This window comes from Pseudomaricurvus alkylphenolicus (assembly GCF_011683955.1).
Lineage (GTDB): Bacteria > Pseudomonadota > Gammaproteobacteria > Pseudomonadales > Cellvibrionaceae > Pseudomaricurvus > Pseudomaricurvus alkylphenolicus.
Genome location: NZ_JAAQPI010000004.1, coordinates 518,483 through 576,153 on the forward strand (window position 1 = coordinate 518,483; position 57,671 = coordinate 576,153).

The 57,671-nt window shown below is 52.5% G+C and carries 47 protein-coding genes and 1 tRNA gene (2 of these 48 running past the window's edge); 26 read left to right on the plus strand and 22 right to left on the minus strand.

The window, feature by feature from the left end:
* The 3 genes in view from uca to HBA55_RS13905 are tightly spaced (at most 34 nt apart) and all read left to right on the plus strand, a layout consistent with a single transcriptional unit that may run on beyond the window.
* Window positions 1-186 carry the 3' end of an urea carboxylase gene (gene uca, locus HBA55_RS13895; RefSeq protein ID WP_166992174.1) on the plus strand. The gene continues 3,441 nt to the left of window position 1, outside the view, so the window shows 186 of its 3,627 coding nt (coding positions 3,442-3,627); its start codon lies beyond the left edge, outside the window; its stop codon occupies window positions 184-186.
* Window positions 187-220: 34 nt separating this feature from the next.
* Window positions 221-2,032, plus strand: a complete 1,812-nt coding sequence (atzF, locus tag HBA55_RS13900) for an allophanate hydrolase (RefSeq protein ID WP_166992177.1) — start codon at window positions 221-223, stop codon at window positions 2,030-2,032.
* A gap of 33 nt (window positions 2,033-2,065) precedes the next feature.
* Complete coding sequence (locus HBA55_RS13905; protein WP_166992180.1) at window positions 2,066-2,836, plus strand: MBL fold metallo-hydrolase; 771 nt, start codon at window positions 2,066-2,068, stop codon at window positions 2,834-2,836.
* 49 nt (window positions 2,837-2,885) lie between these two features.
* On the opposite strand, the gene HBA55_RS13910 is transcribed toward HBA55_RS13905, so the two are convergent.
* The 9 genes from HBA55_RS13910 to HBA55_RS13950 all read right to left on the minus strand — a co-directional run bounded on the left by HBA55_RS13910 (window position 2,886) and on the right by HBA55_RS13950 (window position 17,641).
* Entirely contained in the window at window positions 2,886-5,534 is a 2,649-nt protein-coding gene (locus HBA55_RS13910; RefSeq protein WP_166992183.1) for a LuxR C-terminal-related transcriptional regulator, read from the minus strand.
* Window positions 5,515-6,873, minus strand: a complete 1,359-nt coding sequence (locus tag HBA55_RS13915) for a purine-cytosine permease family protein (RefSeq protein WP_166992186.1) — start codon at window positions 6,871-6,873, stop codon at window positions 5,515-5,517. Before HBA55_RS13915 ends, HBA55_RS13910 begins: the two co-directional genes overlap by 20 nt.
* Window positions 6,874-6,944: 71 nt before the next feature.
* Window positions 6,945-9,107, minus strand: coding sequence for a TonB-dependent receptor (locus HBA55_RS13920; protein WP_166992190.1), 2,163 nt, complete (start codon window positions 9,105-9,107; stop codon window positions 6,945-6,947).
* A 66-nt stretch (window positions 9,108-9,173) separates the two neighbouring features.
* Window positions 9,174-10,301, minus strand: coding sequence for a DUF917 domain-containing protein (locus HBA55_RS13925; protein ID WP_166992193.1), 1,128 nt, complete (start codon window positions 10,299-10,301; stop codon window positions 9,174-9,176).
* Window positions 10,302-10,319: 18 nt separating this feature from the next.
* Entirely contained in the window at window positions 10,320-11,876 is a 1,557-nt protein-coding gene (locus tag HBA55_RS13930; protein WP_166992196.1) for a hydantoinase/oxoprolinase family protein, read from the minus strand.
* A 122-nt stretch (window positions 11,877-11,998) separates the two neighbouring features.
* Window positions 11,999-14,149 carry a TonB-dependent receptor domain-containing protein gene (locus tag HBA55_RS13935; protein WP_166992199.1) on the minus strand — a complete coding sequence of 717 codons (2,151 nt, stop codon included), beginning with the start codon at window positions 14,147-14,149 and terminating at the stop codon, window positions 11,999-12,001.
* A gap of 42 nt (window positions 14,150-14,191) precedes the next feature.
* Window positions 14,192-14,941 (minus strand): aspartate/glutamate racemase family protein, encoded by a 750-nt coding sequence (locus HBA55_RS13940; protein ID WP_166992202.1) that lies wholly within the window; start codon window positions 14,939-14,941, stop codon window positions 14,192-14,194.
* A gap of 26 nt (window positions 14,942-14,967) precedes the next feature.
* Window positions 14,968-16,053, minus strand: coding sequence for a DUF917 domain-containing protein (locus HBA55_RS13945; protein ID WP_166992205.1), 1,086 nt, complete (start codon window positions 16,051-16,053; stop codon window positions 14,968-14,970).
* 34 nt (window positions 16,054-16,087) lie between these two features.
* Window positions 16,088-17,641 (minus strand): hydantoinase/oxoprolinase N-terminal domain-containing protein, encoded by a 1,554-nt coding sequence (locus HBA55_RS13950; RefSeq protein ID WP_166992208.1) that lies wholly within the window; start codon window positions 17,639-17,641, stop codon window positions 16,088-16,090.
* 252 nt (window positions 17,642-17,893) lie between these two features.
* Here HBA55_RS13950 and HBA55_RS13955 point away from each other — a divergent pair, with 252 nt between their 5' ends.
* On the plus strand, window positions 17,894-20,632 hold the full coding sequence (locus HBA55_RS13955; protein WP_166992211.1) for a LuxR C-terminal-related transcriptional regulator: 2,739 nt from the start codon (window positions 17,894-17,896) through the stop codon (window positions 20,630-20,632).
* A gap of 74 nt (window positions 20,633-20,706) precedes the next feature.
* Here HBA55_RS13955 and HBA55_RS13960 read toward each other — a convergent pair whose 3' ends face one another.
* Window positions 20,707-21,366, minus strand: a complete 660-nt coding sequence (locus HBA55_RS13960) for an alpha/beta hydrolase (protein WP_166992214.1) — start codon at window positions 21,364-21,366, stop codon at window positions 20,707-20,709.
* 620 nt (window positions 21,367-21,986) lie between these two features.
* On the opposite strand from HBA55_RS13960, the gene HBA55_RS38190 reads away from it, so the two are divergent.
* The 11 genes from HBA55_RS38190 to HBA55_RS14010 all read left to right on the plus strand — a co-directional run bounded on the left by HBA55_RS38190 (window position 21,987) and on the right by HBA55_RS14010 (window position 28,071).
* Window positions 21,987-22,304 carry an integrase core domain-containing protein gene (locus tag HBA55_RS38190; protein WP_166992217.1) on the plus strand — a complete coding sequence of 106 codons (318 nt, stop codon included), beginning with the start codon at window positions 21,987-21,989 and terminating at the stop codon, window positions 22,302-22,304.
* Between the two features lie 31 nt (window positions 22,305-22,335).
* Entirely contained in the window at window positions 22,336-22,650 is a 315-nt protein-coding gene (locus HBA55_RS13970) for a class II aldolase/adducin family protein (RefSeq protein ID WP_338109413.1), read from the plus strand.
* Between the two features lie 12 nt (window positions 22,651-22,662).
* Window positions 22,663-22,830: an alpha/beta fold hydrolase gene (locus HBA55_RS37220; RefSeq protein ID WP_206019794.1), complete on the plus strand. Its 168-nt coding sequence runs from the start codon at window positions 22,663-22,665 to the stop codon at window positions 22,828-22,830.
* A 3-nt stretch (window positions 22,831-22,833) separates the two neighbouring features.
* Complete coding sequence (locus HBA55_RS13975) at window positions 22,834-23,538, plus strand: alpha/beta fold hydrolase (protein ID WP_338109414.1); 705 nt, start codon at window positions 22,834-22,836, stop codon at window positions 23,536-23,538.
* A 115-nt stretch (window positions 23,539-23,653) separates the two neighbouring features.
* Window positions 23,654-24,478: a sulfite exporter TauE/SafE family protein gene (locus tag HBA55_RS13980; RefSeq protein WP_166992223.1), complete on the plus strand. Its 825-nt coding sequence runs from the start codon at window positions 23,654-23,656 to the stop codon at window positions 24,476-24,478.
* Window positions 24,479-24,565: 87 nt separating this feature from the next.
* Window positions 24,566-24,799 (plus strand): tyrosine-type recombinase/integrase, encoded by a 234-nt coding sequence (locus tag HBA55_RS13985; RefSeq protein WP_166992226.1) that lies wholly within the window; start codon window positions 24,566-24,568, stop codon window positions 24,797-24,799.
* Between the two features lie 455 nt (window positions 24,800-25,254).
* Window positions 25,255-25,512 carry a type II toxin-antitoxin system Phd/YefM family antitoxin gene (locus HBA55_RS13990; protein ID WP_166992229.1) on the plus strand — a complete coding sequence of 86 codons (258 nt, stop codon included), beginning with the start codon at window positions 25,255-25,257 and terminating at the stop codon, window positions 25,510-25,512.
* On the plus strand, window positions 25,512-25,943 hold the full coding sequence (locus tag HBA55_RS13995) for a type II toxin-antitoxin system VapC family toxin (protein WP_166992232.1): 432 nt from the start codon (window positions 25,512-25,514) through the stop codon (window positions 25,941-25,943). The genes HBA55_RS13990 and HBA55_RS13995 overlap by 1 nt, the downstream gene beginning before the upstream one ends.
* 358 nt (window positions 25,944-26,301) lie before the next feature.
* The gene (locus HBA55_RS14000) at window positions 26,302-26,577 is read left to right on the plus strand and encodes a type II toxin-antitoxin system Phd/YefM family antitoxin (protein ID WP_166992235.1); all 276 of its coding nucleotides are present in this window, start codon (window positions 26,302-26,304) and stop codon (window positions 26,575-26,577) included.
* Window positions 26,577-26,903 (plus strand): type II toxin-antitoxin system RelE/ParE family toxin, encoded by a 327-nt coding sequence (locus tag HBA55_RS14005; RefSeq protein WP_166992238.1) that lies wholly within the window; start codon window positions 26,577-26,579, stop codon window positions 26,901-26,903. Before HBA55_RS14000 ends, HBA55_RS14005 begins: the two co-directional genes overlap by 1 nt.
* 178 nt (window positions 26,904-27,081) lie before the next feature.
* The gene (locus HBA55_RS14010) at window positions 27,082-28,071 is read left to right on the plus strand and encodes an integrase core domain-containing protein (RefSeq protein WP_206019795.1); all 990 of its coding nucleotides are present in this window, start codon (window positions 27,082-27,084) and stop codon (window positions 28,069-28,071) included.
* A 194-nt stretch (window positions 28,072-28,265) separates the two neighbouring features.
* Here the strand turns inward: HBA55_RS14010 and HBA55_RS14015 are convergent.
* The 3 genes from HBA55_RS14015 to HBA55_RS14025 form a co-directional block, all read right to left on the minus strand.
* Window positions 28,266-28,342, minus strand: a tRNA-Arg gene (locus HBA55_RS14015).
* Between the two features lie 105 nt (window positions 28,343-28,447).
* Window positions 28,448-29,350, minus strand: a complete 903-nt coding sequence (locus HBA55_RS14020; protein ID WP_166992510.1) for an NAD(P)-dependent oxidoreductase — start codon at window positions 29,348-29,350, stop codon at window positions 28,448-28,450.
* A 78-nt stretch (window positions 29,351-29,428) separates the two neighbouring features.
* Window positions 29,429-31,726 carry a molybdopterin-dependent oxidoreductase gene (locus HBA55_RS14025; RefSeq protein WP_166992243.1) on the minus strand — a complete coding sequence of 766 codons (2,298 nt, stop codon included), beginning with the start codon at window positions 31,724-31,726 and terminating at the stop codon, window positions 29,429-29,431.
* A 198-nt stretch (window positions 31,727-31,924) separates the two neighbouring features.
* Here HBA55_RS14025 and HBA55_RS14030 point away from each other — a divergent pair, with 198 nt between their 5' ends.
* Together HBA55_RS14030 and HBA55_RS14035 are read left to right on the plus strand one after the other, a co-directional pair.
* Window positions 31,925-32,446: a winged helix-turn-helix transcriptional regulator gene (locus HBA55_RS14030; protein WP_166992246.1), complete on the plus strand. Its 522-nt coding sequence runs from the start codon at window positions 31,925-31,927 to the stop codon at window positions 32,444-32,446.
* A gap of 285 nt (window positions 32,447-32,731) precedes the next feature.
* Complete coding sequence (locus tag HBA55_RS14035; protein ID WP_166992248.1) at window positions 32,732-33,019, plus strand: hypothetical protein; 288 nt, start codon at window positions 32,732-32,734, stop codon at window positions 33,017-33,019.
* An 83-nt stretch (window positions 33,020-33,102) separates the two neighbouring features.
* Here HBA55_RS14035 and HBA55_RS14040 read toward each other — a convergent pair whose 3' ends face one another.
* A complete protein-coding gene (locus tag HBA55_RS14040) occupies window positions 33,103-34,011 on the minus strand; it encodes a LysR family transcriptional regulator (RefSeq protein ID WP_166992251.1) in 909 nt (302 codons plus the stop codon).
* A 100-nt stretch (window positions 34,012-34,111) separates the two neighbouring features.
* Between HBA55_RS14040 and HBA55_RS14045 the strand changes: the two genes are divergently transcribed.
* Together HBA55_RS14045 and HBA55_RS14050 are read left to right on the plus strand one after the other, a co-directional pair.
* The gene (locus HBA55_RS14045; protein ID WP_166992254.1) at window positions 34,112-34,798 is read left to right on the plus strand and encodes a nitroreductase; all 687 of its coding nucleotides are present in this window, start codon (window positions 34,112-34,114) and stop codon (window positions 34,796-34,798) included.
* A 45-nt stretch (window positions 34,799-34,843) separates the two neighbouring features.
* Complete coding sequence (locus HBA55_RS14050) at window positions 34,844-35,491, plus strand: CBS domain-containing protein (protein ID WP_166992257.1); 648 nt, start codon at window positions 34,844-34,846, stop codon at window positions 35,489-35,491.
* Window positions 35,492-35,585: 94 nt separating this feature from the next.
* On the opposite strand, the gene HBA55_RS14055 is transcribed toward HBA55_RS14050, so the two are convergent.
* Window positions 35,586-35,963, minus strand: a complete 378-nt coding sequence (locus tag HBA55_RS14055; protein ID WP_166992260.1) for a phasin-related domain-containing protein — start codon at window positions 35,961-35,963, stop codon at window positions 35,586-35,588.
* A gap of 282 nt (window positions 35,964-36,245) precedes the next feature.
* On the opposite strand from HBA55_RS14055, the gene HBA55_RS14060 reads away from it, so the two are divergent.
* Complete coding sequence (locus tag HBA55_RS14060) at window positions 36,246-37,340, plus strand: alpha/beta hydrolase (protein WP_240946061.1); 1,095 nt, start codon at window positions 36,246-36,248, stop codon at window positions 37,338-37,340.
* A 16-nt stretch (window positions 37,341-37,356) separates the two neighbouring features.
* On the opposite strand, the gene HBA55_RS14065 is transcribed toward HBA55_RS14060, so the two are convergent.
* Entirely contained in the window at window positions 37,357-39,567 is a 2,211-nt protein-coding gene (locus HBA55_RS14065; RefSeq protein ID WP_166992263.1) for a PQQ-dependent dehydrogenase, methanol/ethanol family, read from the minus strand.
* Between the two features lie 166 nt (window positions 39,568-39,733).
* Between HBA55_RS14065 and HBA55_RS14070 the strand changes: the two genes are divergently transcribed.
* The gene (locus tag HBA55_RS14070; protein ID WP_166992265.1) at window positions 39,734-40,447 is read left to right on the plus strand and encodes a DUF599 domain-containing protein; all 714 of its coding nucleotides are present in this window, start codon (window positions 39,734-39,736) and stop codon (window positions 40,445-40,447) included.
* A 4-nt stretch (window positions 40,448-40,451) separates the two neighbouring features.
* Here the strand turns inward: HBA55_RS14070 and HBA55_RS14075 are convergent, their stop codons facing one another.
* The gene (locus HBA55_RS14075) at window positions 40,452-41,213 is read right to left on the minus strand and encodes an SDR family oxidoreductase (protein WP_166992268.1); all 762 of its coding nucleotides are present in this window, start codon (window positions 41,211-41,213) and stop codon (window positions 40,452-40,454) included.
* Window positions 41,214-41,427: 214 nt separating this feature from the next.
* Between HBA55_RS14075 and HBA55_RS14080 the strand changes: the two genes are divergently transcribed.
* Complete coding sequence (locus HBA55_RS14080) at window positions 41,428-42,162, plus strand: glutathione S-transferase N-terminal domain-containing protein (RefSeq protein WP_240946062.1); 735 nt, start codon at window positions 41,428-41,430, stop codon at window positions 42,160-42,162.
* Here HBA55_RS14080 and HBA55_RS14085 read toward each other — a convergent pair whose 3' ends face one another.
* Entirely contained in the window at window positions 42,163-43,140 is a 978-nt protein-coding gene (locus HBA55_RS14085) for an AraC family transcriptional regulator (protein WP_338109410.1), read from the minus strand. It abuts the gene before it with no gap.
* An 18-nt stretch (window positions 43,141-43,158) separates the two neighbouring features.
* Here HBA55_RS14085 and HBA55_RS14090 point away from each other — a divergent pair, with 18 nt between their 5' ends.
* On the plus strand, window positions 43,159-44,331 hold the full coding sequence (locus tag HBA55_RS14090; protein ID WP_166992271.1) for an aminotransferase-like domain-containing protein: 1,173 nt from the start codon (window positions 43,159-43,161) through the stop codon (window positions 44,329-44,331).
* On the opposite strand, the gene HBA55_RS14095 is transcribed toward HBA55_RS14090, so the two are convergent.
* Window positions 44,309-45,340: a class I SAM-dependent methyltransferase gene (locus HBA55_RS14095; RefSeq protein ID WP_166992274.1), complete on the minus strand. Its 1,032-nt coding sequence runs from the start codon at window positions 45,338-45,340 to the stop codon at window positions 44,309-44,311. The genes HBA55_RS14090 and HBA55_RS14095 overlap by 23 nt on opposite strands.
* Window positions 45,341-46,052: 712 nt before the next feature.
* On the opposite strand from HBA55_RS14095, the gene HBA55_RS14100 reads away from it, so the two are divergent.
* Window positions 46,053-47,213, plus strand: a complete 1,161-nt coding sequence (locus tag HBA55_RS14100) for a replication initiation protein (RefSeq protein WP_166992277.1) — start codon at window positions 46,053-46,055, stop codon at window positions 47,211-47,213.
* 251 nt (window positions 47,214-47,464) lie between these two features.
* On the opposite strand, the gene HBA55_RS14105 is transcribed toward HBA55_RS14100, so the two are convergent.
* Window positions 47,465-49,942 (minus strand): TonB-dependent receptor, encoded by a 2,478-nt coding sequence (locus HBA55_RS14105; protein WP_166992280.1) that lies wholly within the window; start codon window positions 49,940-49,942, stop codon window positions 47,465-47,467.
* Window positions 49,943-50,238: 296 nt separating this feature from the next.
* On the opposite strand from HBA55_RS14105, the gene HBA55_RS14110 reads away from it, so the two are divergent.
* Together HBA55_RS14110 and HBA55_RS14115 are read left to right on the plus strand one after the other, a co-directional pair.
* The gene (locus HBA55_RS14110; protein ID WP_166992283.1) at window positions 50,239-52,068 is read left to right on the plus strand and encodes an amidohydrolase; all 1,830 of its coding nucleotides are present in this window, start codon (window positions 50,239-50,241) and stop codon (window positions 52,066-52,068) included.
* 5 nt (window positions 52,069-52,073) lie between these two features.
* Window positions 52,074-54,194: a CehA/McbA family metallohydrolase gene (locus HBA55_RS14115; protein ID WP_240946091.1), complete on the plus strand. Its 2,121-nt coding sequence runs from the start codon at window positions 52,074-52,076 to the stop codon at window positions 54,192-54,194.
* A gap of 83 nt (window positions 54,195-54,277) precedes the next feature.
* On the opposite strand, the gene HBA55_RS14120 is transcribed toward HBA55_RS14115, so the two are convergent.
* On the minus strand, window positions 54,278-56,506 hold the full coding sequence (locus HBA55_RS14120) for an NADP-dependent isocitrate dehydrogenase (protein ID WP_166992289.1): 2,229 nt from the start codon (window positions 56,504-56,506) through the stop codon (window positions 54,278-54,280).
* 707 nt (window positions 56,507-57,213) lie between these two features.
* Window positions 57,214-57,671, minus strand: partial view of a replication initiator protein A gene (locus HBA55_RS14125; protein ID WP_338109411.1) — the 3' portion only. 385 nt of this gene lie beyond the right edge of the window; the window shows 458 of its 843 coding nt (coding positions 386-843); the start codon falls outside the window, past its right edge — the gene reads right to left on this strand; it ends in the stop codon at window positions 57,214-57,216.

The window sequence follows — 57,671 nt, forward strand, 5'->3', positions numbered from 1 at the left end:
AGCGTTTGGGAAATTCTGGTGGAGCCAGGCCAGCAGGTGGAAGCCGGCGAGCCGCTGATGATTCTTGAATCCATGAAAATGGAAATTGAAGTGCACGCCTCCTGCGCCGGCCGTATCGACAATATATTGAAAGACAAAGGCCAGGCCGTGACCGCCGGGCAGAGCCTGATGTGGCTGGGCGCCTGAAGCGCCCCGGCGACAAAGAATTGGGAGTTACCGAATGACAGCACACAACCTCAGCCTCGGCGCACTGCGCCAGGCCTACGAAAGCGGCAGGCAAACCGCGCGTGAACTGATCACCGAATTGCGTCAACAGGCCCTTGCTCAAAGCGACTACAACGCCTGGATACACCTCCTGAGCGAAGTCGAGCTGGAGCCCTACCTGGCGCGACTGGACAGTGAATGCATCGATAACCTGCCACTTTATGGTGTGCCCTTTGCCATCAAAGACAACATCGATCTGGCCAACATCCCCACCACCGCCGCCTGCCCCGACTTTACCTACACCCCGGATGAATCCGCGGTCGTGGTGGCGACCTTGATTGCCGCCGGCGCGGTACCTTTGGGTAAAACCAATCTCGATCAATTCGCCACCGGCCTGGTGGGTGTGCGCTCTCCCTATGGCGAGGGCAAAAACAGTTTGAATCCGGACTACGTCTCCGGTGGTAGCAGCGCCGGTTCCGCCATCGCCACCGCCCTGGGCCAGGTGAGTTTTGCCCTCGGAACAGACACCGCCGGCTCCGGCCGAGTACCTGCGGTATTCAACAACCTCATCGGCCACAAACCCAGCAAGGGCCTGCTCAGCAACCGCGGCCTAGTGCCCGCCTGTCGCAGTTTGGACTGCATCAGTTTGATGACCCTCAATTGTGAAGACGCCGCCGCCCTGATGGACATCGTCGCCCAATACGATCCGGAAGATACCTACTCACGCCCCAATCCACACTTCAACAGAGCACGGTATTTTGGCGGACATCCGTCTGATAGTTTCTGTTTTGCCATTCCCGCCGAGCCCTTCTTTGCGGGCAACCGTGAAACCCAGGCCCTGTTCGAACACAGCGTTGAACGACTCTGCGCCCTGGGTGGCGAAGTGAAGCGCATCGACTTCGAACCCTTCGAAGAAGCGGCGCGCCTGCTCTATGAAGGGCCCTGGGTTTGCGAGCGCGCCCTGGCCACCGAGGGAGTTCAGGCCAGCAAAATGCTGCCTGTGATTGCCGAAATCATCAGTCAGGCACAAAGCAAAAGCGGCACCGACGCCTTCGCCGCCCAATACCGCCTGGCTGAACTCAAGCGCCACTGCAACAGCTTAATAGCCGAGTTTGATTTTGTGTTAACACCCACTTGCCCCACTCAGTTCACCCGCGCCGAATTGGCCGAGCAGCCCATCGCCCGTAACTCCGTCCTCGGTACCTACACTAACTTCGTCAACCTGCTGGACTATGCCGCCACCGCCGTACCCGTGGGTTTTACCCGCTGTGGAGTAGGCTGGGGCGTGACCCTGTTTGCGCACGCTTTTAGCGATATCAAGTTGCTGACTTACGCCAACCTGCTTCACCGCGACCGCGCTTTGCCCTTGGGGGCCACCGGTATCAAAGCCCCTCCTCGCACAGCCACTCCCGGCCCGCAGACGCCGAGCGAAACCGTCGAGCTGGTGGTGTGCGGCGCGCACCTGGAAGGCCAGCCGCTGAACTGGCAACTGACCGAACGGGGCGGAACACGCCTGGCGCAAATCTACTCCGCGCCCGCCTACCAGTTATACGCGTTGAGCGACGGCAAACGTCCGGGCATGGTGCGCAACGAAGAACAAGGCGCGGCTATTGAGGTGGAAGTGTGGTCCCTGCCCATGGACAGCTTGGGCAGTTTTGTGGCCGCCATACCCTCTCCGCTTGGCATCGGTAAAGTGGAGCTGGAAGACGGCCGTTGGCTCAGCGGATTTATCTGCGAAGCCAGTGGACTGATCAACGCCATCGACATCACCGCCTTTGGCGGCTGGCGTGCCTGGCGGGCCCACAAAACTGCGGAATCAAAACCGTAAGAAAACAAAACTACCCACAGATATGGTTTAAATATGACAATAAAGATAGCCGATAAATGGTTCGAAATACGTAAATTGGGTGACGGCATTACTCATATATGGGAGCCTCATGTGCATCCATTGGTGCGTTGTAACATATGGCATGTTCGTGGCTCTGAGCGAGACATGCTTGTGGACACAGGGCTAGGTATTGCGAGTTTGAAGGAGGCTGCCCGTGAGATTTTTGATAAACCATTGGATGTTGTTACGACTCATACTCACTATGACCACATAGGTGGGCATTGTGAATTCGATAACTGCACAGTCCATGAGGCCGAAGCGGGGGAACTATCCAGCCCGGATGTAGAAGCCTCTTTGGAGGGTGATGCCGTTAAAGAATTTCTGGATTCCATTGGCCAAACGGGATATGAAATAGAAGGTGATTTGATATCGCAGTTACCGTACGAAGGTTATGATCTCAAGCAATACCGTGTTTCTCCAACCAAACCGACGCGTATTGTTAAAGATGGCGATACCGTCGACCTCGGTAATCGTCAATTCAAGATTGTTCATCTACCGGGGCATTCACCCGGAAGCATAGGTCTCTGGGAAGCATCTACTAAGATTTTATTTTCTGGTGATGCCATCTACGATGGTCCTCTGGTTGATAAGCTGCCAGGTTCGAATGTCGAAGAATATGTCGAAACCATGTATAAGCTTCGTGAGCTGCCGGTGAGTGTCGTGCATGCGGGTCACGAGCCAAGTTTTGGACGAGAGCGACTTGTTGAGATCTGCAATGCTTACATAAACGGGAAGAAAGCCTAGGATCAGGGTGGCCAGCCTCAACATCCAGGTACCTTATTGAGGATTTGCGTTATGGAGAAACGATACCCAGTTTCCTCGCCGCTTCAACCGCAGCGATGCGTTTGTTGACTCCAAGCTTTCGAAACAAGTTCTTGAGGTGAAATTTGACCGTGTTTTCACTGGTCTCTAACCGAGAGGCGATGGTCTTATTGGGCAAGCCTTCTCTGAGCATCACCAGTATCTGGTGCTCCCTTTCGCTTAGCAGTGATGGTTTTGCGTCTTCAGACTGTGGCGACTGACCAGAATAAGTCATCAGTTTGGTGATTTTCTCAACGTGTTCTGGCATTGCCTCTTTCAGGTACTCCAACAGGGGTAACACCGGCGCACCCGTAGAAGCCACCCACTGCTGTGCATTGGCGCGGTGAATCCAATCCAGCAACGGTAGCAGGTTGTTGGTCGCGCTTTCGGTATTGCCCTTGCTGAATTCATAGCCCGCTTTCCACAGATCTTTTTCAGCGTTAAAGAGTGGGATGTTGCGCGTTTCCCAGCGATTGAGATGACGGGCAAACGTACTGCCCCGCTCCCGCTGCCAGAGGCATTGCAATCGTAGTCTGTCGTATTGGTGATTCACTTGCCACCAAAAGGAGCAATCGCGCCAGTTGTCTGGCAGCTGAGGATTGACCGTCTTGGTCAGGTATTCCAAGGCTCCCGGCGCGTCCCCTTCTTTGATCATCAGCTCTGTTCTTAGAAGCAGCAAGTACAGCTGAAACCGGATTAAATCTCGCGTGCAGGCAACCTCCATGCCTTTTTCCAGCGCCTGAACCGCTTGCGCATAGCCTTTGCTGTCGTAGTTTGATCGAACTTCGGCTTCGTAGCCATATAGGTAGGGGTAGTGCCATCCGTCCCTGGCGGACACCAGTTCCAGGTACGGGTGGAGAGTAGCCTCGCACAATGCGCTTCTATTGGTGTAATAGTAGAGATCGGCGACCATGACTTTGCCGGCGGACGCCACGCCGCTGAGGGGACCATAGCCCTCTTCGGCCAACTGGATACCTCGTTGATAGTTGTTTTCCGATTGCTCCCAGTCCATGCGGTACCAATCGCACAGGCCGAGATAGTAGTAAAAGTAAATTCGGGCATAGGGTGCGTTTTCACCGAGGGTGTCTAATGCGTTATTGAGCTCGACGATGGCGCCGTCAATGTCCCCGATGTGCAGATGACTGGCGACGGCGCCCGTAAAGATCACCACCAGCAATTCATCGGGTTGTTTGTTCGGTGCCGAGGCATAGGCTTGGAGCTCTTTCACCTTTTTCGGATTCAGCATCGTGTCTTGATAGAGATCTACCACAAACTCAAGCGCCAGTTGCCCTGCCGAGTTGACGTATGGCTGCGACTCGGCGAGTGTTCGAACGGCCTTTAATTCCTCTCTGGCCTGCTGCAGCTGCCCGGCTTTAACCAGTAGGGTGACGCGGCAGGATTTCACCGTGATGCTCTCGTAATCCGGCGGAAAACACTGAAGCACGTTGCGCATCACGCCTTCGCCGATGGTTGACAGGGCCGTCCAGCCTCCGGCGTCCTGCAGGAATTCTTCCGCCTTTTGGTACTCTTTGACCGAGCACAGTAATTTGATGGCGGGCAGTAGCTCCCCTTCGTTGCGGTACCACTTGGCGGCTTTGATGCGAAACCGATACAGCGCCTCGTCGGAGTATTTTTGAATACACTCCATTTCAAGAAAATTGCGGAACACCTGCTGGTAACGAAACTGTGGATGGCGGCCACCGCTTTTGATCAACAGGGGTTTTAAGCGAAGCAGCCGATCGAGCAGGTATCGGCCGTCGTTTCTGCTCCTAATACAGTCTGCCAGGGATACCGAAAAGCTCTCCAAAAATGAGGTTTCCAGCAGGAAGTCGTATTCTTCCGCCGACACATCGGAGAGTATTTGCTCGGACAGGTAGTCGGCAATCACGGAATGATCGAGTTGGTCATTGCTTAAGTAGTCGGATTGACCACGGCCCTGTTCGTGCAGCTTCGCCAGCTGCAGGGCGGCGGGCCAACCGGCGGTTTTCTCCAGCAGCTCAGTGATGCGACTGTCGTTAACCGCGTCTTGAAAAAAGGCCGAGACCTCGTCTCGGTCAAAGATCAGGTCTTTGTCATCGAGCTCAGCCACAAGGCCGTGCAGTCGCAGTGAGGAAACCGGCAGATCCGGTTTAACCCTGCTGGCAATCACCAGTTGCCAATGCTCGGGCAACGCCTGAATAAGCTGCCAAACCACCTGATTGAGCGCGTCGTTTTCAACCAGGTGATAATCATCGAGGAAAAGCACGCCGGGTTCTTGCTCGCTGAGTGTATCGCCCAGAGCGGAGATCACCAATTTGATGGGTGCTTCGATAAACCCCAGGCCAATCACCTGTGCCAGTTCGCCAAGTTCAACACCGGCCTCTTTAACCGCCATCAATAGATAGGCCAGCAGTTGCTGCGGGTCGGCATCATCGGGGTCCAGGTTTACCCAGGCTTTGAAGTGTACCCGTTTGGTTTCATCCAACCACTGGCTGACCAGGCATGTTTTGCCAAACCCCGCCGGTGCCACAATCAGCAACAGGGGTTTGTTGATCTGGTCGTCGATGCGCTCCAGTAAGCGCTCTCGCCGAACCAGATCAATCTGATAATGGGGAATACGGACCTTGTAGTGTGAATTCCAGTTAATGGGGACTTTGGGCATTGATGCGTTGACTATCCGGTGACAAGTGTCTTGAATTTCGGTTAAGCACCCAGTAACTGAGGCCACCTGTAAGCATAGCATCACAAGCGGGAACTGTTGTTATTTGCAGCAACGACTCTGAGCTCAACAACCCTGCCAAGATCCCGCAAACCCAGGCCAGGTAAGCACGCCAGTTAACCGGGGGTTGGCTGGCCAAGGTGTGCAGTTCATAGCGCGAGCGGCGCAACCGGTAAAAATCGACCAGATAAATGCCAGCCAAGGGGGGAATGGCAACCCCAAGGATCAGCAGAAAATCCACGAAATATTCCATGATACCCAGTAACCCAAAGGCTCCGCCCAATACACCACAGGCTAAGGTGATGACCCCATCAGGGACACGTGGCAGTACCTGTGCAATGCCCAGTGATGCCGAATAGAGGTTATTGGTGTTGGTGGTCCAGGTGGCCAGAATCATGATCACCAGGGCCGGGGCACCGAGCCCGGTCTGATACAAGTTGTTCATAAGGTCTTTTTCACCCGTCACCAGGCTCGGTATGCCTGCGGCGATCAGAATCAATAGTGAGCCGCTGCCGTAGCTCAACAGTGAGCCGATGAGGCTGTCTTTTGAACCTCTGGAAAAGCGGCTCATGTCGGAGACGATGGTGGCACCGACCATAAACGCCCCCACGATGGCCGATACCGCAATGCTGAACTCAGACAACGGGCCCTTGTGACCTGGTATCGCGAGCACCTCGGCGAGGCTGTAATCCGACATCAATGTCACCACGCTGCTCAGCAGTACCAATAACATCAGCGGCACAGCCAAACGTGACAAACGCTCGATGGCGCTAAACCCAAACACCGCGGTGCACACCATCAATAAGCTGCCGAGGGCGGTGTACAGTGCCGACGGAAAGTCGAGCGCAAACAGTTCCAGCACGGCCTGCTGGCAGGCTTGACCAAAGAGCGTGGCCGTCACCCCAAACCAGCCAAATAGGGAAAGCGACAACAGCAGATTGACGTACTTGGCCCCCTGCTGACCAAAGGGAAATTGCAAAATATTGTAGGTGGACAGTCGGCACTTGGCACCGACCAGCATGGTAAGAATGGCGACCACGGTCAGAATTGCACCGGCGCAGACGATGGCTGCCAGCCCCTGCAGGGCGCCAAGGGCGAACATCACTTCAGCGCCGACCAAAAACGCTGGCAGGGTGATGGAAATACCGACAATCACCATGGCGATTTTCCAACCGCTGACGGTTTCGCGGTCTGGAATAGGACTGTTGGAGTGGTTGTTGAATGTGTTTGCTGTGGGCAAGGCATGCGCCGCTGCCTGCTCAAATTGAGTTGGGTCTTGCAAGGTTCTGCTCCCTTGGGACAAAAAAGGGGCTGCCCTCTCGCAGGAGGACAGCACAGAGACATCCGACAGGATCAGAATCGGTAGGCAAATTCCACACCGTAGCTGCGGGGTTTGTTCATGGCGCGAACGAATCCACCGAGCTGCGAGAAGTCATTGGCTTGTCGAGTGTCGAGCAGGTTTTTGCCAAAGGCGGTGATTGTCCAGCTCTCGTGCTCAACGCCGACTCGAAGGTTGACGTATTCCTTGCTGTCGATGCCATACTGTTCTTCAAATCCGGGTGACGCTTCGGTGGGGAAGTTGAGCCTCAGGTACATGTCGCCCTGGTAACGGTAGTCCAGGCGGGAAACCAGGGTGAGGTCTTCCGTTAGTACGCGTTCGTGTTGAAGACCCAGATTTACCGTCCAATCCGGCGTGGCGGGCGTGCCGATGCCTTCTCCCTCAATTTCGGTATCGATGTAACTTAGACCAAGTTCCACCTGCAGGTTGTCGGTGGCCTGGGCAATGACTTCCAGCTCGGCGCCCGAAATCTCACTCTCTGGAATGTTCTGGGTGATTCGAAACGGCGGTGTGGCGATGACGCTGGTGTTTTGTTGATCCGAGTAGTCAATGCGGTAAATGGCACCGTTAACACGAGCCCGGCCGTTCCAGGTTGTGCTCTTAAACCCGAACTCGTAGTTCTCCGTTGTTTCGGCGGCGGTGGGGTTACCGGTATTGAAGAAACCGGTACGGAATCCTTTTGCCCAGGTGCCGTAAATCATCAGGTCATCACTGATGTCGTAAGCCAGTTGAACCTTGGGCTGGAATTTGCTGTCTTCGTTTTCCAGCTCGCTGACGGTGTTGCCGTTTTCATCCAGTGTGGCGATGGTGTTGCCGGTGGCTGGGTCGAAATTTCGGGTATCGTAGGTGTTCTTGTCGTATCGACCGGCCAGGGTCAGCTCCAGTCGCTCGCTCAGATCGTAGTTGATCTGACCATAGACGCCCCACAGCTTGTCGTTGCGTTCGTCGAAACGATTGAGAAGATACAGCAGGGTTCCGGGAGCCGGACCCATGACTCGACCCACACCCAGTTGGTTGATCGCTTCGCGTTGCAGGTATTCGGCGCCGAGTACCCAACGCAGGTTGCCGTCATCTTTCGAGGTTAGGCGAATGTCCTGGGTGTAGGTTTCGAAGTTGTCGGCCAGGTCCTGAAAGTCGTCTATGGCTTCTCCGGCGAGGGCGGCGCTCCCAAACACAGGCCCAAAGACTGAGGTGGCGGTGGGTGGTTTGTCCCAAGAGGCGGAGCCGAACAGGTCTTGTTCAATGTCCTGATAGCCCGTCACGCTGGTCAGGGTCGCAAAGCCCAGATCCCAGTCCAGTTTGACGGATGCCTCGGTAAAGGTGCGGTTTTCCTCTCCGATAATGCCGCGCCTGGGCCCTGGAGTACGTGAGGAGTCAAAGACGTCGATGAGGTCGGCGCTGTCGACTTTTTCCTGGTAGGCCGCACCGGCGTTAATGTCACTGTAGGCGGCCGATGCTTCCAGGGTCAGGTCATCACTGGCGTGAAAAATCAAACGACCTCGGACGCTGGACTGGGTTTCAAAATCCAGGTGATCTCCGTCGGTGTCGTCGATCAATCCGTCAGTGTCTCGGTAGTAACCGTTCACCCGATAGAGCAATGTGTCATCGATCAGTGCCCCGGAGGATGTCGCTGACAGGGTTTTGTCGTCGCCTTTTCCGTAGCTCAGTTTTAACTGGTGCTCTGATTCATTGGTAGGTTGTTTGGTGACCACATTAACGGCACCGGCGATGGCACCGGCCCCATAGAGCGCCCCCTGCGGACCCTTGAGCACTTCGATGCGTTCGATATCGACCAGTGCTCCCTGGTTGATGGCGTCGAGGCTGCCGGCTTTTACCCCATCCACCACGTAGGTGATCGGCGCCCAACCTTGCTGACTGGTGGTCACCCCTCGGATGGTGATAAAGGTCACCCCTGCGCGAAAGGTTTCGCGGACCACCACACCCGGTGTCAGGTTGACAAAGTCGCCGATGTCGGTGATGCCGGCCGATTCGATTTTGGAGGCATCGAACGCGGTCACGTTATCGGGAACGTCTTGCAAATTTTCCCCTCGATGCCGTGCGGTAACGATGATTTCTTCCAGGGTTAGCTCCTCAGCATGTAGCGCTTGGGGAGCAAACCCTATTGACGTTGCCGAAACGGTGAGGGCCAGCAGGGTTCGGGTAGTTTTCTGACTCATTGTGTGCTTCCTCTGGAAAGTCTCTTTATTGATCGTAGAGCTGCTTGTGGTTGCGCCGCCTGCGATTCAGTCATTGGCGACGTTTTGGATGTCTGTGCCGCTGGGGGAGATCAAGGTCTCCAACGGCACAAACGGTTCTTTCAAGCCAAAGGCCTGGGGGCCAAACACATCGAGAGCGGCCTGCGAGCGCATAATTGGCGGCACGCTGGCACCGATCACCTTGACTCGCTGCCCGAACTTCAAGCTCTCTGAGGTAATGGGGGCCGCGGTTTCGGCGTCCAAAATGCAGATCAAATCGGGCACCACCGCAGCCAGTTTACCGTTCTTGTAGGCCACCAGGTTTTCGTTTTGGAATTGAATCGACATACGCGTGTCGCTGTCGTTGCTGCCAGTAATTTCGCAAAGCCCCTGGGTAAAGCCACCGGTGACGTTACGTTGTAAATCTGTAATTTTACCTTCGAACAGTACCTCGGCGTGGCGGTAGTATTCGGTACCTCGCAAGAACCTCAACAATCGCTCAAACGCGTTGCCCTCTGCACGGCCTTCCAGAAGTGCCCGACCAATATCACGAGCCAGTGTCAGGGTTCCGCCAATGACCGCGCGTTTGGCATCGGCGCCACTCATGGGGTATAGGGAAATCGCCGCCCTGCCTCCCATCTGCATGACCATCTGGCGACCTTTCATTTCGGTTTGTTGGCTGTCGCGGGCATCGATGAGGACCACTTCGCCGTGTTCATTGGCCATCGCCATCGGGCTCGCGTTCACCCCCATGACATGATAAGTCACCATTTGCAGCTCGGGAAAGGCCCGCCCCATGCCGTCGCCATCCACCAGTGGCAGACCTCTTTCGGCAGCCAACGCAACTGGCAGCATCGAGTTACTGCCACCCATTTCGGCCGCGAGAATAACGTCGGCGGGTTTGCCAGTGTAACGTTCCAGCGCGCTCACGGCGTCGTCGAGCTCTCGCACATCCATCAATTTTTCGAGCATCACAGAGGGGGCGCCCATCATGGCCGCAACGTAGACATTGGCGTTGTCATCAAGGTCTTGAACATCAACAATGGTGGGGGCACCATAGCGTCGGAAGGCCTGTTTGCACAGCAGGCTGCCCATGTACGGATCGCCCCCGCCACCAGTACCCAGAAATGCGGCGCCTTCGGCGATGCGGTCAATGTCTTCAAATTGCATTTGCATAGTTGTTTGTCTCCACCTCTAATTTGCGCTGAACGCCATGTCGCCAATGGCCTTGGCACGTACTCTGACCGCTCCGTTGGGAAGATACGCGAGCGGCAGCTCCTCCAGCTCCAGCAGTTTGACCGACGCTTTCACCGCACCGGACTGTATCGCCAGCTCGGTGGCTTCCCGTTTGGCTTGTGCCAGCACTTGGTCGCGGGGGGTTTCCTCGTAGGAAAATACCTTGTCGATCTCACCCCCCACTTGGGCAATGGCCGCACCGATGGCATTGGCTACGGAAAAGTGCTCTGGCTTGTACACTCGGCCCACGCCTTTGAGTTTCAGGTTCTCGTCCACCAGAATGGAGCCACCACCGACCAGAATCACGTCCACGTCACCGGGGCGGGTTTTCATGCGGTCGATGGCGTCTTCCAGCTTTTCGCGAATCGCGGACAAACCCCGTTCAACATCGGCGCGGGAAAGGGCACTGAGGTTTTCTTGGTTACCAAAGTCCGCCAAGCCGCCGGCGATGGCGAGATCGGTGGTCGTCAGTGTGTCGCCCCCAAACACGAGGGCTTTTTCCTTGAGACGGAAGCCCACCGATTGAGGCCCGATCTGACATTGGGCGGTCATCTTCACCTCACTGCCCCCACCAAGGCCGATGGCGAGTACGTCCGGCATACGGAAGTTGGTGCGAACCCCGCCAATATCGACATTGAGGGAGGATTCGCGGGGAAAGCCGTTAGACAGGAATCCCAGGTCGCTGGTGGTACCACCAATGTCCACCACCAGTGCATCACTGACACCGGCCAGCCAGGCGGCCCCACGCATGCTGTTGGTGGGCCCCGATGAGAAGGTCATAATGGGCAGCTCACGAACCACCTCCGCTTGCATCAAGGTGCCGTCATTTTGCGTGAGGTAGAAGGGCGCATGGATCTCAAGCTCCTGAAGCGCTTTCTCGAAGGAGGACACCACCTTTTCCGCATGGCCGGTCAGGCTGGCGTTCATGATCGCCGCATTTTCCCGCTCCAACAGCCCCAGTCGCCCAAAGCTTGAGGACAAGGTAATGTCACAGCCGGGGACGTGCTGGCGCAGTATGTCGGCGGCTCTGCGTTCCATTGCATCGTTCACGGGCGCGAACACTGAGGAAATCGCTATGCTCTTGATGCCCTTCTTGTGAATGTCCTGCCCCACCCGGACGATGTCCAACTCATCGAGAGGCGCGATTTCGCGACCATCGTATTCGTAGCCACCCGGTGTCAGGTACCACTGCTCGCCAATCGCGGCTGCCAGATCCTCTGGCCATTCGGACATGGGGGGAATGGCCTGACAGCCCGGAAGGGACAGGCGAATGGCCGCCACCGAATTGAGCCCGCGGCGCTCGACAAAGGCGTTGGTAAATTGGGTGGTGCCGATCATCACCGCCTCAATTTGGCCCGGCAGGACCCCTGAGGTCAGCAGCACCTCGTGGATGGCGTTCACAATGCCGGTGGCAATGTCCTCGGTGGTGGACTGTTTGGTCGAGGCGATGACCTCACGCCCCGCCATCAGTACGGCATCGGTGTTGGTCCCGCCAACATCTATCCCAAGACGCATAGCAATTCTCTCTCTGGCTAGTGTGTTAGATAGGGTAGAGAGACGGGGGGTGGGACTGATAACACTCTTTCGGGTAGGTAGGGGGTGGATGCGGGTAGGCGGTAGTGCGGCGTCCACGGTAATTACCAATTATAATCCACCGTCACCCCATAGGTTCTGGGCAACCCATAAGATTGACCAAAGCCAACCGTGGAGGTCAGGACCTGTGTGCGATACACTTCATCGGCGATGTTCTTACCCCACAGGTGTACTCCCCACTCCCCGTCGGCGGCACTCACCCCAAGACGAAAATTGGTCAACCAATAGCCTTCCTCCTTCGCTTCTTCGGGTGCGCGAACGATGTCGTAGGTGACGTCGTCTTTATAGCTGGTATCGAACAAGATGTCAGCGTGGAGGTTGTCTCCGATCACCCAGGTGTACTTGATATTGGCATTGAAGTTTAGTTCGGGCGAGTTCGGCAGTTCACTGCCTTCGGCCACACCAGGCAGCACCGAATCGGTCACCTCTGTGTCCAACAGGCCCAACCCCATACGGATGTCGAGAGATTCCGTGGCACGCCACAGAAAGTCGATTTCCGCACCCATCACCTCAGCGTCACCCGCATTGTCGATGCCAAACAACGGGCCAACCACCGAGTCAAACAGTGGGCCGTAGATTTGAATGCCCTCGTAATCATACATGAACGCCGCACCGTTCAGTTGCAGGCTATTGTCCAGCAACAGGCTCTTGAACCCAACCTCGTAGGCAATCACGTTTTCCTCGTCAAAGCCGGTCAGGTTGCTGGGATCAAACGCTAATTGGCCTTGGAAGTTACCGGATTTGAATCCCTTACTGATGGAGGCGTAGACCAGTGTTTCTTCAAAACCGGTGTAGTCGAGACCAATTTTCCCAGACACATCCGTGACTTCGTAGTTGTTGGTGACCGGTGCAAAGGCCGCGGTTTCCGTACCCCCTTGGGAGGGCAGTGCATCAAAATAGAAAAAGGTGTAGGCATCTCTGAATTCTTTTTCTTCGTCGGTATAACGCAACCCCGCCGTCAGGTTCCAGCTGTCTTCGAACTGCCATTCCGTATGCAGGAACAGCGCTGCTGAATCGGCCTCTTGTGTATACTCATTACCCACAGAGTGAAAACCAAAGGGTAAATCAGAGGTATCAAATCGATCTCGAGTGCTCACTTCGTCGTTTTCATAGAAGGCTCCGGCGATGACAACCAGATTGTCTCCTGTGTAGGTCAAGCGAAATTCCTGGGAAATCTGATTGATGTCATTAAAGTATTCCGCATCCAGTTGAATAAGTGCGGAGCCGTCTCGATCCTCTACATGTTGACGCGAATAGTCTTCATAGCCGGTCACTGAAGTGAGGGTCAAATTATCGGAGATATCCCAGTTCACCGTCAACGCGGCACCTTCGCTTTCGATATCCATAAAATTGTCGTCGCGACCCGCCGAGCTCATCGGATCGCCGGGGAAGAATGCATCATCCTCTTCGGTGAAGGCATTATCGACTTTCAATAGCCAGGTATCGGATTTATCTTTACCGCTGTGAACATTGAATAGCACATCCACATCGTCGGAAGGCTGCCAGTTCAGCATAGCGCGCCATGAGGTGCGGTCCACCTCACCAACGTGCTTACCGGTTGCACGGTTGTATTGCTGGCCCTCACCCTGCTGGGTTGTCTGAAGGGCAAATCTGCCCGTGAGGCCCGGGGCGATTTCACCACTCACCGCCCCCTCAAAGGCGATTAAATCGAAATTCCCATAGTCGATAGAGCCATAACCTTCAAATTCCTCTGACGGCTTTTTACTCACAAAATTAACCGTTCCGGCAGTTGTGTTACGCCCGTACAGAGTCCCTTGGGGACCCTTCAAAACTTCAACGCGTTCGACATCAAATAGCTGAAAAGTCAGCATAGCTGGAGAAACCAAATAGACTTCGTCGATATAGATGCCCGCTGCCGGATTGTTGTTAACCGCGTAATCGTTGAGACCAATGCCGCGGATGCTCACATTGGGTATGCTGTTTTGAAAGGTATTGTTGATATTCAAGTTTGGGGTTTGGGCCGCGAGGTCCACGGGCTGGGTCAGTCCCAGCTCACTGATGTCATCACCCGTAAATGCAGTAACCGATATACCTACGTCGTTGAGGTTTTGTTCCCGTTTTTGTGCAGTAATGACAATTTCTTCGATTTCTAAGGCCTGGCTGGCTACCGGAGCCAAGGTGGCGGCCAAGATCGAGGCATGACAAATTGATCTGCATAGAATTGATTTTTTCACGACTTCTTCCTCATTGTTCTGTTGTTATGATCGAATAGAAATTTATAGGCAGAGGCCTGGAAAGTCGTATCCGACAATCCTCTTTGCACCAGGCCGTGGGTAAATACTTTTGCTGTGACTTAGCTGAGTTTTGACTAGGGCGTCAGCCACGTGCAGTGCCAGCGGAATGGGGTCGATGACCGGAACGTCTATGTTGTCTTTAAGCAGAGCCGCTCTGATCGCTTCCGCGCATCCAAGAAATCCCGTACAACCCAGGATGATCGCGCCTGCGTGATTTTGTTTAACCGCCTTATGGGCTTTGTCTGATAACGCGTTGGACAAACTGCCCAGATCATGATGGATGTCCAGAACTGGCACGTCGACGGCTTCAAAGGAGGCGTAGTTTTCTTGTAACCCGTATGCGGCCACCATATGAGCGATCATCGGCCTAAGACGCTCCAGAACGGTCAGGAAGCTGAAACGGTGCCCGAGCATACTCGCTACGTGCATTGCAGTCTGGCAGGGACCCAATACCGGTATAGAAACCACTTCTCGGCAAGCATTGAGACCGGGATCCCCCATGCAGTCTATGATGATGGCATCGGCTCCCGCCTTTTCCGCGTCGATCGCCTTGCGGATGGTATCGGGAATACTCAATGCTTCATCAAATTCTGACTCAATGGAGGCAGGCCCTTCGTCAAGCAAGCTATGAGTCACCTTTAGGTCTTCGCGTTCAAACGGTATCACATCATCCAGGCTACGAACGCCTTGGGTGATGATCGGCGTTAAGATGTGGATCTTCGAAACAGTCATCTGCAATATCCTCTCGTTATTGTGTTTTACAGATCTTCTATGGGTACGAATTCTTCGCCGAGCCCGAAGGCTTTCGGCCCGAAGACCTCCAGCGATTGCGGTGTTCGCATAATGGGTGCCGCACTCACGCCCATCACCTTGATGCGCTGCCCGTATTTCAGTGCCTCTACTGGAATCGGTTCGGCTGTCTCTCTGTCCACCATACAGATCAGGTCAGGCACAATAGCGCGAAGTTCTCCATTCTCCCTGGCCACCAGATGTTCATTCTGAAACGCCACCTCCATGGTTCTGCCGGAGCCATCCAGGGCGGTTAAATGGCAGTGACCAATGGAGAAACCCTTGGTGGTTTCCCGTCGTAAATCGGTCACCTTGCCGTCGAAGATGACCTTGCACTGATTGTAGTAAGGGGTTGTCTGCAGGTAGTCGACCAACGCTTCTACCGGGTCACCTTCTTTACGGCCGCGATTAATCGCCCGGCCGATTTCCAGCGCCAAGGTCATGGTGCCATGCACAGCGTAATCTTTTACTTGCTTACCGTTCATCGGGTAGCTCGACATGATCACACTGCAGCCCAACTCAATTGAGCTGACTCTAACGAGGTCTTCGGCTCGCTTGGCGGACCCGGTCTCGATCACCAGTGCATTGAGATGATCATCAGTGACCGCCAGCGGTGTGCAAGAGACCCCGTAAACATTGAAGGTGACCATCTGTATCTCCGGGAAGGCCCTACCCATCCCATCGGCATCCACAAGCGGTATTCCCAGTCGCGCTGCCGCCATGATCGGCAGCATGGAATTCACACCTCCGATTTCAATGGGAATCAACGCATCAGCTTTGCGACCCAGTTTTTCTTCCATGCGTTTGATGGCCAGATCAACGTCATCGCCACAGGCGGCTTTTTCGGTCAGTACGGTGGGTGCACCCAGCATGGCAATGGTCAATACTGTGGCATCATCATCCAGTTGATCGGGCTCAATGATCTCGGGCATTCCGAATTCTTGAATAGCGCTGGTGGCCAACATTCGTCCGATATAGGGGTCTCCGCCACCTCCGGTTCCCAGAAAGGCTGCACCACGTCCGATATTTACCAAATCTTCTACTGTTAACTTCATAGTCACTCAACTGTATGTCTAAGGGAGTTTGCTGTTATTGCTTGCTGATCAAGAGATCACCGGCAACCTTCACGCGCAGTCTGACAGCACCATCCGGGGCGTAGGCCAAGGGGGTTTCTTCAATATCCAGTACCTCTACGGTGGTTTCATCCGCCCCTGATGTGACGGCTCGGTCGATAGCGTCCTGCTTCGCCTGCGCCAGCGCTGCTTCCCTGCCGACCTTGTCGTAGGAGATAACGCTGTCGACTTCGCCCCCGACTTGGGCGATGGATGCTCCTATAGCGTTTGCGACACCTGCGTTCTCTGGGATGATCACCTCCGAAGTACCTTCGATATCGCGATTAATCAGCACGGAGCCGCCCCCCACCAGCACCAAGGGAATCGGGTCGGCACTGGTCTTCATGCGATCAACACCCTCGGTAACAATTCTGTGGATTTCATCCACGCTGCTCTGAACGAACTTCTCGGACAAATGACTGACCCGTGATTTATCGCCAAAGTCGGCATAACCCGCCGATACCGCAATGTCACTGGTGGTCAGGGTATCGCCTCCAAATACCAAGCCCTTTTCCAGCAACCGGTAGCCCACCGACTGAGGGCCGATTCTCACTCGGCTATGTTCAAGGCTGACCAAAGAGCCACCCCCCAAACCCATTGCCAGTACATCGGGCATTCGAAAGTTGGTACGTACGCCACCAATGTCCACCGTCACCGAGGACTCTCTGGGAAAACCATTGGTCAGCATGCCAATGTCAGTGGTTGTTCCGCCGATATCTGCGACCAGTGCATTTTTGTAACCCGACAAGTACGCCGCGCCTCGCATGCTATTGGTGGGGCCGGAGGCGAAAGTCAACACAGGGTACTTCTCTACGAAGTCGGCACTCATTAAGGTCCCGTCATTTTGACTGATGTAGAAGGGCGCTTTGATGTCCAGGGCTTTCAGTGCCGAGCGAAACGAGTCCACCACATGTCTGGACAATTGCGCCAAAGAGGCATTCATAACCGTGGCATTTTCCCGCTCCAGCAGCCCTGCGCGGCCAACCTTGTGGGAAAGTGTGACAGAGACATCACCCATTTCGTTGCGAATGATGTTTTCTGCACGTCTCTCCATCTCGCCATTGACACAGGAAAAAACGGACGAAACAGCCACCGCCTTCACCCCTCGCCGTTTCAGTTCTCTGGCGGCTCTGGCGACGTTCAGTTCGTCCAACTCTGTATTGAGTCGACCATCGAACTGATAGCCACCCCTGATCATAAAACGGTGATCACCCACCGCTGATAAGATGTCTTCGGGCCAGTCAATCAGCGGTGGAATGCCGCGCGCTGAGGGTAAACAAATGCGTATGATACCCACATCAAGCAGGTGCCTGCGCTCAACAAACGCGTTGGTAAAATGGGTTGTGCCAATCATCACGCATTGGATTTGGGAGGAGCTAACGTCTGACTCAACCAATACCTTTTTGATCGCGCTGACTATGCCATCGCTGACATTTTGGGTCGTCGGCATCTTACAAGAGGCCATGACTTTGTCGCCGTTCATCAAGGCAGCGTCTGTATTGGTACCACCTACATCTACACCTATTCTCATCGTAATTCGTCTTCCGCTGTTGGTTGAGAATTCAGTCTACGTTCTGATTTACTCCACTCTCAACGACCTTGAGGTGTGGGAATGGGGCTAAATCGGGCGGGTACAGCGACCTGGCGAGACAATTGAGACCTACCCGTTTGAGTAGTTCATAAAAGACTGATTGTTTATTGTTCTGAGTTATAAACCCTTGCGTCTTTGATCATCTGAGGGCTACTATCAGCGAGGAGAAATGGGTCGATTCGAAAGTGGCTTATGAACAAGAACACACACCCGCACTACCAGAACCTGTTCCCCGTTTGGTTGATGAAATCAAAAGTTCATCCGATTCGACAGCGAGTGGATATTGTCGAACGCCCCTCGCTGCTTCGAAAATTGGACCGATTCCTGGATGCGAAACTGACTCTGATCCATGCCCCGGCAGGCTATGGAAAAAGCACACTGCTATCGAGCTGGCGCCATCAACTTGGTCTCTCGGGTGCCACCGTCTGTTGGTTGTCGCTCGATCAGGAAGACAACGATATCCTCCAGATATTGACCTACATCGCATTTTCGCTGTCCGAAGCAGGGGTGAATTTCTTTGAACCACAGATCGGTGACGATTTGTATTCAAAAGACCTTTCAACACGAAATTTCCTCAGCATCATTACCCACATTGTCGATATTCAACCCTATAAAGTCGTACTGATTCTTGACGACTTTGAGTGTCTTAGCGATGAGGCGATCGACGGTGTAATCAAACCGCTGCTGGATTACGCCCCTGAGAACTTCCATCTTGCCATTGCCAGTCGGGATGACCGCCGATTAAAAATCACCGATCTCGAGGCCCAAGGCATGGCGATGCGAATAAAATCTGAAGATCTTCGGTTTACCTTGGACGATGTAGACAGCGTATTTGGTGAGCAGTTGAATAAGCGAACCCTGCAAAAGGTCTACCATGTCACCGAGGGTTGGCCGGTCGCCGTACAAATGCTAAAAAACACCATAGGCTGTGAGCAGGATATTGATCACTTACTGGAAGAATTGGGGTCCAGCGACAGCCTAATCACCACCTATTTGTCTGAGCAGGTGTTTGAGAATCTGGATCAGGATCTACAAGCGTTCTTGATGAACATTTCTGTTGTTGATCTAGTCAGTTGTGAACTTGCCGATCACTTGCGTGAAATGGATAACAGCAGAACATTGTTCGATGCCGTCTACCCGGTGCGTTCTCTGGTGTTGCCAGTGGACCAGGTCGAGTCGACCTATCGGTTGCATCCCATATTCAGGGAATACTTGAGTAGTTTGCTGCATTCAACATGCCCTGATCGCGCGAGCAAGTTGCACTTGCAGGCCGCTTCCTGGTTTTCAAACGAAGGCGATATTGTCAAAGCCGTTACCCACTGTGTTCGGGCGGGTTGTCCCCAGCAGGGGGTGAATATTGTCGAACAGGCGGGCGGCCTCACCATCTGGCTGCGTGAAGGCCTGACACGGTTGCGATCGGTCTTGCGGCTGCTAGACGAAGCGACGATTTCAAACAATCCACGCATGGTCATCATTCAATGCGTATTGGATATCAAGGATGCCAACCTGTGTCGCGCGCGAAATGGTTATGATTCAATGATTGAGCAATATGAGGCAACAAAGTCTCAGTATTGCCAAAGTGATCAGGACTTAATCAACCATGAGTGTATCTTGCTGGAATCACTGCTCGCCTTCTACGAAGGCAAGACTCTCTCGGACGAGTTTTGTCAACGATTACTCGATACTATCTCAAAAGTTGATTCGCACGAATACATGACCATTGGTGTTCAATACAATCTGCTTTGTGCAACCTCGGTTTTAAGGGGGCTCTATCTGGAGGCTCTTGATTTTGGGAACAGGGCACTGGAGGCATTCCGACAACTTCGCTCCATTTATGGCGAAGCCTATATTAATTTTCATTTCGGAGAAATCAGCTTCGCGAAAGGGAGAAGCCGCGAGGCAGAGAATTACTACCAGGCTGCCGTTAGCCTGACACGTAAACACTTTGCCGATGATAAAAGTATGAAACTGATTTCCAGTGTACTCATCGCAGAGCTGAAGTATGAACTGAATCAGCTCAATGCAATGCCCACACTGATCGGTTCGATACCCAAACAATTAGAAGAACATGAAGCCTGGTTTGACATATTCGTCGCGGGATATACCACCGCGAGCAACCTGGAATTCAACCAATACGGAATCGAACAGGCACTCAAGCTCCTCGATCGTGCCGGAGTGTATATCCAGTCGCAGAACCTCAGAAGTGTCATGAATGTGTTGACCTGTCAGCGCATCGACTTGTTGCTTCGGGCGAAGAGAGATCAGGAAGCTCGCGATCTGGTGCACAATCTCGGGTTAACACTGGACATGTACACAGACCCTCAAAGCAAGAATATCGCCTGGCGTGAGACGGATGCCGCAGCGTGTGTGTTCGCACGTTTGCAGATCAGAAATAACGAATTTGACACTGCCATTGCCACGATATCTCACTTCCATCAGCATGCGATTTCGCTTGGCAGCGTCAGATCTCAGCTTCGTTACGAACTTCTGTATTCACTCGCCTACCGAGGTAAGGGGGACATTCGAAGTTCCCTTGAACATCTAAGTCTAGCACTTTCTCTGTCAAGGCAATCGGGCTTCCTCAGGTCGTTTCTCGATGAAGGAGACGAATTGGCTGATATACTTAGCATCCTAGTAGATCGTGTTGAAACTGGCGCTGACGCTCGCGACAATGTGGATCGAGCCAAGGAAATCCTGCGCGGCTTTAGCGGCGCCTGTAGTCAGGATGAACAACCCCCTCTGCTCAGTAGCCGGGAATTGGAAGTCATGCAACAGCTGGTACACGGGTCTTCGAATAAAGTTATCGCCAAGAAAATCGACATTTCAGAGAATACGGTTCGGTTTCATTTGAAGAATATATTCGCGAAACTACATGTTAAGAATCGATTGCAGGCGGTTTCGGAAGCGAGAAAACAAAACCTTATCCCTTAACACGGCCAGAGATAGGGTATGAGTCGACTATAACAGGCCTTCTATTCGACTGCAGCCGTTTGATAAGTTTACAACTATCTCAAGAGAAGCTGCAGCCAACGCGATATTTCCTGAATTTGCGGCAAGCAGACTTCATGCTGCATCGGGTAGACTTTATAATCAGGTTTAAGCCCTTTCTCCTGCAGACTCTTGATCGCACGCTGCCCCAATATCTCCGGCACCACCGGATCTTGGGTGCCGTGGGAGACAAACACCGGCAACGACTGATTGGCGGTGTTAACTTCAATGCTGTCGCTGGTGGCAAAGTAGGTGGAGAGCGTCATTAGCCCGGCCAGTGGCGCCGGGTAGCCTAAGGCGGCCTGATAAGCAACTGCACCACCCTGGGAAAAACCCGCCACGATAATACGCCGGCTCTCGACACCCCGCGCAAGCTCCCGATCAATCAAGTCTGTCACCGCGGCTGCCGACTGCAGAATTTGTTGCGTATCGATTTTGCGGTCGATATCCATACTCAAAATGTCGTACCAGGCCGGCATCACCATGCCGCCATTGATGGTGACGGGAATGGCAGGCGCGTGCGGAAAGATAAACCGCACTGCCATGTCCTCGGGCAAGTTTAACTCTGGCACTATGGGCGCAAAGTCATCGCCGCTGGCTCCGAGGCCATGCAACCAGATAACAGCCGCATTCGCAGGGGTTTGTGGTTCGATTTCAATACAAGGGAGATAATTCATTTGTTGTCACTTTACCAGGGTAATATTTCGCCATCGGCGTGCCGCAGGGTGCCGCTGCTCTTGAGCGAATGTAGATCGATTCGTTGCACCAGCGAGCTCGAATACCATGGTACCGCCGAAAGTTCATGCGGCCAGCTGGCAGCTCGAACCTGCTGTCGTATGGGAACAACCAAGTGATAAATCAACACCGCCGCTTTACTATACGTTGAGTATACATCAAAGTGGAAATTACACCCCAACCGTTGCCAACTCATCGTTATGAATCGCAGCAGTAAGCAGCCGGCCACCATTTTAAGATTTCACAAGGCCTTAATTAAGAGAAAGTACCGGATACTCTTTTCCGCGAAATCAAGGAGCAAGCCAGGCCCAAAAGGACCAGACGACGAATTGATTCGCCTAGTCGTCTCTATCATGCGTATTCTGGCCCAATTCGATCATTAATTCTGAGACTTACCGATCATGGATTCTGGTTTTATTCGATCACTTTTTCTGGATTTCCAGAATCAGTGATCATATTCCAGAACTGATGATCAGATATTCCCAGTATCCCTCCTAACGCGTTAATTTTACTTGAATTTTGCCAGTCTTCTTGCCTTGACTTGGGGAAAGGAGAACTGGCAATGGCTAAGAGACGAATAGACATTGAGGAAGTTAAGGCCGTCCCTTTTGTGCCAACTTCACATCCCTTTATTGAACGAGCCATTGGCACTGTCAGGAGAGAGTTTCTCGACCACACACTGTTCTGGAATGCGAGGGATCTATCCCGAAAGCTAAAGCAGTACAATCGGTATTTTAATGAAGTACGTGGTCACCTATCTCTCAACGGCGTGACTCCGTTGCAAAAGTCTGAAAAAATCCAAATTCCAGAGAAGGATATCCGCAATTATGAGTGGGTTACTCACTGCAACGGGTTATTTCGATTACCAATAACTTGCTGAAATACGAACTCGCACTCCACAGGGCCTTGCCATTACTGAGGGTGAGCGAGGCCGCCTTCAACAGGATTTGGGAACTTCACGCTTCATGATTTTGCGAAACCACGGCTTACTTGTCACGGCCGAAACGGTTCCAGATGCCTTCTTGCAGTTGTTTATGTTGCAACGCGCCTGCGAGATCCAGGTCTTAGCTCAAAGTGGTGGCGAAGCTACGATTGCGGTCAATCAACAGGTAGTCGAAGGTATTGATGCCCAGAGCGAAATTGTTCTAGAGGGGATGGGCGGTGACATTGCGTGGCCTGCCTTAATGCGAAAGATGGACCGCCTGGATTCTTCCTACAAAACGTAGGGTGTAAGCACGATGGATATTGATGCATGGCGAAACTCAGGCGACCTGTTCGATTTCGGTGACTATCGTATCTTCTACAAGACCGAAGGGAGCGGAGTGCCAATTCTGTTCATTCATGGCTTTCCGACGGCGAGCTGGGACTGGCATAAAGTTTGGCCAGACTTCGTGTCTGGCCACTAGTGTATATGTCTTGACTTACTGGGGTTTGGATTCAGCGACAAACCGAAGCTACCGTATACTATGATGCTTCAGGCCGATATTGTTGAGGCGCTAATGGCGAAACTGGGTGTCAAATCAGCGCATATGATATGCCATGATTATGGCGACACTGTAGGTCAGGAACTGTTGGCCCGTGATTTAGAAGGAAGCTTGGGGTTTCAGGTCAAGACGATAAATTTGCTGAATGGGGGGTTATTTCCAGAAACTCACCGAGCCCGTAGAATCCAAACCATGATGCTGAGCCCAATTGGCCCCGTTCTCAGCCGAGCAATGACACGGAATATACTGGCCAAAAGCCTCCGGCCTACTTTTGGTAAGAACACACAACCTGAAGACAGCGAGCTTGACGCTTTCTGGCAGCTAATGTCGATGAAAAAGGGTCAACGTGTTCAGCACAGGCTTTTAGACTATATTAATCAGCGCAAAACACACAGAACACGCTGGGTAGAGGCACTGAAGAAATCATCGAGTCCAATCCGGTTAACGGTTGGACTCGATGACCCCGTGTCTGGTGCTCATATGGCTAATCGCTATCGAGAACTGATTCCCAACCCTGACATTGTGGAACTAACGGGAATTGGACATTATCCGCAAATGGAAGCGCCATCCCCGGTCATAGATTCAATGCTTGCTCACATCAAGGCATTTGAAGCTGCGCATGCAGTCTGAACTGCGATCGGATATGTGCTCACGGGTTGGTGCTATCGTGCCAACCTTTTTTGTCTTCCGGACATAGCATGTGCGGGCACAGAAAATACAAGAACTCAGAAAATTTAGGACTTCTATGGATACTGTCTCAGTCGAGCTCTTGTTATTCGCGGCTGCCCTGCTAGGTACAGGGCTGATTGCCGGCCTATTGGCAGGACTGCTGGGCGTTGGTGGCGGTATCGTGATTGTGCCGGTCCTGTTTCACCTTTTTGCCGCTCTGGGTATAGATACGGGCATCAAGATGCAAATGGCAGTTGGTACCTCACTAGCCACTATCATCGCAACATCGCTTCGGTCTATAGACGGTCACAGACGAAAAGGAACTGTAGATTTAGGTATTCTGAAACTCTGGGCCGCGCCTATGATTATAGGTGTTACTCTAGCCTCTTATCTGTCCCGCTATATTTCAGGTGATGTTATGGTGGGGGTTTTCGGTAGTATTGCCTTGTTGGTATCGTTGAATATGGCTGTTGGCAGCAGCGCTCTCCAAATCGCCAGCGAGCTTCCAGGACGCATTGCCCAAACGAGCATATCCTTTGTATCCGGTTTTGTCTCAACAATCATGGGTATTGGCGGCGGTACGATCGGTGTTCCCATCTTGAGCCTATACGGCGTTCCTATTCACCGGGCTGTCGGGACCTCTTCAGGGTTTGGCATATTGATTGCCGTACCTGGAACAATTGGTTTTATCGTGGCCGGACTGGATGCGGAGAATCTACCCGTCGGCAGTATTGGATATGTCAATATGATCGGTGTCTTGTTAATTATTCCATCTTCGATGTTGGTCGCGCCCTATGGAGCAACCTTGGCTCACAGGATTAGTTCTGTGACGCTGGCCCGAGCTTTTTCCGTGTTCCTGGGTCTCACCGCTGTCCAGATGTTGGTTTCGCTCCTTTTTTGAGCGCTGTCTGAATTTTACCGCCTACCTACGTTCTTTGTATCCTAATCGGGAGCAAACGCCGCTAAGTGACAGACAGGAGAGACGCCTATGTCACTCTACAAACCCGGCAACACGTGGTGGGTGCGATTTACCGCCCCCAACGGCCAGCAAGTACGCTGGTTAACGCATGAGGAAGCTGATCGCTTGCTCGAGGAATTGCCCGATCATTTGGCGGAGATGGTGCGTTTCACCCTGGCCACCGGCTTGCGTGAAGCCAATGTCACACAGCTCCAGTGGTCACAGGTGGATATGAACCGGTCTTGTTCAAATCTCGATTGGTGATTAGCACAAATCTAGCACAGTCGAAGATTTTGGGTGGTTTAGGGGCTGTCGTATTTGTAGCTGGAACTACTATGGTGTGCCGTTGAAAGCCGGTGTAAAGGTTCGTGCCTTTGTTTATACGGAGTGCCACACCCGCACTCGGAAGGATGGACTCAGAACAGCCTTTGGGCTGTTCTGACCGCTGCGCGGCTCCCTTCGGTCGGTCCCGGCAGCTGTGCTGCCGGTCGAACCTTCGACCGCTCGGTTCGTAGACTAGCATGTTTTCCCGATATTTCAGGCACTTAGATGACATTATTTTCACCCATATACCCTTTGTAAGCCCCAATTTCACTGGATTACAAAGCGTGTTTTCACCCAGAATTCGTCGCACTCAAAACGTAGCAACGTACCTATAAGGTTGAAAAGCTGAACTCCTCGTAGTAATGTACCTACAACGCACGAAAACGGGGAATATCATGACCATTACTACAGTCTCCAGTCGCGAATTCAATCAAGATGTGAGCAAGGTGAAGCGAGCTGCTGCCGCTGGGCCTGTATTTATTACTGATCGAGGCCAGGCCGCGCACGTGTTACTCACTATCGAAGAATATCGTAAGATCACCGACAGAGAAGAGAGTATTGTTGATTTGTTGGCAATGCCAGACACAGCTGACATCGATTTCGAGCCGCCGCGCAGGGATAAAGAGCTCTACCGTCCGGCAGATTTTTCATAATGTTTCTGCTCGATACCAATGTTGTTTCAGAGCTGCGAAAAGCAAAATCTGGCAAAGCAGATAAAAATGTCGTCGGGTGGGCCAACGGTGTTTCTGCCACTCGTCTTTATTTGTCAGCGATCACTGTTTTGGAGCTCGAGACAGGAATTTTGCTAGTAGAGCGGCGTGATCCAGAACAAGGCGCCATCCTCCGGTCCTGGCTCACCTCTCATGTTTTACCTGCTTTTTCAGATCGAATTCTAGCAGTAGACACCGCAGTCGCGCAGTACTGTGCCAAACTTCATGTCCCAGATCCTCGTTCAGATCGCGATGCACTTATTGCTGCAACCGCATTAGTTCATGACATGACTGTGGTGACCCGAAATGTCGGTGACTTTGAACCCACGGGCGTTAAAATCTTGAATCCGTGGGAACAAGCTTTGGGCGAATAGCACGAGGCACGGCCGAAATTGCCGCGCCGCTTGAGCTGAATGGCTTATCAATGTCGGGGGTGATGCCTATTCTGTACGTGCCTTTGTTCGTTTGAGGTGCCACACCCGCACTCGGAAGGATGGACTCAGACCATATCAATTCTTTAATTTTCAACAACTTACGGCGTTTGCTCATTCATTGCCGTACTTGAATTATCAATGACTTACGACTCACTGATATCCTGATTTAGCACAAATCTAGCACAGTCCTGATTTCCCAACCCAGCCTTAGCACCCTCACCCTATCGCCATACACATACCTTTGAGATTGACTGAAGACCCGTATTCGGACTATATTTGGTCCCCCGGGGAGGTGCTTATGAAATTATCAGATCACATTAAACCAATCAGTTACTTAAAGGCACACGCCGCAGAAGTCATACGCAACCTATCTGCTCAGAGGGAGCCGATGGTCATCACCCAAAATGGTGAGGCCAAAGCGGTGATACAGGATGTTAAGAGCTATGAACAAACGCAGGAAACTATGGCACTGCTGAAAATACTGGCGCTGGGCACACGCCAGATCGAAGAAGGTAAGGTTCAGCCTGCCAATGATGCTGTAGCGCGGCTTCGCAACCGAAGCAAAAAACGCTGATGAGTTACCAAGTATTTCTGACCGATGACGCCGCCTATGATCTAGAGGAATTATACGACTATATCGAATATCATGACGCCTCCGAAAAGGCTGATTACGTTCTCGACAGAATTGAGGAGGCCTTTTTGAGTCTGTCTGAAAATCCGGATCGAGGCGCTTTCCCCGAGGAACTCTTGGCAGTTGGTTTACGTGAATACCGGGAAATCTATTTCAAACCCTACCGCATTATTTACCGTGTAATTACCGACAACGTTTATGTAATGGTGGTTGCCGATGGTCGCCGTGATATGCAAACACTGCTACAGCGCCGCTTGCTGAAAGCCTAAATTTTGTAAATACTTAATAAATCCCGTCCAGTGCGAAATTTAATGCGGAAGCAATCTTTCTAACTCATGCCATAATTGCCATATGAGTGACTTAGCCAGACTCCTGTTTTACCTGATTAGATCTGTTGTTATTTTACTGCACCCGGGTGGACTGAAGTCGATTGCCGCCGAGAATCCTATGCTGAGACAACAGCTCATCGTTATGACTCGCAGCCGTAAGCGATCGCCGACATTAACGGTTCCAGATCGCACTGTTTTAGCTGCGCTCTCACAGTTGATATCGAGGCGCCGCTTCTCCAAACTGGCTATTGTTGTGCAGCCGGCCACCATTTTAAGATTTCACAAGGCCTTAATTAAGAGAAAGTACCGGATACTCTTTTCCGCGAAATCAAGGAGCAAGCCAGGGCCAAAAGGACCGGACGACGAATTGATTCGCCTAGTCGTCGCTATCAAACAGAAGAACCCAAGAATGGGCTATGACCGAATTACCATGCAAGTACTCCAAGCGTTCGGAGTCAAAATAGATAAGCATGTTGTGCGCCGAACTTTGGCCAAATATTACAAGCCACCCAATGACAATGGTCCCTCGTGGCTCACTTTTCTAGCGCAGACCAAGGACAGCTTATGGAGCCTCGATCTCTTTCGCTGCGAATCCATCAATTTGAAATCTCATTGGGTAATGGTTGCGATAGATGTCCACACCAGACAGCTCATAGGATTTGTGATTCATATGGGAGATGTCGATGGCACCACTGCATGTCGTATGTTTAAGCAGATACTTGGAAATCATCCTCCACCCGCCAGGATCAGCACCGACCACGATCCGGTCTTCACTTATCACCAATGGAGAGCAAACCTCCGGATTCTAGACATTGAGGAAGTTAAGACCGTCCCTTTTGTGCCAACTTCGCATCCTTTTATTGAACGAGCCATTGGCACTATCAGGAGAGAATTCCTCGACCACACACTGTTCTGGAATGCGAAAGATCTATCCCGAAAGCTAAAGCAGTACAAACATTACTTTAATGAAGTGCGTGGTCACTTATCTCTCGACGGCATGACTCCGTTGCAGAAGTCAGAGAAAACCCAAATTCCTGAGACGGATATCCGCGATTATGAGTGGGTTACTCACTGCAACGGCTTATTTCAATTGCCAGTAGCTTGCTGAAATACCAATTCGCACTCCACAGGCTGGATACTCGGATTCAGACCATAAATTTGCTGGCCACAGATCACGCGCAATGCACGATGTGTACATGCGTAAATTGGAAGAAGTGAACGCTACAAAGTGATTTTTTTGGGCCAGAGTTTTGGGCCAAGCACAAAAAAGGGCCTACGCACTACACGTAAGCCCTTGATATATGGCGCACTCGGAAGGATTCGAACCTTCGACCGCTCGGTTCGTAGCCGAGTACTCTATCCAGCTGAGCTACGAGTGCGAAGAGGCGCGTATTCTAGTGATCCGGGCCTTATACGTCAAGGCTTGTTTTACAGAGCGCCGAAAACCCAATAACTCATTTATATTCAATGGGTTACCCTACCCGTTAGCCCTTTTCATCTTCGTATATTGTAATCAGCGTCGAAAGATCTCTGTCAGCATTCCCGGCAATCGCGTGGTCTTTAAGCAATTCCACTCCCCTCAAGCTCATCGGTACCCGTTGCTCCTCTCCGTCCGCCAGGTCCACCCCCAGATTCAGGTCTTTTAGCAAGGTGGCGACTTTCCATTTAAGAGTGAAGTCATGATCCGCCATTTGCGGCGCAAGTATTTGGAATGGGATGGAGTCAGCAAAACCACCAGCAAGAGCTTCGGGCAGTTTGGCAACGTCAACACCCGCAGAGCGCCCAAGTGCCATCATCTCCGCAATGACAAGCGCATTGTTGGCCACCACCATCTGGTTACAGACCTTGGTCATTTGACCGGAGCCCGGGCCTCCCATATGAGTCAGGCGTTGGCACAGTGGATCAAATACCGGGCGAATGTTTTTTAGCGTTTTCTCATCTCCGCCCGCCATAATAATCAGGCTGCCGTTCTCTGCACCCGCCGTACCACCTGACACGGGTGCGTCGATCCATTGCATGCCACATTGTTGCTGTAAGTGCTCAGCAAAGTCTTTGCTTTTTTGGGGATGAATGCTGGAAAAGTCTACAAGTACTTTACCCGGTGTCCCGTAGTGGACGATGCCATTTTCGCCAAATGCCATGGTTTCCACCGCGTCAGTCTCGCTCAGGCAGAGCATCACGACGTCAGAGCCTGTGACCAGCTCTTCGACGTCCTTAGCGGATACTGCTCCTTCCGCCACCAGGGCTTTGGCCTTTTCCGGTGTGCGGTTCCAGACGTGAACGGTATAGCCTGCCCCCAGTAACCGCGACACCATTCGCGACCCCATTAGGCCAATGCCAATAAATCCGATTCTGTGAGTGGCCACGCTTTTCTCCTGCAAATACATCGTCGCTGGATTATAGCGCAAAAGAAAAAACGGGGCCGAAGCCCCGGAATGTACACTGAGAGAGTGTAGTGAGAGTAACTAAGCGGTTAGCATTTCCACTCTTGCCGGTACGAACTTGTGAAACGGGGTACCGATAAATTTGTCGCGATGCTCTGTTGCTGTAAGTTCGTTGGCGTATACGCCTGTGTCCATGGCATTGCCATCTTCACCTTCGAAGTACATACCCTGGCCATTTGGAACAGAGAGGGTGCCGGGTTGCATGCGGTCGTCATATGCCAGATCCACTTCGGTTTGTCCGTGCTCGGTTTGCAACCGAACCCTGGCACCATCGGGAATTTGCAAGCGCTGCGCATCGTCCGGATGTATGGTCAACGCCATCGCGGTTTTTCCTTTAACCCAGCGGGGGTCGCGTATGGCACAGTTGGCGGTATAGGCGCGACGGGAACCGGCGGTAAGCGCAAACGGGTAATCTGGCGAGGTGTCCACCAACGGCTTGAGTTCGCTCAGGCTTTCCAATTCTTCCAGCAGTTCACCAATAACCAGACGTATCTTTTTATCCTCGAAGGGAATACGTTCGAACGCTTCTTCATGGGAACCTACAGCAATGATCGCGCCTGAAGGGGAGTCCAGCAGTTTGTAAAACAGTTCAGTACCGGCCATCGGACCTTCGAATCCGGCTCTTGCCGCATACTTGGGGTTTTTCATAACAAACATTTGGCAAAGACCCCAGATAGCCGCAGTGGTTTCTGTACCCGGAGGCAAGCTTGGCCCCAGGGTTCGATAAAGCACATAGGACAGTGACTTTTTCACCTTCGAGTTGCTCATCAGAGCCTCAAAGAATGCCGCCTGATATTGCTCTATGCCTTGCTGCGCGGCTTCGGTCAATGAGTCCAGTTCGCCGTCTTCAAAAACGCCCAAGGCCTCTACCAAACGAGCGTGAATTTCAGCTTCAGGCAGTGTTCCTTCTGTGGGTTCAAACAGGGGGGCACGCAGGTGAAAGTAATTATCCGGGAAGTTGCGAGGGAAGAAAGTCGCCTCCCACTTTTCGTATTGCGATGCTGCCGGGAGAACGTAGTCCGCTTCTCGAGCGGTTTCCGTCATGGCTACGTCGATAACAACACTGCACTCCAACCTGCGCATGGCGCGGCGAAGTTTGTTGGCTTCTGCCAAGGAGTGCACCGGGTTGGCGCTTTCAACGATAAGGGCTCTTGCACGCTGATCACTATCGCTGAGTATTTCTTCCGCCAAAAAGTTACCGGGGAAAATATTGCTGTGAATTGGAGCCCCAGTTGCGGGCAAACGATTGCGGCTCATCTCCTTTTCGTTTTCGTCCAACGCGCCAAATCGATCGGGCGGCAGCAGGTCAACCAGCATGGCCGGCAACGCCAAGGCGCCGTCTTTCCCAAAGTTGCCGGTCGCCAACATTAGCAGCAGATTTAGATAGGATACTAGCGTGGAATGGGGAGCCATTTGCACACCGATGTCCTCTTCCAAAGCGAAAGAATCAGCTGAGGCGATCAGCTTTGCGGCTTCCATCACCTGTATCGGATCGATGCCTGCGAATTTGGCGTATTGCGCGACGGGAATTTGGGTGAAGGTCTCGATAATTTTTTGGTAGCCATTCGCATGTTGCTGCAACCATTCGATCGGCAGCATGTTGTTTTGCACAATGCGCCCCAAAATGGCCGCCAGCGCCCAGGCGTCTCTTCCGGGTTTTACCGCCAGATGAAGGTCCGCGTAGTCGGCGGTTTCCGTGCGGCGCGGGTCCATCACGATGAGTTTGCGGGACTCGTCTTTACCAATATGACGAAGGAAGTTGCGGGCCTGATCCATGCCGTTGCTCATAAACGGGTTTTTGCCCACCAGCATTACCACTTGTGCTTCGTGTACTTCAGGGTGAATGGTGTGGCCCAGCATGCGGCCAAACACCCAGGACAACCCGGTTTTCTCCTGGGAGAGCGCGCTGCCTTTGTACTTCACCCCCAACGCACTGAGTACAGATGGCGCATAGCCACCGCCCAAGTGATTGCCCTGGCCGCCACCGCCGTAATAGAGGATGCGTTCGCCACCGTGCTCGTCTCGAACCGCCTTCATTTTGGCGGCAATTTCGGTAATAGCGGTATCCCAGTCGATGGGCTCATAGCTGCCATCGTCCTGGCGTCGCAGGGGCTGGGTCAGGCGATCTCGGCTGTTTTGGTAGTAGTTGATTCGTGTCGCTTTGTTGCAGATGTACCCTTGGGAGGCCGGATGATTTTTGTCACCCCGCACCTTGATAATTTCGCGGTCGTTTTCGCCCCCGGTCTGAACTTCCAGGCCGCAGTTCACAAAGCAGAGATTGCAGGCGGTGCTCTTCCAGTCAGTGGCTGCCGTACTCATTGTTGTGCTCTCCTGTTTGCTTGAGCTTTTGCCAGAACTATCGATGTTTACAGTTTTTGAATATTGAATTGAGTACCATTTCGGTACCTTAAGGGTTATGGTAAGGTTCAATTTTGGTACCTGTCAATATACAATGCAGCCTAATTAGGACTCACCAGTCAGAACCGCAGCCTATTTGCACAATTAGAGGCCCCAAATATGCGCCGCCAAGACACCGTCGCCCAAGTCTGCTCCGTTGCCCGTACGGTTGGGTTTCTGGGGGATATCTGGACGATTTTGATTTTGAGGGACTGTTTTTTTGGTTTGACCACGTTTTCCGCGATCCAGAAGTCGCTGGATATCAATAAGAATCGCCTGGCTGAAAGACTTAACCGTCTGGTGGATGAGGGCATCCTGCGCAAAAACCTCTATGACGAGAGCCGCAATCGTTACGAATATAAATTGACCCGCAAAGGCGTGGATCTGTATCCGATCCTGATGAGCATTGTAAATTGGGGCGATAAATACAAAGCGGACGACGATGGTCCTCCTCTGCAGTATCGGCACCGAAGCTGCGGACATGTGATGACGCCGACGCTTTGTTGCAGTGAATGCGGCGAAGCCTTGGATGCCAGACAGGTTCAACCTGTATTAGGTGAAGGCATCACACGTAAACTTGAACGGGGCGAACTCACCGGATTTGGTGGTGAGCACTTCAAACAGTTGTTTGGAGGTTCATAGCACCAATACCTCATTTGCCTCGCCAGCCCCGCTTTCGAGCAGGTTGGCGCGGGAATCCTGGCCTCAAAGTCGTACCACTAATGGGCAGACTGCCCGTTCCTTTTCGGGATCAAAGAATAGATATCCCTCAATCTATGCATATTTATTATTTGTGTCCGTGAGGATAGATACATATACTCTCTCGCACATAAAAAAATACTCCTGTAATAACTGTTCCCTATATAAGGTTATTACTTGAACAAAAATTGCGTGAATTATTGCTTTACTGATTTGAGGAATTTAGCCATGAAAAAACTGACTGCTCTGATGCTGGCCACCACTCTGTACTCTGGCGCCACCCTGGCTTGCACCAAGCCCTCCGCTCCTGTACTGCCTGACGTAAACACTGCTGTAACGGCGCAGATGGTTAAGGCCAAGAACGAAGTTAAAGCCTACATGGCTGCTGCACAGGATTACCTGTCTTGCGTTAAGAGCACTGCGGATCACAACGCCATGGTTGATGACATGCAGAAGCTGGCCGACTCGTTCAACAGCATCGTACGTCAGTACAAGGCCCGTATGGCCGCCGCTTAATGCATCGTGCATAAGTGCAATCTGCTTCGGCAGTATTAAAAAAAGGGCCTTTTGGCCCTTTTTTGTTGCCTTTAAGAATATTTTTAACGTTTAAGTTGTGGTGCATCAGCCAGGCTGGATTTCAGAAAGTCCACAAAAGCTCTGGTTTTGGCGGGAATATTTTGCCGCTTTGGATAGAGCAGACTGATAGGAAAAGACGGGAGTTGGTATTCGGGTAATAACGATATCAAGCGTCCGCAATTGAGTTCATTCTCGATCGCGTAGGTGGGAAGTATTGTTATTCCCCCTCCTTCCAATGTCATTTCTTTTATGGCCTGGTGATCATTAGTGATAACTGATGATGGAACTCTTACCTCAATGACCTGTTGATCCCGAGTAAACGTCCAGTCAAGTTTGGGCGTACTCTGTGTCGGTTGCCAGACCAGACATTGGTGTTGCCGCAAATCTTGTGGCGTTTGCGGCGAGGATGTGCGGTTGATGTATTGTGGCGATGCGCAGCAGACCGCTTGAATGTGGCACAGCTGACGTTGCACCAACTCTGAATCCTGTAGTTTGCCCATTCTTAGGGACACGTCGTAGCCCTCACCGATAATCTCGCTGTATTGCTCAGTCAGGAACAGCTCTATGGTCACATCCGGACAATCCTGTTGAAACTGCGGTAGCAGTGACGCCAGACAACACCGGCCAAACAAGGGCGGCGCTGTGATCCTGAGCTTGCCGGTGGGGCGATCCTGAAATCTGGCCGCGACCTGCTGCGCCTGTTCATATTCCTCCAGCATTCGCTTGCTGTGTTCATAGATGTGCCAACCCTCATCGGTGACTTTGAGCTGACGAGTCGATCGCTGCACCAGAATCACCCCCAGCTGCCGTTCCAGGGCGCTGATTTTCTTGCTGACGGATGATTTAGCGATATTCAGGCGCTCCGCCGCCCGGCTAAAGCTGCCGGTTTCGATCACCTTATTAAAGATCAGCATGGCATCCAGGCTGCGCATATCGTTTCCTCAAAGAAACAAAGATATTCATTTTGACCCATAGGTTTCCAATGCGCCAGCAATTAAGCTGGAGTCACTCAGCACCTTTAGGATTGAATTCATGCCATCAGCAACCGTCACCGAAGCGATTCTCAATCGTAAGTCCGTCCGTGTCTTTAAAGACGCCCCTGTTAGCAAAGCGCTAATGACCGAGATCCTGCAATTGGCCGCGAAATCGGCCTCTGGCAGTAACCTGCAGCCCTGGAAAATCTATGCTCTGACAGGGAGCGATAAAGATCAGTTGATCCAACTCGTCCAGGAACGAGCCATGAGCAATCCATTGGGAGAAGAGGCGGATATTCCGATCTATCCGGAGGTTTTGGAAGATCCATGGAATAGCCGCCGCAAAGCCTGCGGTGAGGTGATGTATGAGGCTCTGGGTATTACCAGAGAGGATAAAATGGGCCGGCTGGGCCAGGTTTTTAAGAATTTTGAGTTTTTTGGTGCGCCGGTGGGGTTGATCGTCACCATGGACCGCAGCCTCTCACAAACCCAGCTTATCGATGTGGGGATGATTCTCCAGAATATTCAACTGTTGGCTCGCGAACGGGGTTTGGATACCTGTGTACAGGCCAGTTGGACAATGTGGCCCAAAACCGTGCGCGAAGTGCTGGCCATTGGGGATAATGAAATGGTGGTGGCTGGCGCTTCCCTCGGCTACGCCGATACCAACGCAAAGGTGAACCATATCGTTCAGGCGCGGATGGAAGATGAGGAGTGCTTTTACTTGCGAGGTTTTTCTATATAGAGGCTGTAAATTGCCGCCGACACTATTGTTCGGTACATTTGAAATATGCCTTTTCAAGTGTACGAACTGGGTCGCCGTATAGAGACCCCCTGGCAATCCATCTTTCCGCCCCGCTCTGTGGATCAGTTACAAGAGCCGGCGGCGGCGGTACCTTTGTCTGCCAATGACCAGCTCAAGGAAAGCCAGCTGCCCCACGGCTCGGCGGGTGGAGGTAACGCGGAAGCGATAGAGGTGCTACGCGGGATTCAATCTTCGGCCGAAAAAGAGCGACGGCCGGTGTACCAGGCCGGCCAGATAATGTCGAAACCCGTCGTCACCTTGCCTTTGAGTGCAAGCCTGCGCCTGGCTCAGGATATGTTCCAGCGCCACGGCTTTCGTCATTTTCCCGTAGCGGACTCTCATCAGCGGGTGCATGGTTTGGTGTCTGATCGCGATTTGTTGGCGGCCACTTCTGAACTCTCTGCAGCTGGGCGGCAGTATCCCACCTCCGCTAAGGTCACCGCTGTGATGCACGGGCAAGTGCTGACGGCGTCGGCGGATACCAATTTACGCTATCTGGCGGAAGTGATGTTAGCTCACCACGTTGGATCCATGCCGATTCTGGATGAAGATGGACGACTGCAGGGCATGGTAACCCGCTCAGATATTTTGCGTACCATTACCCATCAGGTACCCATCGAGCTGTGGTCATAGGAGAAATAGAGAAAAAGGAGACTGCAGGGCGACTAAGAAGCCAAGCAGTCCCAAGAGGGTTTAGACACCCGTAGAGATGTAGAAAAATTGGCGCTTAGCTGGCCTTCTTCTTCAGATCGCGGCTGATCACGTCCAGCTTGCGATTTACATCGTCAATTTTTTCGTTCATTTCGTTGTTGGAGGAGAAGGTAGCGTACTTCTTCAGCTTCTCGATGCGGCCTTCCAGAGTAGTGCGGCCGTCTTTCAGACGAGATTCAGCGTCATCCTGCAGCTTCTCGCCGCGCTTAACCAGCTCTTCGAAAAACTTCTGGCTGTCGGCGTTAGCCTTTTCGTAGCGGTTCTGTACTTCGTCGAAGGAACGACCGTAAGCACCCAGACCAGCCAGCCAGATCTTCTTGGCCAGTGCTTCGATGTTGTCAGCGCCCAGTTTGCTCAGCAGAGTTTCTTTTGTTTCTTCTTTAGCAGTTGCCATGTCGTAAGTCCTCAAAATAGTTTGGATTGGATGTTGGATAGCGTGTTGAGTCTGTTGCCAAGTTGCGTTCTGCGGACGCATTCTTGTCTTTCTGGTGAGCATGATAGGTACCGCAATTAGAATCCGCGCCCTAATTAGAGTGGTCTTTCTAAATTAGAAACCGGACTCTAAATTAGAAGATTGACTCTAATTAACCTGTCGACGGTTGCATTCGCTGGTGATTTCTACTTAAGTGTTGAAATGAAATAGGTTCGCAACAATTAACGGGAGAAACGCGCAGCAATGGATATTCTGATGGGTCTGGTGGTGCTGGTAACCCTGATGTGGCTGTTTTGCTACCTGATTTGGTGGCTGGTGGACCAAAGGGAAAAACTGCATCGATTCGATCAGCCGGTGGGCCGGCATTTTGGTGGGGAGCAAGCGCCTCACGACGAACTTGAGCCGATCCGGGAGTTTTTGCGTGAGGGGTTGGATTCCATTCATCGCAAGCCCAAGCGGGAACGGCTGCAAAGCATGCGCGACTTTATTGATAATTTTAGTGAAGGCATTGAGATCGATGCCAGTATTACCGCCACCAGCGCCGATGGCGTACCCGCTGAGTGGGTGATAGCTGAAGGCGCCGATCCCTCGCGTCGTATGTTATACCTCCACGGCGGTGCCTTTATGATCGGCAGCCCCCGCAGTCACCGGGTGATTACCGAACAGTTCTCCAGAATCATCGGTGGCGCGGTGCTCGCGATTGATTATCGCCTGATGCCGGAAAACCCCCGTATGGCCGGTGTTGAAGATTGCCGTACCGCTTACCGCTGGATCTTGAATAACGGCCCGGAAGGGCCGTCCCCAGCAAACTTTGTTGCTGTTGCCGGGGATTCCGCCGGTGGTAATTTAAGCCTTTCGCTCAGCAGTTGGGTCCGCGACCAACCACTGCGTAAACCGGATGCCGTGGTGGCGTTTTCTCCTGCCACCGACAGCACACTGAGTTCCCCTGCGCTGATTCAAAATGTCGACACCGATCCCTTGTTAGGGCCACAGTTTGGCTATCTGGGCAAGGTACCTAAGTGGTTGCTGTTTATGACCAGCTGGGCGGCGTCTCGCCTGCGTCCTGATAATCCGGCGATATCCCCCATCCACGACCATTTGCGTGATTTGCCGCCGACGCTGTTGCAGGCGAGTGAGTGCGAAATGCTTTACGACGACTCCCGCCGATATGTCAACAAGGCAAAGGCTGCAGGCTCGCCGGTGGAGCTGCACACCTGGAAGCATATGGTGCACGTGTGGCAGATCTTCCACCCCCAGCTCACACATGCACGGGAGGCGTGGGATGAAATCCGCCACTTTTTCAATGAACTCGAAGGCGAACGTTCGAATGCGGCTTAAGGGTCAGTGCCGATTTTTATAGCAACACATTTGCCATCCAGGCGATAACGGACGATACCCACCCCCACAGGGTTTCTTTAACGCTGACCCACCAGGACGATTGGTGCTGCAATTCCCAGTCGTCGTTCGCCTCGTCGAGAATATAAGCTTTAAGGTCGTCGGCATCCTGTTGGCTGAGAACATCCTTAAAGCCAACCATACCGAGTTTTTTCATCGCACCGTCGAGTACGATTTGGTCGAAGATATTGTAAAAACCCACCGGGAGACGGCGCAGATCAGGAATGCGCCCATTGCTGACCGCCTCGGGGCCATGGCATCCATAGCAGTAACGGCTGTATAACTCAGCGCCCCTGGCAAGGCGCGCTTCGTCGGTGGTGGTACGAGCAGGCGGTTGCTCTCGCTCTGGCCAGGGCTGGCGCGGTGGCAACGCCGCTTCGCCATTAAGTTTGAACGTCAGGATACGACTCGGTGGCGGCGAAGTGACCGCATCAACACCCGACATCAGCGCGCCTCCTCCACCCCATCCGGCGGCGATAGTGACATACTGTTCGCCGTCAACGCTAAAGGTAACGGGCGAGCCGATCACACCAGTATGAGCATCAAAGCTCCACAGTTCTTCGCCGGTTTTGGCGTTAACCGCCACCACCTCTTCGCCCGAGGTGCCCTGAAACACCAGATTGCCTCCGGTCGCCAACAGGCCGCCGTTCCAGGCCAGGTCTCGCCTGATCTTCCAGGCGGCTTGTTGCCTGGCGGGATCCCAGGCCAGCAAAAAACCCTTTTGCAATTTCGGTAACAGCGTTTTATTCAGCAGATCAATGCCTGTCGTCATCACATGTTCATTGGTACCCGTATTCCACTGACCCCACTCGTGGATATAGTCCTCCACTTCTTTGTACTCATAAGGAGCTTCCATGGTCGGGATGTACACCAGCCCTGTACCGGGGTGATGAGCCATGGGCGGCCAGTTGTGTGCGCCAAACGGGAAGGGGTAGATCAGGGCAGAGCCATCCGAGTAGTCAGCGCCGGGGTTTTCGACCGGACGACCGGTTTCCATATCGTAGTGACTGGCCCAGGTGACCCGCGCAAAAGGCTCGGCGGAGAGCAGTTCACCATTGCTTCGGTCAATGATAAAAAAGAAACCGTTTTTGGGGGCGTGCCAGATCACCTTGCGCTGCTCACCCTTCCAGTTCATATCCGCCAGCATGATGTGTTGAGTGGCGGTGTAGTCCCAGGTCTCGGCCGGTGTTTCCTGATAGTGCCAGATGTATTTGCCGGTATCCGGATTGAGCGCCACGATGGAAGACAGGAACAGATTGTCGCCGCCTTCGGGGCTGCGAATACGCCGATTCCAGGGCGAACCGTTGCCGACGCCAATGTAGAGTTGGTCAAGTTCGCTGTCGTAGACAATAGAGTCCCATACGGTGCCACCGCCGCCATGCTTCCACCATTCGCCGCTCCAGGTCTTTGCGGCCATGATTTCAGCCTCGGTGCCCTGTCCCTCTCCAGGCTTGCCCGGCACCGTGTAAAAGCGCCAGATACGCTCTCCTGAATTGGCATCGTAAGCACTTACAAAACCACGAACTCCATATTCGGCACCACCATTACCAATAAATACCTTACCCTTGGCAACCCGGGGAGCCCCGGTAATGGTATAGGGGTACTGCTGGGTATCGGCGGTTTGCACCGACCAGATCACCTTGCCACTGCTGGCATCCAGCGCCACCAACCGCGCATCCAACGTGCCCACAAAAACCTTGCCTTCATAGAGAGCCACGCCCCGATTCACCACATCACAACAGGCCATCTTGGCCCATTCTTTGGGCACTTGGGGATCGTACTTCCAGATCTGTTCACCGGTGCGGGCATCCAGCGCGTAAACCACACTCCAGTTGCCCGTCACGTACATGACGCCGTCCACAATCAAGGGGGTGGCTTCCAGACCTCGCTTGTACTCGGTATCGAAGGACCACGCCAGACCCAACTGCGAAACATTGCCGGTGTTAATGGTGTCGAGGGGGCTAAAACGCTGCTCACGATAATCGCGACCATGGCTGAGCCAGTTGCTGTCAGACTGAGCCGGTATGGTTTCGGTATTGACTGCCTGGGTTGCCGCCTGAATAGATGCCGGTTCCGGAATGCCGTACGCAAACAAAGGGACCAGCAGTAGCGTTATCACCGATGCCACGGCAAGAGATCGAATACGGGAAAGGTGGGCGGTCAAGGTCATAGTTCGTTATCAATTTGTAAATTTGAGGCGAGTCTAGCACGTCGCTTTCTATAGATTAGTACAGAGACATGGCGTCATTTGACATTTAGCGCCATAGGAGACCTGGCCGCAGATTTATGAGAGGATTCCCGCTTTATTTAGGCACCTGGCCGGGAGAACCCCATTAATGACCCAATTACCATCTTATGACTGGCTGAATACTTTTTGCGTAATTTGGTTTCTGTTGTGTTGGGTCAGCTACAGCCAGTTTGCCAAAGCCATGGCCAAAAAAACTCACAGCCTGTCGTCGCTGCTGCATTTCTACCGCATCGACTGGATGCGCCGTATGCTGGACCGGGATCAGCGCGTCAGTGATGCGTCACTGATCAGTAATCTGGAGCGCAACGTTAACTTCTTTGCCTCCACCACCCTGCTGATTCTTGCCGGTATCGTCACTGTGCTCAGTTCCACCGATGATGCCTTTACCATACTGGAGCGGTTGCCGTTTGCCATCGGTGTAAGCGCGACTGCGTTACAACTCAAGCTGCTGCTATTAACCGGTGTGTTTGTCTACGCTTTTTTCACCTTCACCTGGTCCATGCGCCAGTATAATTTTTGTTCCTCTCTGCTCGGTGCCGCACCAATGCCCGATGACGCATCAGTGTCCGATGAAGAGCGCGACCGCTACGCACTCTACAGCGCCAAAGTCATCGACCAGGCAGCCCATGCATACAACTATGGGTTGCGAGCCTACTATTTTGGGATGTCGATTCTCGCCTGGTTTATCAACCCCTGGTTTTTTATCGCCGCCGTTGCGTTTGTGGTCGCGGTACTTTACTGGCGGGAATTTCACTCGAAACCGCTGAAGTCCATGCTGAAGATTTACAACCACCAGAAGTAAGGGGTTAGCACCCCGTCATCCAGCCGGTCAGGCGACGTCGGACAAACCAGGGCAGGAGTTTATCCACACTGCCCCATAGATTGGCTTTCCAGCCCAGCCAGTAACCAACCTTTTTGCCTTCGGCTGCCACCAGAATCGCATCGGCAACATCCTCTGCAACCAGCTCCACTTTCATCACCGAGGTGAGGCGTTCGGGGATCGAGCTTCCCATGCTGGTGTTGACAATGGGCGGTTTAACACAGGTAACACGAATGTCGTGCGAGGCCCACTCCAGGTTAAGCGCTTCGGTCAAACCATTTACGTAGAATTTGGTGGCGCTGTACACGCCCAACAGGGGTACACCGTGAATGCTCGATGCGGAACACAGATTGACCATGACCGCGCCCGAGGTCTGTTTCAACAATGGGAAGGCCAACTGCGCCACCTGTGTGAGCCCTTTCACGTTGATATCGATCATCAGGTCATGTGCTTTTGGAGCCACTTCGTGAAAGTGCCCACCAGTCAGTACACCGGCGTTGTTCACCAGCAGATGCAATCGCCCACCGGAGTGCTCAGCAAAGTGTTGCAACGCGCTGTGGATGGATTTAGATTTTGTCACGTCGCAATAGCCCCCGCAGGCACTGGAAAATTCGGGTGCCACAAGCAGTTCGTCAATGCCTTTTTGATTGATATCGTAGAGGCCAACCCTCCAACCTTGCGAGGCAAGTTTCCTGGCGGTAGCCAAACCGATTCCCGAGGCGGCGCCGGTAATAAAGGCGGTTTTCATAAATGCTCTCTCTATTTTTCTCTGTTTCTGTGTTTGTGCTTACGCCTTACTGTAAAAAATCATCGGCACTATTCGAATGTGACCCAGGGCCAATTTGTTTGTGAATTTCGGCCAAGCCTGTGTGAATCAGTGGTCACAGATAATTAACAATCGGCGCCATGGTGTCCGGCTTTTTCCGGTACACTGCGCGGCGATTTGCTGTGAGGAGCCCGCTATGTTGTCTTTTGATCTGGCCACGTCCCTGATGTCCACCGGTCTGCGTTCGGCCTACGGCATAGGCGCCAAACCTGCCGGCCGTAAGCCGGAAAAGAATTTGCGCTTGATCAGCGTTGAAAATGATCCCTACAGCCGACTGGTACGAGAAGCGGCGACCGAGTTGGATCTGGACTTGGAGATTCTCCCACCCACGCCCATGGGCAGCGCCGATTATCCGCGTTTGGAGGATCCGAACACGGACGAGAAACTTCGCGGCACTGAAGCCATCATCGTTTACCTGTTTCAGCAGTACGATGGGCGCGACCTGCCGCTGAAGTGGCGCTTTCAGCGTTTACAGGCGCTGAGCTCCCGCCTGGCCAGCCTACCCAGGCTGTGCTTTCAGCAACAATCAAAGCAGGCCCGCCAGCCGCAACAGATGCTGGAGCTCTACAGTTTTGAATCCAGCCCCTATGCCCGTCCGGTTCGTGAATTGCTGGACCAGATGCGAATTCCCTATCTGTTGCGCAATTGTGGCCGTACCAAGCCGCAGGAATGGATTTTGCCGTCGGTCCGTAAAGCGCTGAATATTCAAACCCGTAGCAGCCTGGCGAATCGCCGCGCGCTGGAAGAAAAAGAGGGCCGGGTCTCCATTCCCTACCTTTATGATCCCAATACCGGCGCTGGCCTGTTCGAATCCGGTGAAATCATCGCTTACCTGAAGAACACCTACGGAGTGGCCGACGCCGAGAGCTGATTAAAGCAAGGACACCGGCAGATAGAGGGTCAGGTCAAACCGCCCCTCTTTGTCGAGAAACTGATTGCGGCGATAGTGGACGTAAGCCGGCACGGTCTCCAGTTTGAGCCCTGACGCCGGCAGCCACTGCTCCAGAATTCTGGAAAGCCAGGGCAACAGCTCCCCATAAATCCCCCGCAGTTCAAACGCCGCCCGCAGGCCGCCGGGAATGACCATGCTGTTGATCTTTCCGCGTCGGTGAATCGGTCGGTCAATGGCCAGACAAGCCACATAACGACAATCCTCCAAGGGCACCCAGGCCGGATTGGAGTGATGCAGCCCAAACTGCCCGTCAAAAGGTCGCCCTTCGGACTCAGCCCAGGCGCGCAGCAGTTGCCAGCTGGTGCGAATGCTCCGGTTGTAGCCTCGATGGCGAATGTATGCCACCGGTTGGTCTGGAGTGTTGACCAATTGCGGCTCCGGTATCGACTGGTTCTCGATACGGCGATACCCCATAGCGATTTCAGCGTCCATCAAGAATGGTGGCGCTTCCTGTTCCACCTCTTCCGCTCGCCATTGGCCGGGCGTTACCCCAAAGTGAGCCTTAAAGGCATGGGTATAGGAAGACAGTGACTGGAATCCACATTTGGTCGCAATTTCCAGAACCGTACTCTCTCGGTCGAACATCAGCTGATTGGCACTGTGTTCCAAGCGCACGCGGCGCACATACTGGGCCAGGGTTTCTCCCACCACTCGATGAAACACCCGATGAAAATGCTGCTCTGAATAAAGAGCCACCGCGGACAGGCGTCGGGCGGAGCAATCGGCGCTGATGTCCCGATGAATTTCATGCAGAACGTCATTGATGCGGGAATCCTGTTGTGCCTGGCTCATGAGTGACCGTGTATTGTTTGGACGATAAGAGCATATTTCGACAAACTGTAGCGCATATTCCGACAATCCGAAACCGCTGAACCCCTTTAGAATATTTGCAGCCACACTCGGAGCTCCTTACCCATGCAGCCAGCCAGTTTTCTCAAGTCCGTTCGCCCGTCGTATATCCGTCAGATTTTAGAAGTCGCCACCAGTACCAATGTGATTTCCCTCGCCGGAGGATTACCCGCCACCGAGCTGTTCCCAATGGATTTGATTCAGGAGGCCAGTGCGCATCTGGTAGATACCCCTTCCGTGTTTCAATATGGCGATACCCGTGGCTACAAGCCTCTGTTGCAGCAGTTTGGCGAATTGCTGGAAAGACACCACAGCCATGAGTCGATGATTTGTAACGGCTCCCAGCAGGGTCTCGATCTCATTGCTCGGGCCTTCGTGCAACCCGGTGACCTGGTTGTGATGGAAGCACCCGGTTACCTGGGCGCCTTGCAGGTGTTTGAACTGGCCCAGGCGCAGATTCGGGTCGTCCCCCAACTGAACGACGGGCCTGATTTGCAGGCATTGGAAACCCTGTTCAAACAAGAGAAGGTGACGCTGTTTTATGGTGTACCGGACTTCCACAACCCTACCGGCGTCTGTTGGTCACTTCCGGTTCGTCAACGGGTGGCGCAGCTCTGCGAGCAGTATGGCGTCGCCTTGGTGGAGGATACGCCCTATCGCCAACTCCGATTCAGCGGCGAACCGCTGCCGCTGGTCTCTTCGCTGTGCCCTGATAATGCCCTGGTGCTGCAGTCTTTCTCCAAGATTCTTGTGCCCGGCGTTCGATTGGGGGCCGTGAGTGGGCCAGAGACTTGGTTGAAACCCCTGCTGACGATCAAGGAAGCCGCCGATTTGCACACCAACGTGCCAATGCAGGCACTGGTACTGGCACTCCTCAACCACAGCCAATATCCGCAGCATTTGGTGCGTGTACGTTCGGCATACGCGGCTCGCTATCAAGCGTTAAACCATGCTTTGCAAAAAGAATTGGAGGGAGGTTTTGAGGCGCTTGAAGTACAGGGGGGAATGTTTATGTGGTTAACGCTGCCGGGTTGCGACGCCAGACAATTGGCTCAAATTGCCCTGCAAACCGGCGTCGCCATTGTGCCGGGCGATGAGTTCTTCCCGGCGGATTACGAAACCCCGAACTGTATTCGCTTGAACTTCAGCCACAGTACGCCAGAGGTGCTCGCGCAGGCTGCTGAACGACTGAAACTGGCGATCGACCAGACCCGCGCTATTGCTCAGCAAGAATCATAATATTGCGGGGCGTAAGGCTGTGCTCACAGAAGGTTCCCACTGTCACCTGGGCGCCCTGCTCTTCCAGGTAGTGTGCACGATCCAGCACCAGCCAGGTTTCCAGAGGCCGGCGAAACAGGTGGGTCACCAACTCCATGCGGCGCAGTGCCCAAAGCCTCTTGCGCCCCTGTTCGAGCCAGTATTCGGGCTCGAATCCGGTCTGCCAGGGCACTTGCTTGAAGTGCGCCTGCTTGCGACAGAAATCCTCGAAACGACCCGACAGGTCACTGTTTCGAATGCTGGGCGTAGGTAAGTACTCATTAACTCCTCTTTGCATACGCTGCCACTCATCAAACGACAACCGCCACATCAATTCCCGTTGGCGGCGGCGGCGGTCGCCGGCGCTGGCCGTCACTGTTTCCTGCAGCGCCAGCTTGAGATCGTCGCGCGAGAGGCAAACCTTGGCACCCTGTCCCATTTGGGACAACGCCCGATAGTCCGGTGTACGAATCAAGTGATAACAACAGGGCGATAGTGCCAGATAACGACCACCCCGCTGCACCCAGTGGTGCATCAATTCTACGTGTAAATCGCCACAGGCATGCAGGGCTATTGCTCGCCCCGCAGTATGCAAGTGCTCACCCACCTTGTTGTCGAAGGCGTCCGCACAAACAAACTGTTGTGTCGCTCCGGTCTTGTCCGCCAGTTGTTGCCCGTGTTCGCAGAGCTGCTCCTGCCACTCGAGGCTGATGACGTGACAGCCGTCCACCTTGGCCAGCAAGCGGCCGAGATGCCCCTTACCTGCACACCACTCCAGTGCCGTCAATGTGGAGGGTGGCTGAGCCGCGGCAAATTCCTGAATCTGTCGCCACTTGCGCCCGGGAACGGAGACATCCAGGCGATCAAGGGTCTCAACCTGTCTTTTGGGTAATGACGGCAGATCGCACAATTGCCGTAGTTGGTTCGCTTCCGGCACCCAGGGTGTCATCCAACTCACAAGGTCATCAGCATGAGATTCGAACTGATGCAAGGACGCCTCATCCAGTTCGCCCAAGGCTCTGCACAAATCTTTATGGGTCTGCTGCCAGACAAGGTGACGATGATGGAATGGCCTCACCTGCCAAAGCGGCCGATATCGATCCAGGAGTGTGTCCAGTTGTTGAAATTTTTTTTGCCACATATTCGACGGGATTAACGCGCGTTTTTCAAACCAAATAGAAAAGTGGGTGGTGTCAAAGCGGATGGCGTACTGAAATCAACCCCAAAATGTTAGTCATTTAGCTAACATCTGCCAAAGCTACTGCCGCCCAGGCCCTCCGAATCATAGTCAGCCGCATTCAAGCTCGAGGTTTTGACCACCCTTTTCGGGGTTTTGAACACAACTACGGGGTTTTAACCACTGATATCGGGGTTGTGACCACCCGTTTTTGGTCGTGGTTTTAAACACCATATTTCCGTTGAAATCACCCCACTCGATCACTATTGTTAGCCTCAAGACTAATAAATGTCATCTAATTGCAACTTGCAGGAATGACTCGGGAATGAACGGACACACCGCCATGTAAGCGATTTGAACCACCCTTTAAACACGAAACCCCTGATTGCTCCATCCGCCAAGACAATGCAACCAGGGGTTTTCCATACCTAACCGGTTCGGGCCGGTAGGGATCTAGAGAGTATACCCTCCGGGTTTATGCTTCAAGTCCCTCTGTGCCTGTTCCCTGGAGAAAAGGCCATCGGCTGTGGGACACCCCATTCAGCGCAGGACTGCGCTCGACCGTTTTTTGGAGGCACTGGCGTATAAACCCTGGTGCGGCGACGATAAAGCCGCGCTGCTGGTACGCCCCAAAGTTTCTGCCATTAAAAAGTCCTACATCGCCCCCAATCCACCGACTCACGTGTACTGGTTGGTATTCGATCTCGATCATCGTGATCTGTTTATCTGGCACGACCGAGGCCTGCCGGAGCCGAACCTGGTGGTCAAAAACCCGAGCAATGGCCACGCACATCTGTACTACGCGATTTCTCCGGTCTGCATTACCGAAAATGCCCGACCCGGCCCTATTCGCTACATGCAGGCGGTTGCCCGAGGGTTGGCCATGGCACTGAATGCCGATTTGAGCTACACCGGGCGCATTGCCAAAAACCCTCTCTGCGCACACTGGCACACCCTGGAGATTCACACTCATCAATACGACCTCGATGAGCTCGCCCGTGAAGTCGACCCAATTGCCAAACCCTTTCGCAGCCTGGACGAAGATGAACTTCCGGAAAGTCGCAACTGTGCCCTGTTCCACCAATTACGCTATTGGGCCTATGCCCAGGTGAAGTACTACCGTGGCATTAAAAGCGAAGCAATCTGGAATGACGCTGTGCTCTCGCAAGCGTTGGCTATCGGGCACATCGAGCCAGACTTTACCTACAACGAGATCCGGCATATTGCCAAGAGCGTTTCGAAGTGGGTTTGGCACAAATACACCGGGGCTGGTGTTGATCGAGGCGTAATGGGCCTGGGAGACGAGCAAATCTCTCTACAGGAGAAACAACGCCTGGCAGCCACCCGTACTCACAATCTGCGCGCGAACGCCACTGAACAGCGCGTTCGCAAGGCCATTTTGAAACTCGTCGTCGATAACAAGCTGCCCTCAAAAGCGGACGTTGCCCTCGAAGTCGGGCTTTCCCGTCAACAGATCACCCGTCGCTATGCGCACCTGTTTGTTCTTCCCTCCAAGCCGCATAAAGAAACACGTAAGGAGGCATTGAACAACAAAAAATTTGTAACATTTGCTGCTCATCAGATAACAGCGCCTTTACGACTGGTTTGGTCTGTTCAAGATTCTGATCAGGTTTGTGTTACTCATGACAATATAGATCAGGTTGAGAAAAAGGATGAGGGTGATTAATCGGATGATTATCTAAACGTTATTTTGTTATTGATACCAAGAAGGTGCAGCGATCGTCCGCAGCCAGGTGGGCGCTGTGGGTTGATTGAATTAGTGTGGGTAAGTTGTTTGCGTTTATCGCAAATGACTTATCCAGACGGCCGCAGGCAATTCAAACAATCCATCAGCATGCTGGAGTTGGGGAGCAATCGGACATAAAAAACCCCCGATGGCACGGGGGTAAAAGAAGAGAGTACTACAAACAGAAGAGTTTAAAAGTTATAGAAAACGTCAAGGCCGATGGTTCTTGGACGATTCACATAAGAGGTTAACTCACGACCATGCTGCCAGGACGGTCGCGTATGGGTATCACCCAGCCAATCTTCCAAAACCGTTTTACCCAAACCAGCACGACCAGCGGTGCCGTAGGTAACGTGTTCGTCGAAAAGATTTTCGGCGAACAAGGTTACTCCCCAGTTCTCTGCCGCGAGTGACACCGTCATATCCCAGAGGCTGTGTGATGGGTCTATGGAGAAAGACTGATCATCTTCGTTAATCGCGTTTCTGATCTCATCCACGTAAGCACCGGACAAGCTGGCCGTCAGCTCCATGCCATTAAAGACTTCGGTGGCGTAATTAATTGAAATATTGGCGGTATTGGTTGGAACACCAGGCAGTTCGTCACCATCCACTCCTTCGAAAGAGCCGTCTCCATCAACGTCGAATGACTCGGTGAGTTCCGCTTGGGTATAAGCATACCCAACAGTTACTTCGAGGTTTTCTGTAAGCAGATAAGTGGCTTCAATTTCGAGCCCCATACTTTCTGCGGTTTCCCCATTAACGATTGCCGGATAAGCCAACGTTGGGGTAGCGATATTTTGCTGAACGTCTTCCCACTCAATTAAGAATAAAGCTGTGGAGAAACGCATACGTTCGTCAAACAAACGACCTTTCAGCCCTACTTCCCAATTGGTTGCCATATCAGAATCATAGGTACGATATTCAGCCGGTTCCGCAACTGCAAAACTGTCTACGATATCCAGTGTCGGAAAGCCGTTAACACCACCATGACGGAAACCTTCGGCCCAAGTGAAGTAGGCCATGACATTAGGCGTGATATCGTAAGAAGTGTTGATCTTAAAGATATGGTCGCTAAAGTCCTCTTCGGAAGACGAAGGCGCCAGCCCACGAATATCGCCGATTGGAGACAGGAATTCGCCACCTTCAGGGAAGTATATATCGTTACTGGCCTCGAACGTTTGCTCGAAAACCCGGAAGCCCCCGGTTATCTGCCATACATCTGAAATGTGGTAAGTGACCTCTCCAAACAGTGCAGTATCTTTAAACGTGTTGTCTATATCCTGGAGATAAATATCGTCTGTTTCAAGCGGCGCAGGACGGTTTTCGGCGTTAAATACTTGGGTTTTGTTGATACCATCAACAATATCCCAATAACCCATCAATTTGTCGTGCTGGATTGCCTGGTAGTTTTGCTCGAGGTAAAAAGCACCTACAACATAGTCGAATTGCCCTTCACCGTTTGAAGCAAGACGGATTTCTATGGTCTTGCCCGTATTCTGTTCATCGTAGTCAGCCAGGAACTGGGGGCGTTTGGTAATAGTGTTAATACCGTAGCCATCGCTTGGCAACATATAAGAGAAAGCAGCATTGTGATAGATACCGTTAGCATCGCCAATGGATTGCGAGTCACTATCGTAGTACGAAACGGTACTGCTTAAGGTCGCGAAACCCAGATCCGTTTCCAGGTCCCAACTGTACACGTTCAGTTCTGTATCCATCGGCTCAAGCAATGCCTGGGTATTGGCATCATCACCACCGGCTGGATGCGCCGGCGTGATCACTTGCCGACCATCGTAGCTATCGCGTTGATGGTGATAACTCAACTGTGTAGTTGTGTCGTCGCTAATATCCCACAAAGCGCTGATACGGATATGGTTAGCCTGATGGCTGTTGGCGTCTTTCTTGCCGTGATACAACGGCGGTGTATCCGCTGAATCAGCAGGTCCCACACTGGTATCCGCGATCACGTTGCGGGTTTCGTCAAAACTGACAAGAGAGTTTTGATCGATGAAGCCCTGGTTTTCGACATAGCCAAAAACAGTGCGGATTGCGACGCTGTCGGACAGTGGCATGTTCAGCATAACGTGGGTATCAGTGTTGATGCCTGAGCTGCCTTCGGTTTGCCCGAGCCGAGAGGCAATTTCCCCTTCAAACGCTTCTGTATTGGGTTTGTTATGCATATAGCGAATAGTGCCCCCAAGAGAGCCGGAACCATACAGAGTTCCCTGGGGTCCGCGCAGAATTTCAACGCGCTCGATGTCTTTCAGATGCAGGTTATAGAATACGGGCACATCATCGACATAGGTCGATACCGTAGCCGGCGCAATGGCTTGGCCATCGCCGGTACCGTTACCGCTGGCATCAGCGTTTAAACCACGCATGATCAGGCCGCTACCCTGACTGTTGTCCCTTCCGCCACTGTCGACCAGAACCAGACCAGTGGTATTGCGGGCCAGTTTGGCGAAATCTGTAATACCTTTTTGAACCAAAGAATCTCCGCTTACAGCAGAGATGTTATAGGGGATTTCTTCTGTACTTTGAGCTCGCCGGGTTGCAGTAACCACTATTTCTTCCAGTTCAAATCCGTCGAGCGCAAATCCAGCCAGGGGCAGCTGGCTTGCCATCATTGCAACGGCAAGGGTCAGAGCACGTTTGCGAAATACAATCATTGTTGAGAACTCCTCGGGCAATATCGTTATGAGTTGTCATAAAAAATTAGCACTGCGCCGGAGTTACTCACAAATGAAAAAATTGCTCGTATTAGATGAATAGATTTAATGGAAAACAAACCTTATTCTCCAGATAAAGGTCTTTAATGGCCAAATTGGCTTTTCATTAGTCACGGTCTACACAGATTTTTATAACAATTATGAATTCATCTCATCCTATTCAGTAATTAATTTCAGCGCTAGCTGATTCGACAGTGCTTAAGATGGAATACCCACTATAAAGCAGCGTGAATTTAATGAGTCAGCGAACGTTCTATTACAACATCACTTTTGTTTTGCACCTGGTGTCACTGAGCCTGGTAGCTGGCAGTGCAACGGCTGTAGCAGCAGCTGCTGATCAGGTGCTCTATAACGCAAATGTATACACCGTCAATGAAAAGCAACCCTGGGCCCAAGCCATAGCCATTCGAAAAGGCAAAATTGTCTTTGTTGGCAGCGATGCAGGAGCCAGAGGCTATGTTAACGAGCATACTCAGGTAAGGGATATGCAGAAAAGGCTGATTATGCCCGGTTTTCAGGATGCACATGTTCATCCCATGGAAGGCATGAGCCTCGGCTCCTTTATGGGTTGTGATCTGTTACCGCTGCGCCAGGAGTCCAATGATCCCGAAGACTGGATTGAAGGGCTGAAAGCCTGTAACGAGATTGATTTTCCACACGATTGGATCTTGGGCGGAGGGCATGACAATGGTGATTTGGAAACCCTGGAGCGTTTACCCAGGGAGCTTCTGGATGAGGTGTTTCCCGATAAGCCTGCAGCATTTATGGAGAAATCCTCGCATTCAATGTGGGTTAACAGCAAAGCACTGGAACGACTCGGTATAAACAGCGCCAGTGCCAATCCACAGGGTGGCAAGTTTTTCAAAGACCCGGTCACCGGGCAACTAACCGGTGTCCTGTCAGACAGCGCCGGCGATGAACTGATGCACAAAGCCTTGGCGAAGACAGCAAAACTGCAGGAAGCACGCTTCGATGCTGTTTTGGGGGCTCAAGCGTTAATGGCGAGCTATGGTATTACATCAGCGGCCAATGCCAGGGTTTACTGGACCAGAGGTAATCTGGAGCCCTGGCAGCGGGCTGAGCGCGAGGGCGGACTAAAAATACGCAATGTCATGTCTCTCTGGGTATACCCGCACCTTGAAGATGAGTATCAACTCCAACAGTTGAAAAACATGTATCGGGAAGATCCATCCTCACTTTTGCGGGTCACCCAGGTTAAGTTTTATTCCGATGGTGTTCCCGACCTTAACTCTGCCGCTGTTCTCAAACCCTATGGACACTTGATCCACCCGGATGCGGATCCTACAGGGGGCAACTACTTTACCGAATCAAGATTGGCTCGATATCTGGCAGAACTGCAGAAGGTGGGTTTCGGGGGCATTATCCACGCCATTGGGGATCGAGGTGCACACGAGGCATTAAATGCCATCGAACAGGCACAGAGGGCCATGGGTGATTTAGGCGTGAATACTCCTCGGCACTATGTTACCCACGTAAACTGGGTGAGTGCGCAGGACATCCCGCGTTTTAAGCAGTTAAATGTTCCGGCGGATTCGCAAGTGAATTACCTGGAGTATGAGGACTACGTTAATGGATATGGGAACTACTATGAGCCCTACTCCAGGGATACCGCGGACGAACCCATGTCACGCCTGTTGATCAATAATGAATCCGATACGATGGCAATGCCGGATATTATCTCCACCGGTGCACGATTGGTGATTAGCAGTGATTGGGACGTCGCAGAACTGAACCCCCTTTTCAGTATTCAGAACGCCACTCAGGAATATCAGGGGGCTCGTGTAGATGGTCGAATTTTGACGGAAAGGGAGCTATTGGCACTGGCGGTTAAAGCCTATACCTACAATGCGGCCTATGCGCTTCGTCACGAACAATACACCGGTTCGCTCGAAGTGGGAAAGTTCGCAGATCTGGTTGTATTGGACAGAAACATCTTTGAAGTGGCGATTCCGACGATACGAGACACAAATGTGCTGTTAACAATGGTCGGCGGTAAGCCTGTTTATCGGTCTCCAGGATTTCGAATGCAGCGGGGGCGACTGTGAACAAGATGTTTGTAGTACTGTTATTGTTTATGGCTCCGATGACCACCATTGCGCATGGGTTACCAGAAGCTATGGACGGACCGCGCGGAGTCGTCATGCTCGACTGGCACAGAGAGAATATCAGCCGAACCCTAACGGCGGGTTACCCCGAATCCTTTGGGTTGTCGTCATTCTTCGGGCGTGTAAAACCCACTATCAAAACGGTTGGCGGTAAACGCTGTGTCCACGCCAACTTTATTGGGTTTGATGTGGATGACAATTTTGCATTTGATATTGATGAACCTGTGGAGCTGGAATTATTGCTGCACCAGCCCAATCAAACCACTTTGGTGTATGGCTATGATGCCAACGGCAAAGCCAATGCGACTGGCAGCCAAGTGTTATCTCCAAAAGCTGAAGAGGGAACATGGCAAACCGTAAAATTCACTTTGGATCGCGCACGTTTTGCCAATCGTGGTATGCGCGGTACCGATTTTGCCGTCACCACGCTGTCAACAATTGCGCCGGGGAGCGAACACGAAGACAGTACCCTGACGCTGTGTGACTTAACCTTAACCCGCAGTGGTCAAAACCCCGAAGGCGTATCCAATCCTGAAGGTTCACTACAAGAAGCCAGTTTGGAGCTGCGCATTGTTGAGTCTGGTAGCCGCCACCCTACTCCTGTTCGTATGGGAATTTACGACGCGTCGGGGCGCGCTTTGTTACCCAGTGAGGATGCACTGCCACTGCAATATTACGAAACAGAAATTCGGCAATATGCGCTCAAATCATTTAACGAACGCTCTCAACCCTGGCCGCATACTAACCGGTACGTATTTTACAGTGACGGCAGTTACCGGACGTCTTTGCCTGCCGGAGATTATTGGATAGTTGCATCAAAAGGTCCGGAGTACCGATGGCTTCTACAACGAATTCAGGTGAAACCGGGGGAGCAGGTTGTTAAACAATTTACTATTACGCGGTGGGAGGATATGCCACAGAAAGGCTGGCAATCCGGAGATGTACATATTCACATGCGCCGTGACCATCAGGACAATCCAGATATAGCTAGAGTAATGGCGGCGGAAGATGTGCACATTGCCAACTTATTGCTCATGAATAACCCCGGTGGAAGTCACTACCCTCAGTACGCCTATGGTGGCGAAGGCTTCTATCAGCAAGGGATACACGCGTTGGTGCCGGGGATTGAGGGCCCCAGAACCGCGCAGCGGGGTCACACCATTTCCCTCAACATCGAAAAGCCGCTGATCAATCCTGACCGCTACTTTTACTACCATGAATTCTTCGAAGGTTATCGAAGACAGAACGCCATCAGCGGTTACGCTCACGTTGGTTCTGAAGAGTTCAATGGTTCCTGGGGGCTGGCTCTAGATGCACCCTTCGGTTTGGTGGACTTTGTTGAAATCATGCAAAACAGTCAGCTGCGGACGGAGCTGTGGTATGAATTTCTCGACCTGGGCTTCCGAGTTGCGCCAGCGGCGGGTTCCGATTTTCCTTACTTTGATCAGCCTGGGGCGGTTCGCAGTTATGCCAGAGTCACATTAAGTGATAACACCCATAAGTGGTTTGAATCGGTAAAGTCTGGGGAGACATTTGTTTCCAACGGGCTCTTGATAGATCTTGAGGTGAATGGCCAAGCTATGGGCTCTACCCTTCCCGTGGATGAGTCCGGCGTATTGGATATTCTGGCAGACGCCTGGGTCAACCCGGATTGGGATTCCCTGGAGCGCCTTGAATTGGTGTATTGCGGCGATGTGATTGCCAGCAGGAACGGCGGCACAGAACCAACAACGCGTTTGAGATTGGAGAAATCCCTGTCACCCGGCGCCAGTGGCTGGCTGGCGTTGCGAGGGTTTGGCAAGAATTTCGCGATGGCCCATTCGGCTCCGATTTACCTGGTGGATAGGTCAGGCAATAGTGCCTGTAAAGACAGAGTGCCACAACGGGTTGCTGCCATGAAGCATCGGCTTAAACAGTTAAGCGAGGCACCGCTGAATGTTCAACGGGAGCTGGAATATTGGCAGACCCAGCAATTACAGGAGCAGTACCAGCGCCAACGATCGGGTTTGGAGAGCAGAATTGAGAAGGCGCTCGAAGTTTATGAAAGGATTCTGAATAGGAAGTAGCACCCTACATCCTGTATACAAAAAAAGGGGCAGAGCTTTCGCTCTGCCCCTTTTAAGAGACTGCGGACTAGGTCAGTCTAAAATCAGACGTTGGCCAGGATACTGTTCAGAGTCTCACTTGGACGCATCGCCTTTTCAACCTTGCTGGTGTCAGGGTGGAAGTAGCCGCCCATATCAACCGGCTTGCCCTGGCAATCGGTCAGTTCCTGAATAATCTTTTCCTCGTTTTCACTCAGCACTTTGGCAAGAGGTGCAAATTTGGCAGCCAGGTCAGCGTCTTCATCCTGTGCGGCCAGGGCTTCTGCCCAGTAGCTGGCCAGGTAGAAGTGGCTGCCGCGGTTGTCCAGCTCTTTCACCTTACGGGAAGGAGACTGACCATTTTCCAGCAATTTACCGGTGGCCTGATCCAGGGTCTTGGCCAGAATCTGTGCTTTGGGGTTAGAGGTCTTGGTGGCAACGTCTTCAATAGACACGGCCAGGGCCAGGAACTCACCCAGTGAATCCCAACGCAGGTGATCTTCTTCTTCAAACTGCTGAACGTGCTTGGGTGCGGAGCCACCGGCGCCGGTTTCGAACAGGCCGCCGCCGTTCATCAGAGGCACGATAGACAGCATCTTGGCACTGGTACCCAGCTCCAGAATCGGGAACAGATCGGTCAGGTAGTCGCGCAGAACATTACCGGTAACAGCGATGGTGTCGAGGCCCAGCTTCAGGCGCTCCATGGTGTAACGGATAGCGCGATCAGGGTTGAGGATGTGAATCTTCAGACCTTCAGTGTCATGGTCTTGCAGGTAGGTATTGACCTTCTTGATCATCTCGGCATCGTGACCACGACGATCATCCAGCCAGAAGAGGGCAGGCATGCCACTCAGGCGAGAGCGGGTAACGGCCAGCTTAACCCAATCCTGAATAGGAGCATCCTTGGCGGTGAACATACGCCAAACATCACCTTGCTCAACATTGTCGTGTTGCAGTACCACCTCGCCGTTGCTATCAACAATGCGCATAGTGCCGTCTGCGGGGGCTTCAAAAGTCTTGTCGTGAGAGCCGTATTCTTCGGCTTTCTTAGCCATCAGACCTACGTTAGGAACGGTACCCATCTTGGTAGGATCGAAGGCATCGTGGTGCTTACAGAAGTTGATGACCTCCTGGTACATGGTGGCGTAGCAGCTGTCAGGGATCACGGCCTTGGTGTCCTGCAGCTTGCCGTCGGCACTCCACATCTTACCGCCATTGCGGATCATTGCCGGCATAGAGGCATCGACGATGATGTCGCTGGGCACGTGCAGGTTGGTGATGCCCTTATCGGAGTCAACCATCGCCATCTCAGGACGGGTTTCGTAGCACTTGCGCAGATCGTATTCGATTTCGGCACGCTTGGAGTAGGGCAGGCTGTCGATCTTGCGCAGCACGCTGCCGAGGCCGTCGTTAGGCTGTACACCCAGTTCTACCAGCGTGTCGTGGTGCTTTTCCCAGGCTTCTTTAAAGTAAACGGTTACCGCATGGCCAAACACGATAGGGTCAGAGACCTTCATCATGGTGGCTTTCATGTGCAGGGAGAACAGCAGGCCGGAGCGGCGTGCGCCTTCCATCTCTTCGTCCAGGAACTTACGCAGCAGGCGAGTGCTCATAAACTGGGCGGAGACCACTTCTTTGTCTTCAACAGGTACGTCTTTCAGCTTCTTGACTTCGCCACTCTTGGTGACCAGTTCAATGGTCAGGGTGTCAGCCTTGTCCATGGTTGTGGAGATGTCGCTGGAATAGAAGTCACCCTCACGCATATGAGCAACGTGTGTGCGGGATGCCTGGCTCCACTTGCCCATGGAGTGGGGGTTGTTTCTGGCGTACTGCTTAACAGCTGCAGGAGCACGGCGGTCAGAGTTACCTTCACGCAGAACGGGGTTAACGGCGCTGCCCAGCACTTTGGCGTAGCGAGATTTGATCTCTTCTTCTTCCGCATTTTCTGGATTTTCGGGGTAGGCCGGGAGGTCATAGCCCTGCTGCTGCAGTTCAGCGATGGCTGCAACCAACTGAGGAATAGATGCTGAGATGTTGGGCAGCTTGATGATGTTGGTTTCTGGATTCTGGGTCAGCTCGCCCAGGTGAGCCAGAGCATCCGGCAGCTGCTGTTCTTCAGTAAGCTTCTCAGGGAAGGCGGAGATGATGCGGGCGGCCAGTGAGATATCGCTGGTGGTAACTTCGATATCGGCGGCGGCGGAGAAGGTATTGACGATCGGGAGGAGTGAGTAGGTGGCCAGTGCTGGCGCTTCATCGGTTAGTGTATAAATAATCTTCGATTTCGAATCTGTCATACTGCCCCCTAGGCGTCATTTTGTTAGCACTAATATGAGCGGCTTGTGGCTGCTCTTAGTCTGGTTGTGGCGAAATTTGGGTGCGCATTCTACAGAAAAATGCGCTGCTTTTACAGATCGTTGTAAAAAAACAACAGGATTATATCTGTTAGACATTAGTCTTAAGACCACTAGCTTGATATCCATAAGTTGGAATTTGTCTGCACAATTACGGATTTTCCCTTATAAATCGCAACTAAATTAAGGTTGAGATGCATTTCAGACCAGCATTTTCCAGCACCTGTGGATGTCAGTTTTGTAGTCTGGATTGGCCAAAATTCATTTTTGCTACAAACCATGTAGTTTTTATTACCAAGCTTTGGTTTGCAGTCAAATAATTTCGCGCTGGCTCCCGACCTTTGCCGTAATTCTTGTGTTTCAGGTTTTAAATATAGGCACAATCTGTACAGAGTTCCTGTTGGTGGTTAAAACCACGAATGACATATCTCTGTAGTGGTTAAAACCTCGAAGCGGTGTTTACAACAGTGGTTGAAACCCCGAAAGCTCTGTTAATTCAATAACATACAGTAATTAGAGGGTTCAACCGTTGCATACCGTATGTTATTGGTGTTTCACAGTGTTCCATGGGGCAATAGGAGGGGGCTGGAGAAGGCCTGGGTGGTTAAAACCACGAAGCGGGGTGGTTAAAACCCCGCTGAAAGGTGGAATTATGTGCCTACCAGAGCAGTATATTCGCTATTTTGGCGAACAATCAGCCAATCCGGGCTGCTTTTTGAGGCTGCGGCCTCATATTCGAGTTCATAATCAGGGACAAGCTGCTTTTTAATACAGTCTTTGATCTTTCGGCGAAACTCTTTCAGTGGTGATTTCACACCAAAGATGTGCCAGATTTCCTCAATCGGGACACGCCACTCAGCGGAGCCTCCACAGTTGCGGCGGCAGAGTTCATAAAGGCGCCGGTCATAGGGAGAGCGTAAAGAGAAATAGTCGCGGTTGTAATTGAGAATCTCGTTGTTGGCGACAGCGGTAAACAGCTGTTCAGAAATAACTACTTCGAAATACTCCAAACGTCCCTTTTGATCCGTCACGGCCGACCCGTAGTCGATCAGACCAAAGACTTCAGCCTTCTTGGATACCTTGTCCGCGCCAATCATATTGGACCGGA

Bases quoted from the DNA above. Each gene is read 5' to 3' on its own strand.
- atzF (WP_166992177.1), top strand. From the start codon at position 221: ATGACAGCACACAACCTCAGCCTCGGCGCACTGCGCCAGGCCTACGAA.
- HBA55_RS13905 (WP_166992180.1), top strand. From the start codon at position 2,066: ATGACAATAAAGATAGCCGATAAATGGTTCGAAATACGTAAATTGGGT.
- HBA55_RS13910 (WP_166992183.1), bottom strand. From the start codon at position 5,534: ATGCCCAAAGTCCCCATTAACTGGAATTCACACTACAAGGTCCGTATT.
- HBA55_RS13920 (WP_166992190.1), bottom strand. From the start codon at position 9,107: ATGAGTCAGAAAACTACCCGAACCCTGCTGGCCCTCACCGTTTCGGCA.
- HBA55_RS13925 (WP_166992193.1), bottom strand. From the start codon at position 10,301: ATGCAAATGCAATTTGAAGACATTGACCGCATCGCCGAAGGCGCCGCA.
- HBA55_RS13930 (WP_166992196.1), bottom strand. From the start codon at position 11,876: ATGCGTCTTGGGATAGATGTTGGCGGGACCAACACCGATGCCGTACTG.
- HBA55_RS13940 (WP_166992202.1), bottom strand. From the start codon at position 14,941: ATGACTGTTTCGAAGATCCACATCTTAACGCCGATCATCACCCAAGGC.
- HBA55_RS13945 (WP_166992205.1), bottom strand. From the start codon at position 16,053: ATGAAGTTAACAGTAGAAGATTTGGTAAATATCGGACGTGGTGCAGCC.
- HBA55_RS13950 (WP_166992208.1), bottom strand. From the start codon at position 17,641: ATGAGAATAGGTGTAGATGTAGGTGGTACCAATACAGACGCTGCCTTG.
- HBA55_RS13955 (WP_166992211.1), top strand. From the start codon at position 17,894: ATGAACAAGAACACACACCCGCACTACCAGAACCTGTTCCCCGTTTGG.
- HBA55_RS13960 (WP_166992214.1), bottom strand. From the start codon at position 21,366: ATGAATTATCTCCCTTGTATTGAAATCGAACCACAAACCCCTGCGAAT.
- HBA55_RS38190 (WP_166992217.1), top strand. From the start codon at position 21,987: ATGGCTAAGAGACGAATAGACATTGAGGAAGTTAAGGCCGTCCCTTTT.
- HBA55_RS37220 (WP_206019794.1), top strand. From the start codon at position 22,663: ATGGATATTGATGCATGGCGAAACTCAGGCGACCTGTTCGATTTCGGT.
- HBA55_RS13980 (WP_166992223.1), top strand. From the start codon at position 23,654: ATGGATACTGTCTCAGTCGAGCTCTTGTTATTCGCGGCTGCCCTGCTA.
- HBA55_RS13985 (WP_166992226.1), top strand. From the start codon at position 24,566: ATGTCACTCTACAAACCCGGCAACACGTGGTGGGTGCGATTTACCGCC.
- HBA55_RS13990 (WP_166992229.1), top strand. From the start codon at position 25,255: ATGACCATTACTACAGTCTCCAGTCGCGAATTCAATCAAGATGTGAGC.
- HBA55_RS13995 (WP_166992232.1), top strand. From the start codon at position 25,512: ATGTTTCTGCTCGATACCAATGTTGTTTCAGAGCTGCGAAAAGCAAAA.
- HBA55_RS14000 (WP_166992235.1), top strand. From the start codon at position 26,302: ATGAAATTATCAGATCACATTAAACCAATCAGTTACTTAAAGGCACAC.
- HBA55_RS14005 (WP_166992238.1), top strand. From the start codon at position 26,577: ATGAGTTACCAAGTATTTCTGACCGATGACGCCGCCTATGATCTAGAG.
- HBA55_RS14010 (WP_206019795.1), top strand. From the start codon at position 27,082: ATGCTGAGACAACAGCTCATCGTTATGACTCGCAGCCGTAAGCGATCG.
- HBA55_RS14020 (WP_166992510.1), bottom strand. From the start codon at position 29,350: ATGTATTTGCAGGAGAAAAGCGTGGCCACTCACAGAATCGGATTTATT.
- HBA55_RS14025 (WP_166992243.1), bottom strand. From the start codon at position 31,726: ATGAGTACGGCAGCCACTGACTGGAAGAGCACCGCCTGCAATCTCTGC.
- HBA55_RS14030 (WP_166992246.1), top strand. From the start codon at position 31,925: ATGCGCCGCCAAGACACCGTCGCCCAAGTCTGCTCCGTTGCCCGTACG.
- HBA55_RS14035 (WP_166992248.1), top strand. From the start codon at position 32,732: ATGAAAAAACTGACTGCTCTGATGCTGGCCACCACTCTGTACTCTGGC.
- HBA55_RS14040 (WP_166992251.1), bottom strand. From the start codon at position 34,011: ATGCGCAGCCTGGATGCCATGCTGATCTTTAATAAGGTGATCGAAACC.
- HBA55_RS14045 (WP_166992254.1), top strand. From the start codon at position 34,112: ATGCCATCAGCAACCGTCACCGAAGCGATTCTCAATCGTAAGTCCGTC.
- HBA55_RS14050 (WP_166992257.1), top strand. From the start codon at position 34,844: ATGCCTTTTCAAGTGTACGAACTGGGTCGCCGTATAGAGACCCCCTGG.
- HBA55_RS14055 (WP_166992260.1), bottom strand. From the start codon at position 35,963: ATGGCAACTGCTAAAGAAGAAACAAAAGAAACTCTGCTGAGCAAACTG.
- HBA55_RS14060 (WP_240946061.1), top strand. From the start codon at position 36,246: ATGGATATTCTGATGGGTCTGGTGGTGCTGGTAACCCTGATGTGGCTG.
- HBA55_RS14065 (WP_166992263.1), bottom strand. From the start codon at position 39,567: ATGACCTTGACCGCCCACCTTTCCCGTATTCGATCTCTTGCCGTGGCA.
- HBA55_RS14070 (WP_166992265.1), top strand. From the start codon at position 39,734: ATGACCCAATTACCATCTTATGACTGGCTGAATACTTTTTGCGTAATT.
- HBA55_RS14075 (WP_166992268.1), bottom strand. From the start codon at position 41,213: ATGAAAACCGCCTTTATTACCGGCGCCGCCTCGGGAATCGGTTTGGCT.
- HBA55_RS14080 (WP_240946062.1), top strand. From the start codon at position 41,428: ATGTTGTCTTTTGATCTGGCCACGTCCCTGATGTCCACCGGTCTGCGT.
- HBA55_RS14090 (WP_166992271.1), top strand. From the start codon at position 43,159: ATGCAGCCAGCCAGTTTTCTCAAGTCCGTTCGCCCGTCGTATATCCGT.
- HBA55_RS14105 (WP_166992280.1), bottom strand. From the start codon at position 49,942: ATGATTGTATTTCGCAAACGTGCTCTGACCCTTGCCGTTGCAATGATG.
- HBA55_RS14110 (WP_166992283.1), top strand. From the start codon at position 50,239: ATGAGTCAGCGAACGTTCTATTACAACATCACTTTTGTTTTGCACCTG.
- HBA55_RS14115 (WP_240946091.1), top strand. From the start codon at position 52,074: ATGTTTGTAGTACTGTTATTGTTTATGGCTCCGATGACCACCATTGCG.
- HBA55_RS14120 (WP_166992289.1), bottom strand. From the start codon at position 56,506: ATGACAGATTCGAAATCGAAGATTATTTATACACTAACCGATGAAGCG.